At 44.7% G+C, this 57,671-nt stretch carries 56 protein-coding genes (1 of these 56 cut by a window edge); 22 read left to right on the top strand and 34 right to left on the bottom strand.

Features of this window, described 5'->3' with window-relative positions; all coding sequences use genetic code 11:
- Positions 1–144 carry the 5' end (the start) of a M48 family metallopeptidase gene (locus VEJY3_RS06550; RefSeq protein WP_014231653.1) on the bottom strand. It extends 372 nt beyond the left edge of the window, so only the first 144 of its 516 coding nucleotides appear in the window; the start codon lies at positions 142–144; its stop codon lies off the left edge, out of view.
- 149 nt (positions 145–293) lie between these two features.
- Here VEJY3_RS06550 and VEJY3_RS06545 point away from each other — a divergent pair, with 149 nt between their 5' ends.
- Positions 294–524, top strand: coding sequence for a glutaredoxin family protein (locus VEJY3_RS06545; RefSeq protein WP_014231652.1), 231 nt, complete (start codon positions 294–296; stop codon positions 522–524).
- 7 nt (positions 525–531) lie between these two features.
- On the opposite strand, the gene VEJY3_RS06540 is transcribed toward VEJY3_RS06545, so the two are convergent.
- Positions 532–1,401: a LysR family transcriptional regulator gene (locus VEJY3_RS06540; protein WP_014231651.1), complete on the bottom strand. Its 870-nt coding sequence runs from the start codon at positions 1,399–1,401 to the stop codon at positions 532–534.
- 111 nt (positions 1,402–1,512) lie between these two features.
- Here VEJY3_RS06540 and VEJY3_RS06535 point away from each other — a divergent pair, with 111 nt between their 5' ends.
- From VEJY3_RS06535 to VEJY3_RS06525, 3 genes are all read left to right on the top strand, one after another.
- The gene (locus VEJY3_RS06535) at positions 1,513–2,736 is read left to right on the top strand and encodes an MFS transporter (protein WP_014231650.1); all 1,224 of its coding nucleotides are present in this window, start codon (positions 1,513–1,515) and stop codon (positions 2,734–2,736) included.
- Between the two features lie 50 nt (positions 2,737–2,786).
- On the top strand, positions 2,787–3,368 hold the full coding sequence (locus VEJY3_RS06530) for a DUF1415 domain-containing protein (RefSeq protein WP_014231649.1): 582 nt from the start codon (positions 2,787–2,789) through the stop codon (positions 3,366–3,368).
- Between the two features lie 139 nt (positions 3,369–3,507).
- Complete coding sequence (locus tag VEJY3_RS06525) at positions 3,508–4,083, top strand: nucleoside triphosphate pyrophosphohydrolase family protein (RefSeq protein WP_014231648.1); 576 nt, start codon at positions 3,508–3,510, stop codon at positions 4,081–4,083.
- Between the two features lie 81 nt (positions 4,084–4,164).
- Here VEJY3_RS06525 and btuD read toward each other — a convergent pair whose 3' ends face one another.
- The 9 genes from btuD to VEJY3_RS06480 form a co-directional block, all read right to left on the bottom strand.
- Positions 4,165–4,932, bottom strand: coding sequence for a vitamin B12 ABC transporter ATP-binding protein BtuD (btuD, locus tag VEJY3_RS06520; RefSeq protein ID WP_014231647.1), 768 nt, complete (start codon positions 4,930–4,932; stop codon positions 4,165–4,167).
- Positions 4,919–5,914: a vitamin B12 ABC transporter permease BtuC gene (btuC, locus tag VEJY3_RS06515; RefSeq protein WP_014231646.1), complete on the bottom strand. Its 996-nt coding sequence runs from the start codon at positions 5,912–5,914 to the stop codon at positions 4,919–4,921. The genes btuD and btuC overlap by 14 nt, the downstream gene beginning before the upstream one ends.
- Before the next feature lie 112 nt (positions 5,915–6,026).
- Complete coding sequence (locus VEJY3_RS06510) at positions 6,027–7,055, bottom strand: succinylglutamate desuccinylase (RefSeq protein WP_014231645.1); 1,029 nt, start codon at positions 7,053–7,055, stop codon at positions 6,027–6,029.
- Positions 7,056–7,364: 309 nt separating this feature from the next.
- Entirely contained in the window at positions 7,365–9,170 is a 1,806-nt protein-coding gene (locus VEJY3_RS06505; protein ID WP_014231644.1) for a M3 family oligoendopeptidase, read from the bottom strand.
- Between the two features lie 86 nt (positions 9,171–9,256).
- The gene (gene cobC / locus VEJY3_RS06500) at positions 9,257–9,874 is read right to left on the bottom strand and encodes an alpha-ribazole phosphatase (RefSeq protein ID WP_014231643.1); all 618 of its coding nucleotides are present in this window, start codon (positions 9,872–9,874) and stop codon (positions 9,257–9,259) included.
- Between the two features lie 11 nt (positions 9,875–9,885).
- Positions 9,886–10,419, bottom strand: coding sequence for a bifunctional adenosylcobinamide kinase/adenosylcobinamide-phosphate guanylyltransferase (cobU, locus tag VEJY3_RS06495; protein ID WP_014231642.1), 534 nt, complete (start codon positions 10,417–10,419; stop codon positions 9,886–9,888).
- Positions 10,416–11,216: an adenosylcobinamide-GDP ribazoletransferase gene (locus VEJY3_RS06490; RefSeq protein ID WP_014231641.1), complete on the bottom strand. Its 801-nt coding sequence runs from the start codon at positions 11,214–11,216 to the stop codon at positions 10,416–10,418. The genes cobU and VEJY3_RS06490 overlap by 4 nt, the downstream gene beginning before the upstream one ends.
- Entirely contained in the window at positions 11,216–12,259 is a 1,044-nt protein-coding gene (gene cobT / locus VEJY3_RS06485; protein ID WP_014231640.1) for a nicotinate-nucleotide--dimethylbenzimidazole phosphoribosyltransferase, read from the bottom strand. The genes VEJY3_RS06490 and cobT overlap by 1 nt, the downstream gene beginning before the upstream one ends.
- A gap of 18 nt (positions 12,260–12,277) precedes the next feature.
- Positions 12,278–12,889 (bottom strand): flavin reductase family protein, encoded by a 612-nt coding sequence (locus VEJY3_RS06480; RefSeq protein WP_014231639.1) that lies wholly within the window; start codon positions 12,887–12,889, stop codon positions 12,278–12,280.
- Positions 12,890–13,175: 286 nt separating this feature from the next.
- Here VEJY3_RS06480 and VEJY3_RS06475 point away from each other — a divergent pair, with 286 nt between their 5' ends.
- Together VEJY3_RS06475 and VEJY3_RS06470 are read left to right on the top strand one after the other, a co-directional pair.
- Positions 13,176–13,865: an NAD(P)H-binding protein gene (locus tag VEJY3_RS06475; RefSeq protein ID WP_014231638.1), complete on the top strand. Its 690-nt coding sequence runs from the start codon at positions 13,176–13,178 to the stop codon at positions 13,863–13,865.
- A gap of 187 nt (positions 13,866–14,052) precedes the next feature.
- Positions 14,053–15,432, top strand: a complete 1,380-nt coding sequence (locus VEJY3_RS06470) for an L-cystine transporter (protein ID WP_014231637.1) — start codon at positions 14,053–14,055, stop codon at positions 15,430–15,432.
- 193 nt (positions 15,433–15,625) lie between these two features.
- Here the strand turns inward: VEJY3_RS06470 and VEJY3_RS06465 are convergent, their stop codons facing one another.
- The 4 genes from VEJY3_RS06465 to VEJY3_RS06450 form a co-directional block, all read right to left on the bottom strand.
- Positions 15,626–16,099 carry a GNAT family N-acetyltransferase gene (locus tag VEJY3_RS06465; RefSeq protein ID WP_041170216.1) on the bottom strand — a complete coding sequence of 158 codons (474 nt, stop codon included), beginning with the start codon at positions 16,097–16,099 and terminating at the stop codon, positions 15,626–15,628.
- Positions 16,100–16,288: 189 nt separating this feature from the next.
- Positions 16,289–16,906: a hypothetical protein gene (locus tag VEJY3_RS06460; protein WP_014231635.1), complete on the bottom strand. Its 618-nt coding sequence runs from the start codon at positions 16,904–16,906 to the stop codon at positions 16,289–16,291.
- Positions 16,907–17,255: 349 nt separating this feature from the next.
- A complete protein-coding gene (locus tag VEJY3_RS06455) occupies positions 17,256–17,984 on the bottom strand; it encodes a bifunctional 2-polyprenyl-6-hydroxyphenol methylase/3-demethylubiquinol 3-O-methyltransferase UbiG (RefSeq protein WP_014231634.1) in 729 nt (242 codons plus the stop codon).
- Between the two features lie 105 nt (positions 17,985–18,089).
- Positions 18,090–18,602: a hypothetical protein gene (locus tag VEJY3_RS06450; RefSeq protein WP_014231633.1), complete on the bottom strand. Its 513-nt coding sequence runs from the start codon at positions 18,600–18,602 to the stop codon at positions 18,090–18,092.
- A 407-nt stretch (positions 18,603–19,009) separates the two neighbouring features.
- Here VEJY3_RS06450 and VEJY3_RS06445 point away from each other — a divergent pair, with 407 nt between their 5' ends.
- Together VEJY3_RS06445 and VEJY3_RS06440 are read left to right on the top strand one after the other, a co-directional pair.
- Complete coding sequence (locus VEJY3_RS06445; RefSeq protein WP_014231632.1) at positions 19,010–19,507, top strand: hypothetical protein; 498 nt, start codon at positions 19,010–19,012, stop codon at positions 19,505–19,507.
- 3 nt (positions 19,508–19,510) lie between these two features.
- Positions 19,511–20,077, top strand: coding sequence for a BRCT domain-containing protein (locus VEJY3_RS06440; protein ID WP_014231631.1), 567 nt, complete (start codon positions 19,511–19,513; stop codon positions 20,075–20,077).
- 73 nt (positions 20,078–20,150) lie between these two features.
- On the opposite strand, the gene VEJY3_RS06435 is transcribed toward VEJY3_RS06440, so the two are convergent.
- The 3 genes from VEJY3_RS06435 to VEJY3_RS06425 all read right to left on the bottom strand — a co-directional run bounded on the left by VEJY3_RS06435 (position 20,151) and on the right by VEJY3_RS06425 (position 23,150).
- On the bottom strand, positions 20,151–20,678 hold the full coding sequence (locus VEJY3_RS06435; RefSeq protein WP_014231630.1) for a hypothetical protein: 528 nt from the start codon (positions 20,676–20,678) through the stop codon (positions 20,151–20,153).
- A gap of 114 nt (positions 20,679–20,792) precedes the next feature.
- Positions 20,793–21,887, bottom strand: a complete 1,095-nt coding sequence (locus VEJY3_RS06430) for a hypothetical protein (RefSeq protein ID WP_041170215.1) — start codon at positions 21,885–21,887, stop codon at positions 20,793–20,795.
- Between the two features lie 66 nt (positions 21,888–21,953).
- A complete protein-coding gene (locus VEJY3_RS06425) occupies positions 21,954–23,150 on the bottom strand; it encodes a site-specific integrase (RefSeq protein WP_014231628.1) in 1,197 nt (398 codons plus the stop codon).
- Between the two features lie 182 nt (positions 23,151–23,332).
- Between VEJY3_RS06425 and sbcB the strand changes: the two genes are divergently transcribed.
- The 5 genes from sbcB (at position 23,333) to purT (ending at position 28,405) form a co-directional block, all read left to right on the top strand.
- A complete protein-coding gene (gene sbcB / locus VEJY3_RS06420; RefSeq protein ID WP_014231627.1) occupies positions 23,333–24,754 on the top strand; it encodes an exodeoxyribonuclease I in 1,422 nt (473 codons plus the stop codon).
- A gap of 58 nt (positions 24,755–24,812) precedes the next feature.
- Positions 24,813–25,187 (top strand): CidA/LrgA family protein, encoded by a 375-nt coding sequence (locus VEJY3_RS06415; protein ID WP_020333045.1) that lies wholly within the window; start codon positions 24,813–24,815, stop codon positions 25,185–25,187.
- Position 25,188: 1 nt separating this feature from the next.
- Positions 25,189–25,866, top strand: coding sequence for an LrgB family protein (locus tag VEJY3_RS06410; RefSeq protein WP_014231625.1), 678 nt, complete (start codon positions 25,189–25,191; stop codon positions 25,864–25,866).
- A gap of 328 nt (positions 25,867–26,194) precedes the next feature.
- Entirely contained in the window at positions 26,195–27,082 is an 888-nt protein-coding gene (gene cdd, locus VEJY3_RS06405; protein WP_014231624.1) for a cytidine deaminase, read from the top strand.
- A 147-nt stretch (positions 27,083–27,229) separates the two neighbouring features.
- On the top strand, positions 27,230–28,405 hold the full coding sequence (gene purT / locus VEJY3_RS06400; RefSeq protein WP_014231623.1) for a formate-dependent phosphoribosylglycinamide formyltransferase: 1,176 nt from the start codon (positions 27,230–27,232) through the stop codon (positions 28,403–28,405).
- A 93-nt stretch (positions 28,406–28,498) separates the two neighbouring features.
- Here purT and VEJY3_RS06395 read toward each other — a convergent pair whose 3' ends face one another.
- Positions 28,499–29,149 (bottom strand): thiopurine S-methyltransferase, encoded by a 651-nt coding sequence (locus tag VEJY3_RS06395; RefSeq protein ID WP_014231622.1) that lies wholly within the window; start codon positions 29,147–29,149, stop codon positions 28,499–28,501.
- Between the two features lie 315 nt (positions 29,150–29,464).
- Here VEJY3_RS06395 and VEJY3_RS06390 point away from each other — a divergent pair, with 315 nt between their 5' ends.
- Positions 29,465–30,241 (top strand): phosphoribosylglycinamide formyltransferase, encoded by a 777-nt coding sequence (locus VEJY3_RS06390; RefSeq protein WP_014231621.1) that lies wholly within the window; start codon positions 29,465–29,467, stop codon positions 30,239–30,241.
- A gap of 117 nt (positions 30,242–30,358) precedes the next feature.
- On the opposite strand, the gene ihfA is transcribed toward VEJY3_RS06390, so the two are convergent.
- Positions 30,359–30,655 carry an integration host factor subunit alpha gene (gene ihfA, locus VEJY3_RS06385; RefSeq protein WP_005462650.1) on the bottom strand — a complete coding sequence of 99 codons (297 nt, stop codon included), beginning with the start codon at positions 30,653–30,655 and terminating at the stop codon, positions 30,359–30,361.
- A gap of 542 nt (positions 30,656–31,197) precedes the next feature.
- Here ihfA and VEJY3_RS06380 point away from each other — a divergent pair.
- Positions 31,198–32,076 (top strand): AEC family transporter, encoded by an 879-nt coding sequence (locus VEJY3_RS06380; RefSeq protein WP_014231620.1) that lies wholly within the window; start codon positions 31,198–31,200, stop codon positions 32,074–32,076.
- Positions 32,077–32,093: 17 nt separating this feature from the next.
- Here VEJY3_RS06380 and VEJY3_RS06375 read toward each other — a convergent pair whose 3' ends face one another.
- On the bottom strand, positions 32,094–33,089 hold the full coding sequence (locus VEJY3_RS06375) for a LacI family DNA-binding transcriptional regulator (protein ID WP_014231619.1): 996 nt from the start codon (positions 33,087–33,089) through the stop codon (positions 32,094–32,096).
- 244 nt (positions 33,090–33,333) lie between these two features.
- Between VEJY3_RS06375 and VEJY3_RS06365 the strand changes: the two genes are divergently transcribed.
- Positions 33,334–34,251, top strand: a complete 918-nt coding sequence (locus VEJY3_RS06365; protein ID WP_014231617.1) for an aminoimidazole riboside kinase — start codon at positions 33,334–33,336, stop codon at positions 34,249–34,251.
- Positions 34,252–34,313: 62 nt separating this feature from the next.
- Here the strand turns inward: VEJY3_RS06365 and VEJY3_RS06360 are convergent, their stop codons facing one another.
- The 8 genes from VEJY3_RS06360 to thrS all read right to left on the bottom strand — a co-directional run bounded on the left by VEJY3_RS06360 (position 34,314) and on the right by thrS (position 44,649).
- Entirely contained in the window at positions 34,314–35,945 is a 1,632-nt protein-coding gene (locus VEJY3_RS06360) for a glycoside hydrolase family 32 protein (RefSeq protein WP_014231616.1), read from the bottom strand.
- Between the two features lie 277 nt (positions 35,946–36,222).
- Positions 36,223–38,625 (bottom strand): phenylalanine--tRNA ligase subunit beta, encoded by a 2,403-nt coding sequence (gene pheT / locus VEJY3_RS06355; protein WP_014231615.1) that lies wholly within the window; start codon positions 38,623–38,625, stop codon positions 36,223–36,225.
- A gap of 18 nt (positions 38,626–38,643) precedes the next feature.
- Entirely contained in the window at positions 38,644–39,627 is a 984-nt protein-coding gene (pheS, locus tag VEJY3_RS06350; protein WP_014231614.1) for a phenylalanine--tRNA ligase subunit alpha, read from the bottom strand.
- Positions 39,628–40,005: 378 nt separating this feature from the next.
- Positions 40,006–40,815 (bottom strand): helix-turn-helix domain-containing protein, encoded by an 810-nt coding sequence (locus VEJY3_RS06345; protein WP_014231613.1) that lies wholly within the window; start codon positions 40,813–40,815, stop codon positions 40,006–40,008.
- 640 nt (positions 40,816–41,455) lie between these two features.
- Positions 41,456–41,809, bottom strand: coding sequence for a 50S ribosomal protein L20 (gene rplT / locus VEJY3_RS06340; RefSeq protein ID WP_004727974.1), 354 nt, complete (start codon positions 41,807–41,809; stop codon positions 41,456–41,458).
- 40 nt (positions 41,810–41,849) lie between these two features.
- Positions 41,850–42,044, bottom strand: coding sequence for a 50S ribosomal protein L35 (gene rpmI / locus VEJY3_RS06335; RefSeq protein ID WP_005377932.1), 195 nt, complete (start codon positions 42,042–42,044; stop codon positions 41,850–41,852).
- Positions 42,045–42,165: 121 nt separating this feature from the next.
- Complete coding sequence (gene infC / locus VEJY3_RS06330; RefSeq protein WP_308507400.1) at positions 42,166–42,654, bottom strand: translation initiation factor IF-3; 489 nt, start codon at positions 42,652–42,654, stop codon at positions 42,166–42,168.
- Between the two features lie 66 nt (positions 42,655–42,720).
- On the bottom strand, positions 42,721–44,649 hold the full coding sequence (gene thrS / locus VEJY3_RS06325; RefSeq protein WP_014231611.1) for a threonine--tRNA ligase: 1,929 nt from the start codon (positions 44,647–44,649) through the stop codon (positions 42,721–42,723).
- Positions 44,650–44,967: 318 nt separating this feature from the next.
- On the opposite strand from thrS, the gene VEJY3_RS06320 reads away from it, so the two are divergent.
- Positions 44,968–45,954: a DUF3187 family protein gene (locus VEJY3_RS06320; protein ID WP_041170214.1), complete on the top strand. Its 987-nt coding sequence runs from the start codon at positions 44,968–44,970 to the stop codon at positions 45,952–45,954.
- Between the two features lie 4 nt (positions 45,955–45,958).
- On the opposite strand, the gene VEJY3_RS06315 is transcribed toward VEJY3_RS06320, so the two are convergent.
- Positions 45,959–46,702, bottom strand: coding sequence for a sporulation protein (locus VEJY3_RS06315; protein WP_014231609.1), 744 nt, complete (start codon positions 46,700–46,702; stop codon positions 45,959–45,961).
- Positions 46,703–46,965: 263 nt separating this feature from the next.
- On the opposite strand from VEJY3_RS06315, the gene hutC reads away from it, so the two are divergent.
- The 4 genes from hutC (at position 46,966) to VEJY3_RS06295 (ending at position 51,077) form a co-directional block, all read left to right on the top strand.
- A complete protein-coding gene (gene hutC, locus VEJY3_RS06310) occupies positions 46,966–47,673 on the top strand; it encodes a histidine utilization repressor (protein WP_014231608.1) in 708 nt (235 codons plus the stop codon).
- 127 nt (positions 47,674–47,800) lie between these two features.
- Positions 47,801–49,051: an imidazolonepropionase gene (gene hutI, locus VEJY3_RS06305; protein WP_014231607.1), complete on the top strand. Its 1,251-nt coding sequence runs from the start codon at positions 47,801–47,803 to the stop codon at positions 49,049–49,051.
- A 1-nt stretch (position 49,052) separates the two neighbouring features.
- The gene (gene hutG, locus VEJY3_RS06300) at positions 49,053–50,051 is read left to right on the top strand and encodes a formimidoylglutamase (protein ID WP_014231606.1); all 999 of its coding nucleotides are present in this window, start codon (positions 49,053–49,055) and stop codon (positions 50,049–50,051) included.
- Between the two features lie 300 nt (positions 50,052–50,351).
- On the top strand, positions 50,352–51,077 hold the full coding sequence (locus VEJY3_RS06295; protein WP_014231605.1) for a DUF3581 domain-containing protein: 726 nt from the start codon (positions 50,352–50,354) through the stop codon (positions 51,075–51,077).
- A 67-nt stretch (positions 51,078–51,144) separates the two neighbouring features.
- On the opposite strand, the gene VEJY3_RS06290 is transcribed toward VEJY3_RS06295, so the two are convergent.
- Together VEJY3_RS06290 and ygiD are read right to left on the bottom strand one after the other, a co-directional pair.
- Positions 51,145–52,131, bottom strand: coding sequence for a glutathione S-transferase family protein (locus VEJY3_RS06290; RefSeq protein ID WP_014231604.1), 987 nt, complete (start codon positions 52,129–52,131; stop codon positions 51,145–51,147).
- A 17-nt stretch (positions 52,132–52,148) separates the two neighbouring features.
- Positions 52,149–52,973 carry a 4,5-DOPA dioxygenase extradiol gene (gene ygiD, locus VEJY3_RS06285; protein ID WP_014231603.1) on the bottom strand — a complete coding sequence of 275 codons (825 nt, stop codon included), beginning with the start codon at positions 52,971–52,973 and terminating at the stop codon, positions 52,149–52,151.
- 146 nt (positions 52,974–53,119) lie between these two features.
- Here ygiD and VEJY3_RS06280 point away from each other — a divergent pair, with 146 nt between their 5' ends.
- The gene (locus tag VEJY3_RS06280; RefSeq protein WP_014231602.1) at positions 53,120–54,022 is read left to right on the top strand and encodes a LysR family transcriptional regulator; all 903 of its coding nucleotides are present in this window, start codon (positions 53,120–53,122) and stop codon (positions 54,020–54,022) included.
- Between the two features lie 44 nt (positions 54,023–54,066).
- Here VEJY3_RS06280 and VEJY3_RS06275 read toward each other — a convergent pair whose 3' ends face one another.
- Positions 54,067–54,528, bottom strand: a complete 462-nt coding sequence (locus VEJY3_RS06275; RefSeq protein ID WP_014231601.1) for an isoprenylcysteine carboxylmethyltransferase family protein — start codon at positions 54,526–54,528, stop codon at positions 54,067–54,069.
- A gap of 79 nt (positions 54,529–54,607) precedes the next feature.
- Entirely contained in the window at positions 54,608–57,643 is a 3,036-nt protein-coding gene (locus VEJY3_RS06270; protein ID WP_014231600.1) for an FAD-binding and (Fe-S)-binding domain-containing protein, read from the bottom strand.
- Positions 57,644–57,671 lie beyond the last annotated feature (28 nt).

Here is a 57,671-nt window from a genome sequence, read left to right as displayed (position 1 = left end):
CAGCGCCTTTTCACTTTTAATTTGATGACGTTCTGGATAGCGTTTTTCAAACCAAGGAACCAGTTTACCGCTGTCTACCAGCGAGCTAACTTGCTCAACAATGTGTGGAGGGTAACCCTGAATGTATCGAAGTGACGGATGCATGGTATAAAGTCTGCTATGACAAGGGAAAGGCGCTAAATATACCTGAGATAATCAGCACTTTCACCCTCGCTTTGACAATAGATTTCGCCTTTCAATTGTCGATAAAGGCCGTTAAACTTCGCATCCCAAAGATAATGGAGAGAAATTCAATGAAACGTGTCGTTCTTTACGTCAAAGATAAATGCCCCCACTGCAAAGATGCTCAACGTTATCTGGACTCGAAAAACATCACTTATCGCCTGTGCAACGCGAAAATGCAACGTGGCCGTAAAGAGCTGGATGCGCTGGGTGCCCGCTCACTTCCAGTCCTGAAAATTGGCGACCAATTGATGATTGGCTGGAATCCCAAAAACTTTGAAAAGATGTATAAAGGTGACTAGGGTCTGATTACAAATAACGTTTAACGAAATCAATAAACGTTCTGTCTGCAATCGATAAATATCCGTCTTTCCGCCACGCTAGCGCCAGATCGAGCGTCACTGGCGGATGAAACGGAATCCCCACCACATCTTTTTCATGCTGAGTGACCAGTTCGAGTAACGCCGTAATCGCAAACTCATGCTTTACGATGCTGAGGATCAATGGCAATAAGTTGGTTTCAAATGACGACTTCATGGTAAAGCCGTGCTCCTCGCTGACCTGGTCTAAAAACTCACGATGGAAGTAGCCGCGTTGGAACATCACCAATTCGTGTTCAAAAAACTCATCAAAGGTGAGTGACTCACGCTGTGCTAACTCGTGCTCTGGCGCAACAACGGCAACCATCTGGCTGGTAAACAGATGATCGGTCTCGAGATCGTCGGGTACATTGTCACAACTTATCACCCCGATATCTAACCGTCCATCAAGCAACATACTTCTTATCGAATGCGTGCCCGCTTCCACCAGCGTTAATTTCAAATCCGGGAACCGGCTCTTAAACGCCATAACGATACGTGGGAAAAAATAGCTTCCCATCATCGACGGCGTACCCAAGCGCACCTCACCTTTAGCCAACCCTTTAAGTTCGTTAATCGCGAGCTGTGCATCGTGCAATTGCTGAATGACCCGCTTCGCGTGCACCAGTAAGGTTTCGCCCTCTTGGGTTAGGCTAATCTTCTTATCTTCTCGCCGAAACAGCGTGACTCCCAGAGACTGCTCGAATTTTTTAATAGAGATACTCAAGGCAGGCTGAGCAATGTTCAGCACCTTCGCGGCATGGGTGATGTTGCCTTGCTCTGCGACAGCAAGGAAATGTTTCAGTTGCTTCGATTCCACTAGATCAAAAATATATGGTATCCATATTTTTAATATATTTTTTTAATTTACGATTAGCTGATAGATTGATCACAGTTTCTTTATATTGCGCTCTCGCATCAGGCAGGACACATGGTCATCTTCGGCACGCCAGAATACAAACGAATCACGCTCGCTCTTGCGCTGGGTTCATTCTTAGTCTTCTCTAACTTATATCAATTGCAGCCTATGTTGCCGACCTTTGCTCAGTTGTTTGCCATTTCTGAAACGCAGGTGAACTGGTTGTTTGCCTCCTCCACGCTGGCGCTCTCTTTCAGCCTGGTACCAATGGCAGTATTGTCTGAAACCATTGGGCGAAAACCGGTCATGATGGCTGGCTTATTCGCTATTCCGGTTCTGTCTGCACTGATGTTACTTGGTGATTCATTTCTGTTTTTAGTTATCTGCCGCGCCCTTATTGGTGTTGCATTGGCGGCTTTTGCTGCCGTAGCGGTCGCCTATATGGCAGAAGAACTCGATAAGCACGCCTTCTCCATGGCGATAGGTACCTATATTGCAGCCAACTCATTAGGTGGCATTGTGGGACGTATTAGTGGCGGCTTATTGGCTGACAACTTCAGTGTGGATGTAGCGATTGAAGCTATAATGGTAGTGACCCTGTTAGGCGTAATTTGCGTACATTATTTGCTGCCAAAACAACGCAACTTCACCCCTTCTTCGAGTGGATTGAGACAACAAAACCGCGCAATCTTAGGTCACTTCAAAAACCAGCGTATATGGTTCGCCATGTTGATTGGTGGCCTTAATTTCGCACTATTCGTTAACCTGTATTCAGTAATGGGTTTCAGATTGGTTAGTGAGCCGCACAACATTCCGGTCGGCTTGGCATCACTTATCTTCGTTTGTTATTTAGGTGGTACGTTCTCATCCCGTTGTGCAGGCCACTGGAGTAAACGTTACTCATCTATTTTGGGTATGTTCTTAGGTGCCATTCTCAGCATGAGCGGCATGTGGATAGCGGCAATTGAAAGTGTGGCTGCCATGCTGTTTGGCTTGCTTCTGATTAGCTTTGGCGCCTTTTTCACTCACACCCTAGCGTACGGTTGGGTGGGTCAAAAAGCGACAACCGCGAAAGCGACCGCAACGGCTCTATACCTGGTGCATTACTATGTAGGCGGCAGTCTTGGTGGATTCTTACTGCTTTACTGCTGGCAACATGGCGGATGGTCTACAGTTCTTATCGGCGGTAGCGTTGTCTATCTAGCGATGTTTAGCGCGATAGCTTATCTCAAACGCATCACACAGACACACGACACAAAGGAAAGTGAAGAAGTAGCCAGCTTGAGAAGAAGTTGATAAAGATCTCTGCTATGCTTGCGCCACTTTCAAAATGATTTAAAAATCGTATGTCAACGCGCTCAACACCAACAAACCAAACTACAGATGTAAACGCGATCACCCAACAAGTGGATCAATGGCTGAATGATGTCGTTATCGGACTGAATTTATGCCCGTTTGCAGCCAAACCGCAACGTAATAAACAAATTAAAATCTTCGTTAGTGAGGCGTCTCAAGAAGAAGCCTTGCTGGAAGATATTTTGTTGCAGTTAATTGAACTCAGTAATACAGAGCCAGAGAAGCTGGAAACGACCTTAGTCGTTGTTCCGAATATGCTCGACGATTTCTGGGACTACAACCTGTTTATTGATTGGGTTGAAGGCTTAATCAAGCAGCAAGATTGGGAAGGTATTTTCCAGGTGGCTACGTTCCATCCAGATTACTGTTTTGGTGGTGCAGAGCCAGAAGACGACGAGAACCTGACGAACCGCTCACCTTATCCGATCTTCCATCTTATTCGTGAAGAGAGCATGGAAAAGGTGTTGAAACACTACCCTGATCCTGAGTCAATCCCAGATACCAACATCGCGCGTGTTTCTGCCCTTTCAGAGGAAGAGCGCAAAACGTTGTTCCCGTATTTATTTAGATAAGTTACGGCTTATAACCTTCAGAGCGGCACCCTACTTCACTCCAAGCGGCAGATTTAATAGTCAGTTAGACTCTTGTCTCTTGGGGAATAAAGAGCGGTTTGTTATCATGACCGCTTCAATCGATTCAATGGATATCAGAATGCAACTGTCAAAGCTAACCCAAGAGATTTTTGATCACTTATACCGTGACATCACCGAGTTCCGTAGCACGTTCGATCTTCCAGTCGCAGACGAAGCGAGTCTGGATGCGCAAGCGGATACGCTACACACATCTTTGGCGATCGAAGAGCTGACTGAGCTGGCAGAAGCAGATTGTAAAACAGAACAAGCAGACGCAATCGTAGACAGCGTTTACGTTCTTATGGGTCGTCTTGTACACCTTGGTAACAGCAAAGTGGAAGACAACCTGGCGATCAGTTACTTGATTGACCTGCTACTGAACGTTGCGGTAAACCGTGGTATCGACTTTATCCCTTGCTGGGACGAAGTGCACTCAAGCAACATGAGCAAAGTGTGCCGCAACGAAAAAGAATACACAGAAACAGAAGCATTCTACGCAGAACAAGGCATCAAACTGATGGCGGTTCATCAGGGTGAGTACATCATCGCCAAATGTGCAGAAGACTTTGTATCTGAAGGCAAAACGGTACGTAAAGGCAAAGTTCTAAAATCGGTTTACTACCGTCCGGCGGACCTTAAGCCACTGACGCAATAAACAGCGACAAAAATCACATCGAAAAAACGACCCGAGTGGGTCGTTTTTTATTGCTTGAAAGCTAAGAGAGAATAGGAAAACCTATTCGAAAAGCAGATACGGTTTCTCTTCAACCATCACTCTTCTTACCTGAGTGTTGAAAACCTCTCCCAGCCCCTCTTCTGTTAATACATCCTCAGCTTTGCCTGATGAGTGCAACACGCCATTACTCAGCAGCAGCACCTTATCAGCATGCCTTAGTGTTCGGTTTAAATCATGGTTCGCGACCAACACACCTACACCTTGAGCCGCGACTTCAGCAATTAGCTGATAGAGCAGCCCCTCTTGGGCGATATCTAACGGAGCCGCAGGTTCATCCAAAATCAGTAGCTGCGAATACGGGTTGATACTGCGCCAAACCTGCAAACAGACACCGGCCAGTCTCACACGCTGCCATTCACCACCAGAAAGCGTCTGAATGCTACGGTGTAACTTATCCTGTAACTGAACAAGCTCAATTACTGCGTTTACCGCGTCACGCACTTTGCTGTCGCTGATCTTCACCCCACTAGGTAAAGACAGCGCGAGATACTGAAATACATCGACGTTAAATACTGGTCTGGATTGCTGACATAAATACCCTCTCAGGTAAGCCTGCTCAGACAACGGCATAGTGAGTAAATCCCCGCTATTAACGCTCACTTCACCACTCACAGAATCGTGGCTGGTAAGCGTGCCGGAAATCGCGGCTAACAGCGTACTTTTCCCCGAGCCGTTTGGGCCGACGACATGCACGATCTCCCCTGCGTTACATTCAAACGACAATGGTAATAGTCGGTTTCCTACCGCAATATGCTTAACGTGCATCATGACTCTTCACCAGCATCCAAATGAAAATAGGCGCACCAATCGATGTGGTCATTACGCCCAGTGGCAGTTCAGCAGAGTCGAGTAATAATCTCGCACCGATATCCGCAAACACCAACAACGCTGCACCCGCTATCGCAGACAGCGGCAACAAATAGCGATTCTCGGTACCAAATGCTAAACGCAGCAGATGAGGCACAACTAATCCAACAAAGCTGATGATCCCTCCAAGAGCGACCGAACCACCGACAAGGATTGAAATCGCTAATATCAATTTCCAACGCATTTGATGAACATCGATGCCGAGCTGAGTGGCGTGGATTTCACCTAACATCAGCTTATCGAGCGGCTTACCCTTACAGCACAGCCAAATCAAAACAGGCAACATCACTAATGTTACGGTATGCTGATACCAACTCGCCCCACCAATGCTCCCCATCAGCCAATACATTAACTGGCGAAGGCTGAGATCATCGCTGAAATAGAATGCCCAAGTAACAATTGCACTGGAGAATATCCCCAACGCCACACCAACCAACAACAAGCGTGCGGTTGTCAGGTGCATCACTCTTGCAATAGAAACCAAGATTAAGGTAAACAACATCGAACCCGCGATGGCGGCCAGCATAAAGATCAGCGGCGTCGGCAAGGTAGGAATCGCAAACATCACCAATACCATGGCGAGGCTAGCGCCACCGGAAATACCAAGCACACCCGGTTCAGCGAGAACGTTGCCTAACAGCACTTGAAGTGTTGCACCAGAGACAGCAAGCGCAGCGCCAATAATGGCGGCAGACAGCAATCTTGGTAAGCGTAAATCCACTAATAACTTGTGCTCGAATGCGGAAAGCGATTGAAAAGGAGAAAGGAAAATCTCTCCGACCATCAGGTGAATGGCAGAGAGTAATATGAGCACGGCGGACATAATCAAAAGATTGCGCTGCCAGCGACGCTCCTTGTTCAGGATAAGTTGTTGAAAATCCATAATAGCCGATAAAAACAAACGAGGCCTAACCTTACAGTTAAGCCTCGGTAGATTGCAACGACTTCGAAGCGTTACACCTAATATTTCGCGTTATGCGTCTGAAAGCTTTGCTTTAATCGTATACCAATTCGCCGTCTTCAAAGCGGGTTTTCACTTCGCAAACCATTAAAGCTGCGCGCTGACCAATGGCAACCTTACGGTTTGGAAAGACGATTGCTTCGTTATCATTCTTAGCCATCAGTGGTTTATCACCATCGTGACCGAACACTTCACCATGAACAAACGACGTAAAGTTTTCTACATCGTCGTCAAACATGAAGTCGAAGTCATCGTGTAAACGCACAATAGTACGGCTAACACGATATTTAATACATGGCTTAGGCAAATGCTCAGCTTTGGTACCTGAAACTAAATTGCGCAGCGCTAAATCAAACGCCGTCAGCTTATCTAAATCATTCTCACCAATTCGAGCAACCCGTCCAAGCTCCATTGTCAGAGCTTGCGCGCTAAAGTTTTCTGCACTGTACCAGCTGAATGTACTCGCCGGAGAGTTTGATAATAGAACCGCTTCAATGTGGCCACTATCCAAAAACTCCATTAGAGCTTGGCTTCGAACCGGATGGCGTGTCTTAGGACTCACAGCAAACGTGTAGTGTTTAGAACCACGAATTGCACAGTGTAAGTCAAGATGCCAGCGCGTTTCTGGGTCAGTACCTTTAAAGAAGTCACAGACGTGCAACTTCAGTAAATCTGCAATAGCCAACTCCTTGGTTGGAGTATGACCTTTATCATCGAATAAGCGGTTGAGGTTTTCCTCAAGAAAACGCGTATGCGCCAATGTAGACTCAGGGTGAGCGATGATGAATAGACAACGGGCATCAACCTGCATAAAACCGGATTCAATGTCTTTAATCATTGAATCGACCAGTTCCATCGGTGCCGTTTCGTCGCCGTGAATACCTGTTGAGATAATGATGTTTTTCGTCTCCTGAGTGTAGTTCTCAGGGACCACTTCTAGCACACCACGCTGATAGAGTTTTAGTGTCACTCCATTAGATAGCGCCAGCTCTGCTGGTTCTACATCAATATGCATATCTAACGTATCAGCTAAAAACGATTGGCGAAAGAAAGACTTCGTCATGCGTTACTCCTTAATTGCACGGCGGGTATGTTAATAAATTGTACAAAGAATTTTTGTTGCTGCGATCCCACTTATGAGTAGAAATCGACATTTTCAACGAAAATCCAATACCGTTTCGAGCCATACACTCAAACCAAGCAACAAACCGCTTATTTGTTAATCAATTACAAATTGTTATACCCAAGTAACCTAGTGCAAATGGCATCTCAAGTCACTTGGGTATAAGGCTGTGAACTTTAACACAGCCCTGATTAAGATCATTATGATTTCACGATATTTTTCGCGTCGAGCTCATGCACCATCACAATACTATACTGTCTGGGCTCGTTGATTAAGCAGATGCTCAAACTCATCGACCTTCTGCTGAACCAAAGCAACACTCTGCTGCCAAAAATCAGGTTTCGTTAGATCCATCGACAAATGCTTATCAACGACTTCTTCAGCGGTCATATTGCCTGTATCGCGAAGCAAGTTAAGGTAATCGGTGTAAAAGTTTTCGCCCTTTGATTCACGCTGAGCATAAATACCTTTGCTGAATAGGAAACCAAACAGGTATGGGTAGTTGTAAAAGCTCACACCTGAGATTGAGAAGTGTAATTTGCTCGCCCAGAAATACGGATCGGCTTCGCTCATCACATCACCATACCAATCTTTCCAGGTTTCAGACATCAATTCACAAAACTCTTGCGCAGTCAGTTCACCGTTTTGGCGGCGTTCATAGAATGCTTTTTCAAATTCGTAACGAACAGGAATATTTACCATCAGCGCAAGTGCAGAAGAGAGCTCTTCCCATAGCATTTCCAGCTTTTCATCGACACTTTCAGCTTTTGAAATCAGATGATCGCGAACGATGTTTTCCGCAAAAATTGAAGCGGTTTCGGCCAGCGTCATTGGGTAATAGGTCTGACAAAGCGGTAAATCACGGATAACCCAGTTATGGAATGCATGACCTAATTCATGTGCTAGCGTCATCAAGTCGGAGCGACTGCCACTCCAGGTCATAAACACCAATGGAGTGCGCGTTGCGGGCAACTTAGTGCAGTAAGCTCCTAAGCGCTTATTTGCGTTTGGCTTCGCGTCAATCCAACCGTTCTTGACCATCATTCGCACAAACTCTGACATGTCAGGGTTTACCGTTTCAAATGCTTCACAAATCACATCTATCGCTTCGTCAAAATCGTAGACTTTAGCGTCACCACTCAGGGCAGGCATAGCAGCAAGGTGATTCCACGGTTTCATCTCATCTAAACCATGCACCTGAGCCATCAGTAAACCCGCTTTTTGGCCGATAACGCGACTTTGTTTTGCTACAGCCATCATCGCATCCAGTGTTTCCGCTTGAATGCGGCTGCCATGCAAACTTGGATCGAGGAAATGGACATCTCGCTTCGTCGAGCGCTTTTTGTTTTCAGTCAGACGCCAACCAGCAAGCGCATTGAGAATGGCAGCAAAGGACTCTTGATGCGTTGCCATCGCGGTCTGTACACCGCGCCACGCCGCTTCTTGTCGGTTAAATTCAGATCCATAAAGAATACTGGCTGCCTGAGAGAAGCCAAGCTCTTCACTGCTTCCATCATCGTAATTCAGGGTTACTTTCAATGAACCAGTCAGGTTGTCGTACAGCTTACCCCATGCAGACTTGCCATCCACACTCATCGCCGCCAACAGTTTTTCTTCTTCTGTACTTAGACGAGTATCAGCCAGGTTTCTCAAGTTCTCGATGGTGAACGCCTGACCACTCACATCGGTATTTTTATGGTTCAAAACACGCGCAATAAAATCATCATCCGCGTGTGTTAGCGTTAACTCAAACGCACTGAATGCTTGCGATAACTCAGAAAAAATACGGGTCATACGCTCTAACAACGCTTTTGCTTCCGCGTTGCTTGAATCAACAGATGAATAGCAATTAGCGAAATTAAAAATCGTACGTGCTAAGCGATTTGCTGCCTCGTTGGTTAAAATGGCGTTTTGCATCACTTCAACATTCTGGCAATCCAATGACTGCTTATTGAGAAGTTCAATACATTGCTCTACTAAAGCAATGTCATCTTGAATTCGCTGATCAGCGAGATCCTGATATGCGATGGATAAGTCCCAACTTGGAGTGGTCATTTATCTTTCCTTTTTATGTAATCTGGACAACCCTTCCCTATTTGAATTGTTTTAGGGAATAAAATTGGCCTCTTCCGTGACTTTTACTATCTATGCTCAATCAAAGGTACACCTATCGAACGAACGGAGGCGTAGATTTGGTCATCAATAGTGATTGTTATATGTGTGATTGACGCATTACTGATCGCTAACGTCGAATACCAACGCGGGTTGCGCCAGTCAACGTCTAATATATGAGCGAGAATCATTCTAATAACGCCACCATGCGTGACAATCAGCAGGTTGTCATTGATATCATTGATAATTTGAGACCAGGCACTAGTTACACGCTGTGAAAATGCGTTAAGGCTCTCAGCATTGGGTAAGGTGTGTTGTGACGGAGATTGCCAGAAGGACTCTAGTTTTTTCCAATTGTCGTTCAGCATGTCAAACGGCACACCATCGAAATCGCCAAAATTCATTTCTCTTAGTTCAGAATTTTCGCTCACAGGAAGCATTTGCTGCTCGCCGATGATTTCTGCCACGTCGCTGCAACGGGAAAGTGTAGACGTAATAATACCGCTGACTTCACGCCCTTGTTCTTTCCAAGCCTGAGCAATGTCTTGCTGCTCGGACTCTTTTACCTTTAAATCCGACTGACCGTGCAACCCAGGTGCGGCATCCACTTTACCGTGACGCATGAGATAGATATTAAGCGTTTCCATGATATTGAGCCCTATGCTTTGAGTACCAGTGGTAAGCCAGCAGCAACAAATGAAACTCGCTGGCACACGTGCGCAAGTTGTTGGTTCATTCGGCCGGCATTATCGACGAAATAGCGGCTAATCGCACCAAGTGGAACGATACCCATCCCGACTTCATTAGAGACAAAGATCAACGTCGCTTGCGAGTGAGACACCGCTTCTACTAGTTTATGAACTTCTGCTTCTAACTTTTCATTTGAGCATTCATCTCCCAGTTCGAAAATCCAGTTGTTCAGCCACAGTGTCAGACAATCAATCAAAACGACGTCATCGTGATTAAAGCTTAATAGCAAATCAGCAAGATGCAGCGGACATTCGTGTTCCTGCCACCCTTCTCCGCGTTGCTTTTGATGGTGACGAATGCGATCACGCATCTCATCATCAAACGGCAATGCCGTCGCGACGTAATGCAAGCAAGCGTGTTGAGCGTCAGCAGCCTGTCTCGCGGTTTGTTCTGCTAGCTTGGATTTTCCGGAGCGTGCTCCACCTAATATTAGTTGCTTCATGATGTGTGATAAAAGGCAATAAGAGTGAGATAAACCAGTAACTCAGATAACTGTTGTGCAGCCCCTAAGCAATCGCCGGTAAATCCGCCGATTCTTTTGGTCAGCCATCGTTTAAAACCATAGCGAAATACCGCTAAGACCAGCACAATAACGGCGGCCTGAGTAACGCCAAGAAACAAAGTAACAAGGCCACCGGTGAACAGTAGGATCGCCACTTCTAATGACGACTGTTTGTTGGCAAGGGGCTTGCTTTTGGAAGTGTCGCTGTCACTGACATACGGCATGTCGTAGATAAGCGTAGCCGCCAAAGCGCGGCTGGCGGTGTATGCAACTACAATCATTAGCAAAAATTGTGGCTCCTGAGCCAGCTCGCCCCAAAAGACAAACTTCGCAAGCAGTGCAATAACCAAAGTTGCAGCGCCATAAGTCCCAATACGGCTGTCTTTCATGATAGACAGTCGTCGCTCGACAGTCATTCCACCGCCGATACCATCCGCCATGTCGGTTAAACCATCTTCATGAAATGCCCCTGTCAGCAGCAGACTAAATACCATGGTTAAAACGATCGCGACGGAAGCAGGAAAAACCAAACTCAACAGCCAAAAAGTCGCAGCGCACAGTAAGCCCAATACAACACCAACCAACGCGAAGTAGCGCCCGGCTTGGTTCATGCGAGCTTCACTGTATGGCAAATTTGCAGGAACAGGTAAACGGCTAAAGAAACTCACCGCTAACAGGAACAGCTCCCATTGATAACGCCAATTACCTGTCTTTGCTTCATGAGGTGCTTCTGACACTAAACTGTTACTCCAGCGCTCTCAAAGCTCGCCATATTGTTGTAAAACTGAGCTGCCGCTTTCACTAAAGGTAAAGCCAGCGCTGCACCCGTTCCTTCACCTAAACGCAAACCAAGGTCCAATAGAGGCTCTGCTTGTAAATACTCCAGAACAAACTTATGCCCGGCTTCCTCAGAGCAATGAGCAAACAACATAAAATCGCGCGTCTCTTCATCAAGCAGCGTGGCTATGTATGCGGCAACTGAAACAATAAAGCCGTCGACTAATACTGGTGTTTTCTGGCGTTTTGCTTCTAAAAATGCTCCTACCATTTGCACAATTTCAAAGCCACCCACTTGGGCTAACACTTCTTTCGTGCTGAGCTCATGGCAACGCGCCACACCGTGGGCAACGGCTCTAATCTTACGGTTTAACTGCTCTTGATTGATGCCAGTACCCAATCCAACACAGTGATCTACTTCCAGTGGGCTAAGTGCGGTTAACAATGCCGACGCAGAACTTGTGTTGCCTATCCCCATCTCTCCGAACATAAGCAGGTTGGAACCCGACAAAATGGCTTGCTCTGCCACCTTCGCGCCATATTCCAAACCAAGTGCCACTTGTTCTAAAGACATCGCGGTTTGTTTGGAAAAGTTCGCAGTGCCATTACCCAAGCGTTTCTCTATCAAGTTCGGATGCGATTTAAAGTCCGGTACCAGCGTATCTATCGGTGACAACATGCCACAATCGATTACTTTGAATTGAATTTGGTTAAGTTCGCAAAAACAGTTGATTGCCGCGCCGCCAGCGAGAAAGTTAGCGACCATTTGCTGTGTGACGGCGCTAGGTGCAATGCTTACGCCCTCTTCGGCTACACCATGGTCACCAGCGAATACCAGCATGGTTGGCTGACGAATTGTGATTTGTTCTACCGCTGCGCTTTGATCTTGGCTTTGTATCAGTGCCAGTTCCAAGGTGACTTTCTCAAGCAGCCCTAACGATCCAACTGGTTTGGTTTTGTTATCAATACGCGCTTGAATATCAGCGGCGAAAGTGCGGTCCATGTGTTTGGTTCCTTTTATTTATTGGGGACGAGCAATTGAGAAAGTCTTCTCTAGAGTGGCGTATTCACTTCCGCCTAAACGAGAGAGAGGGTCAACGGCTAAAGCATCCACTTTTAATCTGTCGCCTTGAGTAGTGATCACTTTCTCATCGACATAAATGTGTTCTATTTCGGCAAAAATTAAGCTCTGAGGGGTTTCACCCATCTCAATGACTTCATGCAATTTACAGCCGAATGCAATGGGTGCGTCTTTTAATCTAGGAAGTTCAAAGCCACCGAACTCAACCGTTTCCAGATTTGTCAGCGCTAATTCTGACTGTCCGTGATCTAAACCAGCAGATGAATCTGTAACCTTTTGCGCCAGTGCGCTCGAAGCGATGTGAATGACCAGCTTTCCTGTCTCTAATACATTGCGAGTCGTATCCTTAACCTCGCCAGTTGGCTTTTTACCAACAGACAGCATTAGCAAGGGAGGACGGCTGGAAACGGCGGTGAAATATGAAAATGGAGCCAGGTTGAAATTCTCTTCACCAGAGTCCGTTAGCACCCAAGCAATCGGGCGAGGAATGACCGTCTGAGTCATTAGGTGATACACCTGCGTCGGAGCAAGTGTGCTTACGTCTACATTCATTTTTCTTCCTTGATTCGCGTGTGCCGAAATAATATCGCAAATTCAAACGATAAAGAGAAACAGTGTACCTTTCTCTAAAGGTAATTCACCTACTTTCTCCTAATTACGAAAACTTTTCGCCAAATAATGTCGATTCGCTCGGTAAAGCCGTGGTGCCGTGTTTACAAGCAATCAACTTATTTCAAAAACGATGTGTGTTGTTACACTCAAGCCACGTAAAAGCTGGGTATAAGTCATTGAAATCGGCTACTATTAACTCACGCTGCTGCCATAGAGGAGAAGAGGCATGAGTAATAATACCTGTGTGATCATTGCTGGAGCCTCTGGCTTAGTTGGCAGCAAAGTGATTACTCAATTGGTGTCCCAACCGGGTATCCACACATTATATTCACTTTCCAGACGCCCTCTTACCGATATCTCAGATCCTGAGCAAAAAATCGTTCCGATGATAGACGCTGATCTTTCTATCCTAAATTGGGATGAGCAACACCTGACGCCAGAAATCGGCTTTATCTGTTTAGGAACGACGCTCAAGCAAGCTGGCAGTAAAGAGAACTTGCGCAAGGTTGATGTTGACCTTGTGACAAACGTTGCCAGGCAAATGAAAATGATCGGCGTGAAGCGAGTCGCTGTGGTTTCTAGCCTTGGTGCGAACAGTAAATCCCCTTCGCATTACCTGGCTTGCAAAGGTCAAATGGAAGCCAACATAGAAGAAATGGGATTTGAAGAAGTGGTCTTCGTCCGTCCGGGTCCGCTTGTTGGTCAGCGTAAAAATCCAAGAAATGACGAGAAAATCGTTCAATGGATTTTTAGAGTGATTCGTCCTTTCATGTTGGGGAAACTCTCTAACTTTATTCCAATCGATGCGGAATTGGTCGCCAAGGCTATGATTTATCAGATTTTCAGCTATCAAGAAGACTCAATAATTTATCTGCAACGCAAAGAAATGCTCGATTTATTGCGACACTACGAGTAGCCACAACTACGCTCAATACGTACTGAGTGACGGTCTAACGGGTCACTTACGTCAAAACATATTCCATTTTGATATATCTAATACCCGTTAATCATTTTAAAAGTTATATATTGAAAGCTATCTTACTGCCCCCTTTATCACCTCGTATACAACCCTCAGCATATTGACTGAGTACTAAGGTAAGAGTATGAATTTTGCAGTAATTGCCTCACTTGCAGTCTTTGTTGGCATATTATTCTTTCTTTTTAACCAGCAACAAAAACAAAACACACTTTCTCGTCTCGTTTTAATTGGTCTTGTCACTGGTTCCCTTTTTGGCCTTGCCCTTCAAATGATCCACGGTGAAGGCAGCAGCGTCATTTCTGAAACCCTTTCTTGGGTAGCTATTGTTGGTAGTGGCTATGTTGGCCTGCTGAAAATGGTGATCATGCCACTTGTGTTGGTATCGATGATCTCAGCGGTTGTGAAACTGGAAAAAGGCGGCTCACTGGGTAAGATTTCTGGTCTGACAATTTCAGTCCTGCTTATCACCACAGCGATCTCGGCATTAATTGGTATTTTCGTCACATCAGCGTTTGGCCTGTCGGCAGAAGGCCTGACGGAAGGGGCTCGCGAAACGGCTCGCATTGCGGTATTGGAAAGCCGTGCTGGCTCGGTAAGCGATCTAACCATTCCACAAATGCTGGTTAGCTTTATTCCAACTAACCCATTTGCAGACCTAACAGGCGCACGTTCAACGTCTATTATCGCGGTTGTTATCTTCGGTGTTCTAACGGGTATTGCAGCACGTAAAGTAATGGCCGAAAAAGCAGAACTTGAATCCCCAATCCGCACTTTCGTTGAAGCGGCTCAGTCTATCGTAATGCGCTTAGTTAAGATGATCATGGCGCTAACACCATACGGCATCGCAGCATTGATGACCAAAGTGGTTGCGACATCAAGCGCAGCGGACATTCTGAATCTGCTTGGCTTTATCGTTGCGTCATACGTTGCGATTGCATTGATGTTTGTTGTACACGGTATCCTTGTTTCTTTTGTTGGCGTTAGCCCAGCAGAATACTTCAAGAAAATTTGGCCGGTACTGACGTTTGCCTTCACTTCACGTAGCTCAGCGGCAACGATTCCTCTTAACGTAGAAGCGCAAATCACTAAGTTAAACGTGCCACCAGCGATTGCTAACCTTTCAGCATCATTTGGTGCAACGATTGGTCAAAATGGTTGTGCAGGTATTTACCCAGCAATGCTTGCGGTAATGGTTGCGCCAACAATGGGTATTGACCCACTAGAGTTCAACTTTATCCTGTCACTGATTGCAATTATCACGATCAGCTCGTTCGGTATCGCGGGTGTTGGCGGCGGCGCAACCTTTGCTGCGCTCATCGTGCTTCCTGCTATGGGCTTGCCAGTAACTATCGCTGCACTGCTTATCTCTATCGAACCACTCATCGATATGGCGCGTACTGCACTTAACGTTTCAGGTTCAATGACGGCAGGTACCATCACAAGCCGCTTGTTGAAATCAACTCATACTGAAGCGGACGCAAAGCCAGAAGAGGCAAAAGCGTAATCCGCTAGCTGCAATGAAAACCGTTCAGCACAAAACTCAAGCCGATGGTTCGCCATCGGCTTTTGCATATTTTCGAGCTGTGTAATGCTCCCATAAGTTATTCAGATACAAAGCGGGCAATAGCACCAAACCTAAACAAACGATCTCAACGACTACAATCCATCAGCGTTACTAGCCCTTGTTGAATCCATTGCTAGACAATCTCTCTCTGCATTATATGTTGCGGGCCAGCTGAGCCGCCCAAATACAATTTTCCGGTATCTTCAAAGCCACATTTGGAATAACACTGATAAGCGGCTTTATTACGACAATTTACCGTTAGTTGGAGAACCTGAAAATCAGGATAATTTGAGCGAGCGTAATCTGGCAATAACTTGATTGCTTGGGTTGCAATACCCTTTCCTTGAGATCGCTGGTCAATTAAAAGAGAGCGTATCCCCAGCGCTTTCCTACTGCCGAAGTTATACGTTTCTGAATACGATAAATCCAGAAGAAAGAAGCCAACCACTTTATCATTTTCAATAATTAAAAAAGGATGTTCGTGTTGCTGCAAAGTGGGAATAACGTCACCAACATTGCTCACCGTAAACTGTGCTTGTTCCTGCTTTACACTCAGGAACCCTATTTGTGATTTCCATTTATCACTATATTTTTCAATTGAAATTATCTTTCCCTCGATGCTTATATACCCTTCATTTCAGACCAGAGAAATAGAGTTCATACCCAAAATAGCCGTCGCTCCATGACTCGTAACACCGCGGATATAGGACGTAATATAAACCACTCGCCTAACCTGTTATACAGTCAAATTTCAAACTCAATTAGAGCAAACTTGCCAAGTGTTGGGAATCCCTCATCACGACTTATTAACAGCCCGTTTGTGGCATGCTTGTTTATAGCTGTTGTTGACAACCCATACTGACACCACGATTAAACCTACATGTAAGGGCCAACCCAGCGCCAATGTGTAGCCCACCAATTCGGATTCAGAAACCGAGTCAACACTCAGCAGAAAAACGCTCTTACACAGATAGCTAAATACCCAAATCCCGTTGACCCTTTGCCACGTAATCAAACTTGGAATGCCCGTTGATTCCCGACTTCCCTTTAAGGCTGGCGTGGTTATTTCCGCGACCAGCATAGGAATAGGCTTTTTAAACAACGAAAAGACTAAAAATACACTGGCAGTGCTGAGCGAACCCATGGCGAGTTTAAGCACAACAGCTTCAACCAGAATCTCCCTAGGAACGAAAGCTACGATGGTTAACTCAACAAAGCCGGACAAGGCAAAGGCTAACGCAATCATGCCTAACTCTTTGCGAAACAAGAGGGTTAGCAGACCATATAGTGAAGTGACTACCACTGCCGACATTAAACCAACGTACTGATAAGCCAAAAAATACAAAATTGAAGGCAGCAAGATAGTCAGAAACGAGTCGCGACTTACGACTAAACGGTAGATGACGTGAAACACAGTTACTCCATTATTAATTACAAACTGAGCAGTTGATTGATTTCGAATCCCACTAGTTAGGTGTGAAAGCCATTGATATACGCCTGCGCTTCTCGAGGGTTTGAGGTTCGCACAAATGTACTCTTACCACTCCCACTCGTCTCAACGACGTTTATTCTCTTCATCAACCTTCCCTGTTTTTATGTTCCAGCACAGACCGGTTGTAAATTGGCTGAGAGTCCTTTCCTTCCGCTATCATGCCGATTTTCATTCGAATATTGAAATAATAATCAGTGAGTTAGCGATCCATAATACAAATTAGATGGGTAAGACCTCTTAAAGAAGAGCAAGTAAATCACTTGTTAGGTGGCTATTTTTTAACGGCTGTTATTATTAACATCATTGGCCTTCTCAGTTCATCCTGCCACCCCATTTTTTCCACCATTTCATCCGAGGGTTTAGGCTCCAATACCGATCGTATTTCAAATCCTTCGGATAACAGAGTAGAGATATGCGTTTCTATTGTGCGATGATATTTAATGACTTCACTGCCTAAAAACTCTGTTTTTCTTTCCCCTTCATGAAAGTAATTATCCAAAGGCCAGTGTTGAATTTTGCTTTTTTCGTAATACCAATCTTGAGAACTATTTGAAGTGAAAATTGGATGTTCAACGGAATAACAGATAACACCTTTGGGCTTTAGTAACTTGAATGCTCTATGGAAAACAGATCTAAGATCAGCAACATAATGTAAAGCAAGGGAGCTGAATATAACGTCAAAGGATTCGTCTTCTGCGTCAAAATCTTCTATCGCACATCGCTCAAAAGTAACATTGCCTTTATCTGTTAACTCGCGAGCTTTCTCTAGCATCTTTTCTGATAAGTCTATACCTACGACGGCTTCAGCGCCTTGGCCAACGGCATACTGGCAGTGCCATCCGTAGCCACAACCTAAATCCAGTACTTTCTTCCCCGACAATTCAGGTAAGTTGGAACGAAATACTTCCCACTCACCTGCGGATTTTAGACCATCAGTTGAACGCGGCATCTTGGCGTAAGCTTCGAAAAAAGCCGGATCGTCGTATTTATTTTGTTTCACACTCAATTCTCCATTACTAAACTGGCTGGATGTTTAGCAAATATATCTATGTAAAAGGACTAATGCTGTGCGAGCCAAGTCCCTTTTAACTCTTTGTTGGGCAAATTACTGACTACTATTACTACATTCAAAAAACCTATCTCTGAACTGCATCATAAGTTCTTTCTCTTGAATTTCATCTATTGATCGCAGTGCTGGATTTTCACAAGTAACTGACTCAACAAAGCTATTGCATTCTGCTGCGCCGATTAAACAGTGTTTATCGTAATACCAATTTGTAACTGTACCATTCTCGTTCAAGATTGAAGCTGCTCCCAGCAAAGTGTCAACACCCACAAATTTGTCAAAACCATAAAACGGTTTAGCATCATAAAACGATGATTCAATACACTTTTGAATTTCGTCTACATCTTGATCTATTTGAGAAACACCACAATCTACGTACAACCCTGTATCGGGGATAGTAGATAGGACCTGAGCCTGAAACTCCTCAAATGTTATCTTTACCTTGATTGGCTCGGCACCACTCTCATTTGAAGGTTCTTCTTTATCACTATTATTGCAACCGACTAACGTTGTTCCTATAAGTAGCACTAAAACTGATTGCTTGATGCTCATTTTTGTTCCTTTTGCCTAACGCTTATAAGGCGGCTCCTAGCCATCCTTTGTTAATTATCATGCCGCCTTTCATTATGAGCTTCAAAGTAAAATCAGTGAGTTAGTGATCTATGAGACTAATTTGTTAGCAACAAGAAGCGTACAACCAAAATTGCATGGCGCAAGAAACGCAAATTCCAGATCCAATTAGCAAATCACCTCTGCGTTGGATACGAGCAGCGGTGATGGAATGGGTTGAGCATGAAGGCGGGTTTAAAGTTAGCTAATGTTGATCAAGATCGGTTCTTTCCCTTTCTTTCTAAGAAAATAAGACTGCAATCACTAAACAGTACACGTAACTATTTTATTCCCTTACATTTTGTCATAAATTAAATTCCACTATTTGCTATAAAACTAATGGAATAAAAATGGGTGTAGTACAACAATTCTATGGTTCTGGTGTAAAAGCTATTCAACACATCATAGATACTCGAATCCAAACAGGGAAATCCAGCTTCCAACGTTTGGATGAGGATAAACATGTTCCCTTTGTCGTTCCAGCCATAACGTGGGATAACGATACTAAACAAGGCTCTTTAAACAACGATCATTGGTGCTTTAAGGTTGGTTATGGTTTCAGAGAAGCTCTAGACTTACGCCTCATAGAACGAAAAAGAAATAAGAAGATTGTTAACCTTTGGAGCCAAGGTTGCATTATCTCCTTTCAAGAAGGCGACTTAATTGATTCTCGATGTGGGAAACGAGCAGTCCAAGTAACGTTTGCTTCACCTATGGGTTGGGACGAAGCAAAAAATGAAATGTTCTACGGTAGCGTCACTTATAAGGAACTGGATTTAGTTAACAACTCATCAACGGTTCACTCCCTAAATCAACTCGAATTTTTAAACATGTTGATTGAGGGGTGATAGATGCAAGAGATGACTGTTTTTAAACTCTTAGGAATTAAGTCCGGCGATGCGATAACTGTTGATAATCCTCATTCAGATCAAGGGCCAAGAGAAGTGATTCCCCTTGCATTGTCTAGAAACGGAATATCCATTCGTGCGATTGATTGTCGCCACGGGGATATTCGCTACGTTAGTGCCGAATGGACGATTTTCATGTCCGATGGTGAAACGTTAGAGCTGCAAGATTTTCCTTATATCGCTCAAAAAATGGACGAGTTTTATTCAGGTAAAATCAAACCAAAAGAAGTTAATAAAGAAATCTGTTTAGACGAAATTGAGCGTGAGTTTGCTTCTATAAATGAAGTATTGGACACACTAAACATCGATGGTTTGAAAGTAGCTATTACAGGAACTCTGCCGCTCCCGCGCTCGGAAGCTAAAGCTCTACTTGAAAGTAAAGGGGCTATCGTGGGTGGTTCTGTAAACAAACACACTTCGTTCTTGTTCATGGGCAATACGGGGCGGTATGAGATTACCGAAAAGATGCATAAGGCGCATAACTTAGGTGTGAAAATTATTACACTATAAATTACCCCCTTGAACACTAAATGCAACGCATTGTCAAAGTGCCATGCGTTGCGAATCAATCTTGAACGTTTTCTTAAATGACCGTCTCAACGCACACACCACCACTAATTAATATTGGGATAAGCCACTGCATTGAAGAAGTCGTGAGCCCAATAAAAAATGATTCAACTTTTACAGCGACTAACAACTCAAACGGAATATCAACGACTATATCTCTGCGAGCAAATTCGTATGATGTCCATTTTCCTGTATTTACTACAGGGTTTGACCACCCTTTAATTTCAACCTTAGAAACTTTATCGCTACCTTTCTTTGTTACCATTTGTAATTGTTCTGTAACAAACCTCACGGCATATTCATGTGTCTGTGCAGCTTCTCGTATGTCACCCGTTAACTTTTTGAAGTTTAACGTTGCACAAAAAAATCCTAGCAACAATAAAGCACACCTAGCTACTAATTCGCTTTTAGGAATAGTTAAGTCGTTGAGAATCATTACACCAAATTCTAAAGAAACTGAGCCAATCCCAACACCAAGTTTAGTGGCTAAAATAGCCAAAAATAAAGCATAAAACCAGACTTCAACTTTCTTCAAATAACCCAAATTTATCTCCTGACATTTAACACCCAAATAAGGTATGGGCAGACTCTGCGAACCATCTTAAACGCTAAACATAGTAAAAGTGCCATACATTACGAATCACTCTCAAATTTTTTGTTATATTTTCAGATCTCGAAATCTATTTTCAAGCCAATCTATCGCTTGCTTTGTGACTGAAATAGCTTCAGTTGCGGCAGTTTTAGTAACACTTACAGTACTATCCCCATGAACAATACGATTTCTAACTTTCAGTATATTTTCAGAGAGGTGAGTAAACTGGTCGGTTGCACCAAAATCAACTTTAAATAACGCCTTTAGTCCAGTTTCACAAAGTTGATTGACACCTGTGTGACAACCGCATTCAGGCTTTTTAGTCTGTTTTTTAATTTGCGTTTTCGATGTTAGCTCATTAATTCTATTATAAATATAGAATTCAAACGCAATTGCACACTGAATGATTACAAGCTCGTATTGTTCACTGTGCTCAAAACCCTGAGCAGAAAGAAGAAGTTGAGATACTTGGTCTTTTTCTCCACTGCCGAACTTAGCACGAAGTACTCGATCCTGTTCTGGTGAAATAAAATGCCCTTTTCCACCACTAAAGTTAACAGGCGCTAACAACGGTGACATGATATCTATGGCTTCTCCAGAAAAATATTGTACCTGAATTAGGCAACTTACCACTTCAGACTTAGATGGCACGCTAACCCAAAATTGCCCAGTAGACTCCCTATACGCATCGGTGAAACGAGAGAAATAACGTAAAGCTAACTCTAGTAAAATATCAGTTGCTTTCCCATTTGTTAAATCACTTTCCTCAATTCCATTACTTTCCAATATTTTCGGCGTAAGACAAACTGTAACATTTGTTCGAGATAACTGACCATAACGATCAACGTCAAGCTTTCCCCCAGGAGCGTAAGAGATAGCATATATCCCTGGTTGTTGCTGATAAATTCGTTGAAAACGGATTTCTACAATACTGCCATTTTCAGAAACTCGGTAAGCATTTTGTTTGCCCTCAAATAGATGGCTATCAGCTACGTCAAAAGGAACAAATGACAGAAAATTTATGTATATCCCGTGTATGGCGCTTAGTTTCTCAAACGGCTCCTTACGATTATCAACTTGCTGCATCTTAACCTCAAAAAATATAATGCTTGTTAGGCCGCTTGAACCTAGCTTTGATTCCATCATCATGCCGTCTTTCATTGGTAGGTTCAAAAACTAATCAGTGAGTTAGTGATCTATGGTACTAATTGGTCAGCAACAAGCTGACTAATTCACAGCGACTTTCTCGTATTCCAGCTCTTTTTGCACTTGAACAAACAACGCATCTGCGAACTTCTCGTACGCCTCTTTTTGATCTGATAGCCAGTCGTGCTTGTTGTAAATCGCCATTACGCCGACCAGCTCATGCCCGAGCATTTTTTCAGTCACGTGTGGCATGGTGCCCAGTTCTGAACAGGTGGTAGAAATACTGCGGCGGAAGTCGTGGGTTCGCCAGTGAGGTAGATTCAGGTTATCACGTAACCTTCTTATGTAGCGGTTTGCTGCGGATATGCTGATGGGCTTATGGAGGGATGCGCCAGGGAAAAGGTATTCATCATAGATGTTCATCAACCTTTCCAGCATCGGCTTGATGTGTTTTGGGATGGGTCTGCGAATGGTGTTACCCATTTTGCTGAGTTCTGGTGGTACCGTCCAAATGTCGTTGACCATATCGAAGTGTTCACGCTTGGCCAAACGAAGCTCTGATAATCGGTTACCCCATAACATTGTTATTAAATGCAGGTTTTTGGTCGTTGTTCCTGCTTTGCTGCGCTCAATCGCAATCCAAACTTTAGCAAGTTCAGGAAGCGATAACACCCGGTCACCGGCTTTGGCCGACTCACCAACGTCTTGTTGTCTGATTTTCTCAAAGTGCGTCCCATCAATAAGAAACTTGGATTTACAGAAGTTAAGACAAGCGCGCATTTTGGAAAACGCTGAGTTTGCCGTCTTTGGGTTCTTCTTGGCGATGTCATCGAACCAACGCATCCATTCTCGCGCAGAGATCTTTTCTACATCGACATCAGGAAAGGCATTGTAAAAGTAGTTGTTCGCCACCGAACGGTAGAGTGTCTGCGTCCCCTCTTTTTGAGTCGAGACTTTGTGCTCAAACCAGTAATCCAAACAATCTTTTAGGGTGAGAAAGTCGGTTTCACCCGTCATGGCTATCTCGGGGTTCCTGCCCTCTTCTTTCAGCTCAAGCATCCTTTTATGGATTTGCCTTGCATTCTTGAGGGTGGTTATCGGATACTTGCCAATACGGATGCGTTTGTTTTTACCATTAAACCTGCAGCGGTATTGGAAAGTGATGTTTGCTTTGGGCGATATCTTCGCTACTAAACCTTCACCGTCATTCAGTTCTGCCGGGCCGCTATATTCGCTTAGCTTTGTAATAGCTTTTAGCTGCTTGTCTGTAATACTCAAGTTATCTACCTTAAAAATTAGGACGCAGCACTTACAAAATTTGGACACATATTTGGACGCAAGTGCAAATGTAAAACGCGTTAAATACACAAAAACCTAATGAAAAGATAGCATAACAAACAACGCTAATCGACTGATTAACAAGGATAGTTTTGAAGAACAACGAACAAAAAAAGAATCCTATGAATAACTCAGAACAGCCGACATTCTTCTTCTTTGACTACGAAACTTGGGGAACAAACCCTGCAAAAGATCGTCCGAGTCAATTCGCTGGTGTTCGCACAGATGAAAATTTCAATATCATCGGCGAGCCTTTAGTTATGTATTGCCAGCCACCTGCTGATTACCTTCCTTCTCCTGAAGCTGCTTTAATTACTGGGATAACCCCACAAAAGGCGGTGCAGGAAGGTCTGCCTGAGCCTGAATTTATTGCTAAAATTCATGCCGAGTTATCCAAACCCAATACCACCAGTTTGGGTTACAACAGTATTCGTTTTGATGATGAAGTGACGCGTTACACCTGTTACCGCAACTTTATTGACCCATATGCGTGGAGTTGGCAGAACGGCAATTCGCGCTGGGATTTACTTGATGTGCTGCGCGCTTGTCATGCCCTTCGACCAGAAGGCGTTGAATGGCCAGAAAATGAAGAAGGCTTTCCTAGCTTCAAACTTGAGCATTTGTCTGTTGCCAACGGTATTGAACACAGCAATGCACACGATGCCATGGCTGACGTTATCGCAACGATCGAGATGGCGAAGAAAGTTAAAGCCGCTCAGCCTAAGTTGTTCGATTACTTCTTCTCCATGCGTCAAAAGCGTAAGCTGAATGAATTGGTTGATATCGTTAATATGACGCCTCTGATGCACGTTTCTGGCATGTTAGGACGCGAGTGTCAGTACACAAGCTGGATTGTGCCTGTTGCATGGCATCCGACGAACAACAACACGGTTATCACGATTGATTTAGCCAAAGATCCGCAACCTATCCTAGAGCTGTCTGCGGAAGAGCTGCACGAAAGGTTGTACACCAAGCGAGAAGATCTCGGTGATTTGCTGCCTGTGCCAGTTAAACTTGTTCACTTGAATAAGTGCCCTATTCTGGCACCAGCGAAAACACTGACGGCTGAAAACGCGGAGTCTATCGGCATTGACCGTCAACAATGCTTGAACAATCTGGCTCTGTTGCGTCAGCACCCAGAGATTCGAGAAAAGCTGATCAGCCTGTTTTCTGTTGAGCGCACATTTGAAAAAAGTGATGATGTGGATACTCAACTGTACGATGGCTTCTTCTCTCCGGCGGATCGCGCAGCGATGGATATTATTCGCGAGACCGACCCGAATAATCTGGCCGCTCTGGATATTGAGTTCGATGACAAGCGCATTAAACCACTGTTGTTCCGTTACCGTGCTCGAAACTTCCCTGGCACGCTAGACGAACAGGAACAAAGACGTTGGGCACAGCACTGCCGTGAAGTGTTTGAAAGCCAAATCGAAGAGTACATGCTGAATTTAGAAAACTTAGTTCACGAACATGAAAGTGACGAAAAGAAAATAGCACTATTAAAATCCGTTTATCGTTACGTAGAGAGCCTAGCCTCTTAATTTCTTACTTAATCAAGGGCACCGTCAGGTGCACTTGTCGTTTTTATATGCTGCCCAAATGATAAAAGATCGATTATTACAACTGACCCAATTGCTCGTTTCCCTCTTTCTTATCATGGGAGCACTTGGGATCGGAGTTACTATACAAAGATTTACTGACACTTCCGTCCCAGGCAGTGTTATCGGCATGATCCTGTTATTCCTTTCTATGGCAACCGGACTTGTCAAAGTTGAGTGGGTGAAAACTGGCGCAACTCTGTTTATTCGCTACATGATCTTATTGTTCGTTCCGGTTAGTGTTGGCCTGATGGATCACTTCGACATGCTTTTCGCCAACGCACTACCCATTCTTGCAAGTGCGGTTGGTGGCACCTTGATTGTGCTGGTGAGTCTCGCATGGCTGCTGGATTATCTGCTAAAGGAGAAACACTAATATGTGGATTTTACTCACTATTGTCGTTTTCCTTGTTGCACGTCAGATTGCGATTAAAGCGAACCACCCAATTGTTAACCCACTGCTTATTTGTATTGCGGTCATTATTCCGTTGTTGACCTACTTGAACGTGCCGTTTGACACTTACTACGCCGACAACGAAGTGTTTAGTTTCCTGCTACAACCAGCCGTTGTGGCGCTAGCTTACCCGTTATATGAGCAGCTTCCTCAGATCAGAGCAAACTGGCGCATCATTACCTTCGCTTGTGTTTTGGGTAGTGTGATGTCGATGATGACGGCAACTCTCATCGCCGTTGCTTTTCACACCGAGTTAAGTTTGATCGCGAGCTTGGTTGGTAAATCAGTGACCACCCCTATTGCGATGGAAATCTCCAGCCACCTTGGTGGTGAAGCGGCAGTTGCGGCGATTTTGGTTCTTCTGGTTGGCTTGTTGGGTGCGATTGTGGCTTACCCTATCTACAACCTTATTGGGATCAAACATCCTATTGCCCGAGGTTTAACCATGGGTACGGTGTCCCACGCACTGGGTACTGCGACGTGTGTTGAGAAACAACCAGCAGACGCGGCGTTCTCGTCTTTGGCGTTAGTGCTTTGCGGCATTATTACGTCGGTTCTGGCTCCGAGCTTTTTCGCTCTGGCTGTCTGGTTATATCAATAAGACACGGTTTTCGGCCTGCCTATCATCTGGGCAGGTCCTCCCCTATTCTCTCCAAGTCTCCCTCTATAGATTGAAATCCGTTCGCAAACTTACCTCTTGGACATGTAATAGAGCGACGATCAAAGCCTCATTACTTGGCGATATGTGTATGAGTTAATATAGTTAAGAGATCGACGTAACATTCAGCGCCTGTGCAATCGAATACATGTGTGACTTCACTCTAATTATGTAACGTGAATTTTAATTGCATTACTTTGCGTGATCTAAAGCACAGAACATTTTCCCACTTTGCATAGAATAACTGTCCATGCAATAACAAGGATTCAACATGAAAAGTCGCATTGAACAAGCGCTAGCAAGCGCACCTGAAGCACTTTCAAACCAACTTGCTCCTATCGTTTTAGCCGACGATTTTGATGCTACTCTTTCAGCACAGCAGTTTGAGCAGTTACTGTCTGCTACCGCTCTATCTGACAAAGAGCTGCGTGTTGCTCTGCTTCCTTTTGCCGCTGCTTATTCTTACGCGCCTATTTCTGAGTTTTATGTTGGTGCCATTGTTCGCGGGCTTTCTGGCCGTCTCTACTTCGGCGCAAACATGGAGTTCCTTGGCGTTCAACTTGGTCAAACTGTTCACGCAGAACAATCTGCAATCAGCCACGCCTGGATGAAGGGTGAACGCGGTGTTAAAGACATCACGATTAACTTTAGCCCTTGTGGCCACTGTCGTCAGTTCATGAACGAGCTGTCTACAGCGAAAGACTTAAAAGTCCAATTGCCAGAGCGTGAAGAAAAATCGTTACATGAATATCTGCCTGAAGCATTTGGCCCGGCCGATTTGGGTATCAAATCTGGCTTAATGGCAGAAGTTAAGCATCAGTTCGAATGTGATGAGAACGATGCGTTGATTCAAAAAGCCGTCGATGCGATGAACATGAGCCATGCTCCTTACACCAATAACCTGAGTGGACTGGCGTTAGAGCTTGCTGATGGTCGCGTTTTCCAAGGCGCTTACGCAGAGAATGCGGCGTTTAACCCTAGCCTTCCGCCTCTTCAAGTTGCTTTGATTCAGGTACTACTTGCGGGTGAAACCTTTGATAACATCAAAGCGGCCGCTTTAGTGGAAAATTCAGAAGGTAAGATCAGTCATCTTGCTGATACGCAATCAACGTTAGAAGCGTTGAATCCCGACATTCCACTAAGTTTCGTTAACGTGTAATTTACATAATGATGTCGATGAAAGCTCTACATGATGTAGAGCTTTTTTATTAGCAAAAAACCATACGCAAACGTTTGCTTTACGATAAAAATTCAGTATGATCCCCTGCAAATTCTGTCTCATCACTTTATTTTGTAAGGGAACGATATGTTCGGTACTGCAACCAGCGCAAACGCTACTCGTGTATTACTTTTAGGCTCTGGCGAGCTTGGTAAAGAAGTCGCGATTGAATGCCAACGACTAGGTCTGGAAGTCATCGCGTGTGACCGTTATGCGGATGCACCGGCGATGCAAGTCGCTCACCGCAGCTACGTGCTTGATATGTTGGATGGTCAAGCGTTAGAAGAAATCATCAATAAAGAGCAACCTGCTTATGTTGTTCCTGAAATTGAAGCTATCGCGACCGATAAACTGGTTGAGTTAGAAGAAAAAGGTCTGAATGTCGTTCCAACGGCAAAGGCGACTAAGCTTACAATGAACCGTGAAGGTATTCGTCGTTTAGCTGCTGAAGAGCTTGAGCTTACTACCTCCCCTTACCGATTTGCAGACAACTACAACGATTTCAAAGCCGCAGTTGAATTTGTTGGTATCCCTTGTGTAGTTAAGCCAGTGATGAGCTCATCTGGTAAAGGCCAGAGTGTCATTAAATCAGAAGCTGATATTGAAAAAGCATGGAACTACGCTCAAGAAGGTGGCCGCACTGGAGCTGGCCGTGTCATTGTTGAAGGCTTCATTGACTTTGATTACGAGATCACCCTACTAACCGTACGTGCGGTTGACGGCGTACACTTCTGCGCCCCAATCGGTCACCGTCAAGAAGATGGTGACTACCGCGAATCTTGGCAGCCTCAAGCGATGTCAGAAGAAGCCATCAAAGCAGCGGAATACACTGCGGAAAAAGTAGTGAATGCACTTGGCGGCTACGGAATTTTTGGTGTTGAGTTGTTTGTGAAGGGCGATAAAGTCATCTTCAACGAAGTTTCTCCTCGTCCACATGACACAGGTATGGTTACGCTGATTTCTCAAGAAATGTCTGAGTTTGCACTGCACGTGCGCGCGTTTACTGGTATGCCGATCAACCAGATCGTTCAATATGGTCCTTCTGCATCAGCGGTGATTCTTGGTCAAGGTACGTCAACAAACATTCGTTTTGACAATGTGTCTGAAGCACTGGCACAACCACAGACTCAAGTTCGCCTATTTGGCAAACCAGAAATCGACGGTCGCCGCCGCTTAGGTGTTGTTCTTACTCGTCGAAATAGTACAGAAGAGTCCGTTCAAGATGCGGTAGCAAATGCATCGAAGGTAAACATCGTTTACTAAGCCATCTTTTATCAACAAAAAAGCGCAGCTATTTAATAGCTGCGCTTTTTTAGTCTTTTCGTACACGTAGTCAGTCACTTACGCTGTTCGAAATCACTGAGCTTCAATCAAATACACTTCTTCAGAAAAACGACTTAAGCCTTGCTTAGCAATTTTCGGGTGATTCTCATCCGCTTCGTCCACGTTGAGACAAGTCACTTTGTAACCCGAGAATAACTGTTCGATTTCGTTTACTGGTACGCTAAATGGAGGTCCCGCCATTTCTTGCTGAGGGTAATTGAGTGTCACAAGCAGAATACGGCCACCCTGTTTAAGTAACTCTTTCAAACGTTCGGCGTACTCTTGTCTCATCTCCTGTGGCAGCGCAACCAAAGCCGCTCGGTCGTAAATGATATCGACTTGAGAAACCGGTGCCGTGAAAAAATCTCCGGTATAAATAGAAAGCTCATCAAACTGATACAACTCATGCATACCACTTAATGGCGTAACAGTTGGAGTATAAAAGTGCTCTGCAAAGAAAGCTCGCACTGCAATTTGGCTTAATTCAACGCCATTCACTTCATCATGTTTGGTCGCCAACCACACAAGATCTTCAGACTTACCGCAAAGCGGAACCAACACAGTGTCTTCACGCTTAGGGTTGGTGTGGTGCCAATGCTGAGGCAGTAATGGATTTACATCTTCCAAATGGAATCCGATTTTATTGCTGGCCCACTTATTGTGCCAAAATTCTGGGTCTCTCATTTTACTTTCTACTTATCGGCTGAATTACGTTTTGTGGAGTAAGACTAATGATTTTTTCGAATTTGTCTATGCCGTTCATCTTTCGTTAATCCTCAAATGCTACGATGCAATCACGATATACGAAATGATACTGACGTTTAATTAACAGAATAATGAAAATATAAATAGTGATCTAACGCATAATTCCACTGTAAACATGATAGTTAACCTTGGAATGTTTCAAAAGATCCCCATTTATTAATAACAACCTGATTTGCAAATCTTAGCGACTTCTTTGTCCCCATTTTCTAAGTGCAAGCAAGTTAAGGAGAGTGAATGAGCTTATTTTTACGTACAGCAGCATTGATGCTTTTGGTACTAAGCCGTGCACCTGCAATTGCCGCAATGCCTATTGCGCCAACAACGAGTGAACAGAATCGTTCTGCAAGTCAAAACGAGGTTTGTTCAAAACTCTTCAAACATAGCCTAAGTGGCTTATATGGCATTCAAACTATCGACTCAAATCCAACTCAGCCATACGCTGATTTTGATATTCTTTACTCCAAAGCTCACCAAGCTCAGTTCGAACTGGAAACCATCTGTAAAAGTACCGCCCTTCTCAACGACGCCCAACCTTACTTCGCTGGCGTAAAATCCAAACAACGTGCAGAGGAAAAAATTGCTTACGAACTGGATGGTCAGGTTGAACGCATTACCGATCTAGCACGTGCGACGATAGTTGCGGAAGATGTGGCAAGTTTGGTCTCTATCTATGAAACACTAGAGCGCGAAACAACTATCGTTAAAGTGAAAAACAGATTCAAAAAGCCGGGACCTTCGGGTTACCGAGATTTAAACTTACTGGTTCGTTTACCGAAAACAAACCTCATTGCAGAAGTTCAGCTCCATTTGAAAGCCATTGCGGATGTGAAGAATGGTCCTGAGCATGACCTTTATGAAAAAATTCAAAAGCTTGAACGTCAGGCAATGGCAGAAAAACGCCAGCTGACTGAATTTGAAACGGCAGCGATTCGAAGCATGCGAAGCCAAGCTAAGAACTTGTACCAGCACGCGTGGCAACCATACTTAACAACTCACTTAGAAGCGGCATAAAAAATTGCTTCTCTGAAAACAACAAACCACCGCAATGCGGTGGTTTTCTTTTGCATGCCGAAACGAAAATGCATGCACGACAAAAGACCACGACTAAGCGTGATCTATTTGGTTAGCTTACTGTTCTTTCTTAAGATTTTCTACGCGAGCTTTTAATTTCTGACCCGGGCGGAAAGTCACTACACGTCGAGCAGTAATTGGAATATCTTCACCAGTTTTCGGGTTACGACCAGGCCGTTCATTCTTGTCACGAAGATCAAAATTACCAAAACCTGACAGTTTTACCTGTTCGCCACTTTCTAGTGCCTTGCGAATTTCTTCAAAGAACACTTCCACCGTTTCCTTGGCGTCCCGCTTACTAAATCCCAATTTATCAAACAGGTTTTCTGCCAGTTCGGCTTTTGTGAGCGCCATAAAACTTTCCTCAAAGCTATGTTAAACAATGCTACTTAGTGTAGCGCCAGAGCAGTTTTACCCTACCAATTCAAGAACATATCGGGGTTACATCAGGAAGTGTATGACAAGCTTATGATTTTCGCCAACTTTTTTCTTTGCGAATAAATGGAATATGGCTGTATAAATTATTGTTAAATACCAACATTTTAACATTTTTTATTTAGAGAGTTCTTAAATACAAAACTCAACCAGTCAATTAAACCAATAATTTGGTAAAATTTGAAATAAAAAACCATTTAATAAATTTATCAGGTATAGGCTATTTTACAAACACCTGACATAGAACCTGTCGGTATTTCATTGATTTGTAAGTAACTAGGTACATAAACACCTGATAAGAAGTATGACCACTTACCAGCAGTTTTACTTTTATAAAGCTTGATAAACGCCAAGATTCTCACTGTTTTACGATGACTCACTAATCAAAGGTTGTTAGTGTGAACCTAGATTCATTACTTAACGAAACAATCACATCTTTTACCTTTAATTAAAGTGCGGTCATGATTAATCAAGTCATCAATATTCTTTTTCCCGTCTTAGCTCTTGTCGGCGTCGGCTATTTAGTCGGTCGGCATATCAAGCCAGATTTTCGCCCAATCAATCGAATCAATATTGATGTCTTTACGCCTGCGCTGGTGTTTTCGTCTCTGGTCAGCATGCCGCTCGATGCGGAACAAGGCCCTCTTCTTTTTGCTGCGATTGTTGCGGTTCTCGTCCCCGGATTGGTCATGATACCGATCTGTAAAGCGACCGGATTAACTTTCAAAGCCTGGGCACCACCCCACATGTTTCGCAATAGTGGCAACTTGGCTATCCCACTATTTACTTATACGTTCGGAGACGTGGCGCTTTCTTCTGCCGTCTTACTGTTTGTTGTATCGGCCTGTCTGCACATTAGTTTAGGGGTGATGCTTCTCAGCAGTGGCAACCCGCTGAAACAGATCATAAAAATGCCAATCTTTTTATCGGCTTCACTTGCGCTGGGCCTGAACTTGTCAGGAATTGGCGCTTGGGCACCGCTTTATGAAGCGACGGCATTATTAGGTCAGGCCGCAGTACCGGTAATGTTGCTCTCTCTCGGGGCACAAATGTGCAACTTACGATTGGATGGTCTGCGAGTTGGCGTGATATGTACGGTACAATCGCTGACCACAGGAGCGGTTGCCTTTGCGCTTATCTATTGGTTTATTCCGTTACCCACAATGCAATTGCAGATGATGGTACTTTTCACCATGTTACCACCTGCGGTTATGAACTATTTATTTGCAGAGAGACTCAATATAGAACCGATGAAAGTGGCGTCGATGGTGTTGTTTGGCAACTTTTTCAGTGTCTTGACCCTGCCCCTTCTTCTCTCTTATACGTTGTCGCTCTCTTAGCGTTGAGATTAGTTAGCTCAACGATAGTGCAGTTTCGCAGGAAGAATCAGATGCTCGGCTTTACGATCGGGTGAACCTATAGATGCCGTTGCTTGCTCAAATAACGTTTTAGCGATGAGCTCGCAATCTTGTTCGATTGAATCAATGTTGATCGGTAAGCAATCTAAAATCGGTGAGTTATCGAACGTTGCTATTTTCACATTAGCATTCAATAACTGATGCTCAGACATATAACGCAAAACACCTTCGAGAATCGAATACGAAGCGACAAATATGCGAGTTGGCAAACGCCCAATATTCTGGTGGATTTCCTCAATCATGGCGTAACCGGAGTCGGGTTGATAATCTTTGTGTTTCACTAACTCCGTATCCAACTCCACTCCAGCGGCTAACACAGCCGCCTGATAACCAGAGAATCGATCTTTACTCGGAGAGAGCTCTAACTGTCCGCCTAAATAAGCACATTCTTCCGCTTGCTGACACAGCTTCTCTACCAGTTGCTTAGTCGCGTTATAAGCATCCGTTTTTATCGTCGTTAACGGCGTGGCGTCGAAAATACGGTCGAACACCAACACGGGTGTTTGCTCGGTGACTTTGCGATAAAAGGTATCTTCAGTCATAGCCGTTGCCACCATTAGCAAATCGACTTGCCTTTCTAGCAGGCTTTTAACTGCCGCTTTTTCTTGTTTCGGGTTGTCTTCAGAAGAGGCGATTAAAAGCTGATAACCATGGCTACGCGCCAGCTTCTCCAAAAACTTCGCTGTCGTAGCAAAGCCCATATTGGCCAAATCAGGAATAACAAGACCCAGCGTGTAGGTACGGTTTGCCTTTAAAGCGCGAGCGTATAAGCTCGGAGCGTAATTGTGTTCATCTACCACAGCTTGAACACGCTTTACGGTCTCTTCATTAATACGATGTTTCTTCGCATGACCATTGAGGACAAAGCTAACGGTGGACTTTGAAACTCCAGCGAGCTCAGCGATATCTGCTAACTTTAGTTTTTTCTTCTTCACCTTACCCTTCCGAGATGAGTTTCGCTCTGGCTATTTGGATTTGACACATCGGCGGTCATCATACCGATGAAAACGTCGAAAACCATCACTTTTAGTATCTTGGGACTAAGGCTGCATTGTCGACTCGCGGCGTAGATCACAATCAGGATCATTTTTGCTTCTGATAGGTCAATTTCCATTGATTAGCTAAATCGTTTTAGCTAAAAATACTCTCAGTGAAATTAAGAAGTTTAAGGTAAGAATGATGAGTACGATTTGGGTGACTGGTGATGCCGTGGTTGATTTGATTCCGGATGCCAACGACACATATTTGAAATGTCCTGGCGGTGCACCTGCTAATGTCGCAGTTGCTATCGCACGATTGGGCGGCAAGGCTGCATTTTTTGGCCGTGTGGGGCTTGATCCTTTAGGTCGATTTATGAAGGAAACGCTGACCAACGAATCCGTCAATACCGATTTTATGCTGCTTGACGAGGCACAACGAACGTCTACCGTCATTGTAGATCTGGATGATTCTGGTGAGCGTAGCTTTACCTTTATGGTCAAACCAAGTGCTGATCAGTTCTTACTTCCTACAGATATTCCTTCTTTCACGAAGGGAGACTGGCTGCATGTGTGTTCCATCGCTCTGGCAAACGAGCCAAGCCGCAGCAGTACTCTAAAAGCAATGCGAGACGTTAAACAAGCCGGTGGCTTTGTTAGCTTTGATCCTAACCTTCGAGAGGAGGTGTGGGCGAACCCAGAGCAACTGAAACCTGTGGTTCACCAAGCCATAGAACTGGCAGATGTCGTCAAGTTTTCAGACGATGAGCTACTTTTCTTAACCGATACCAGCTCTTTAGAAGAAGGCTTAGAGGCGGTCAAAGTTTACAATAATACTCTCATCTTAATCACTCAAGGTGCGAAAGGCGCACTGACCGTCTTTGAAGGAGAGCAAAAGCTGATTGCTGGACAAGCAGTAAAACCAGTCGATACGACGGGTGCTGGCGATGCGTTTGTCGGTGGTTTGCTGGCGAAATTAGCTCAGCATACTGAATGGGAGAATAAAGAGGTTATTCACGCCGCGGTGACATGGGCGAATGGTTGCGGCGCGTTAGCCACAACTCGAAAAGGCGCAATGACAGCATTACCAACTCAGGATGCCCTCATCGATTACATCTAGATTAAAGAACAATCTGCCAATAAAAAAATCCCCGCAAGTGCGGGGATTTTTTGCAACCATTTCTAGCTTTGACTAAAAGGCGCTTTCATCGGTTTATAACGGCGGAATGTCGCTGTTTTCTCTTCGCCTTGAATCGAAATTTTCGTCGCATCTTTATCCGTGAATACACGGGACGTCATTACCGCTGCACCACCGTTTACGAACACTTCAAGCGAAGAATTATCGGAAAGAATACGAAGTTCAATACGCTCACTCGCCAGTGGCAGCTCACGAATCGTATCTTGGGCACGATTAAGTGTTTGTGAACGATCCATTATCAGACGTCGGTTGTCTTCATCCGCTCGTAATACGAATTTCTGCGCGGTGTTTTCAAATAGATTTAGTTCGTCGCCCCAATCTAACGTAACCGTCAGATCAAAGGACTTAGTCCCAATATCCACGCCATTCGCATCCAATTTGATCTCAGAAGAAGACTCAATCAAGGATTCCATTTCAAGAATAGGCCACTGGTATAACGCACCATCCCGATACGACAGCTCTCTCATCGCAGTAAGCTGGTGTACCCAACCGTTATCGGTGCTTGGCTGATCCACTTCGTCGGGCAACCCCATCCAGCCACACATTACACGTCTGCCATCTGGAGTTTGCATACTTTGCGGTGCGTAAAAATCAAAACCGTAGTCTAAATGCTGAAAGTCACCCATTCTCAAGCCATCACCATCAACCCATTGCGCTTTCACAATTCCATTATGATGAGGAATGGTGTTGTGTTCAGAGAATGAAGGAATACCCTGTGGGCCAATAACGACAAACAATTGTTCATTCAACGTAAACAAATCCGGGCATTCCCACATGTAGCCAAAATCACCCATCTCTTCACCAAATAAACCAACGAACGCCCATTGATACAAATCTTCAGACTGGTAAATAGCCAGACGCCCTTTCAGCTCTGTTGTCTGTGCACCGAGCAACATTAGCCACTTATCGTTATGACGAACGACTTTTGGATCTCGAATATGTGGGGTGACATTAAGTGGCAGAGCGTCAATGACGGGGCCATGCTTGGTGAAGTTCAAACCATCGCTAGAGGTCGCTAAACATTGGGTCGTTTGTCTGTCCCGCTCTTGCCCTATACGGGTATTTCCGGTGTAGAACAGCATCAACTCTTTCCCCTGACTTAATGCGTGTCCAGAAAACACACCGTGGCTGTCACACCAAAGTGAAGGCGTCAAAGCGACGGATTGCCATTCCCACTCCACCAAGTCTTGGCTCGTTAGGTGCACCCAATGTTTGTCCTTGTGTTCACAGCCATAAGGAAACCATTGGTAGAACAGGTGATAAGCACCATCATGATAAATAAACCCGTTGGGATCGTTGAGTAACCCCTGCGGTGGAGAGATATGCCATGATGGGCGATATTCGCACTCAACAGGCTGCTGTAAAACAGAAAAACGTTTAGATTGCTGGGCCGCAATATCTTCCCCCACTTTGAGCAACATCTCTGTGGTCAAGCTCTCTGGACGGGAGAATGTTAACTGAGTCTCTCCCTGAATCTGATCTCGGGCTTTTATCAGTTCAGAATCCTGAACTAAATGCTTATCCCGGACTTCTATCATAAGGTCTTTTTCTGTAAGCAGAGTACGGGTGATATTTTCAATACCGCCACAAACAGCAAAGTATGGTGCTAAAGACATCAGTTTACCTAAACAGTTAAATTGGGAACGTTTGCAAAATTAACATAGCATCCATTAATTTCCTAGTTTTCCACATATTTTAAGTAGCCATAGTTGAGGTAGGTCTTGTTTTTAGACCCGATAAAGTCCATTAAACGCCATTATCTTCACTTTTAGTTGGGAACGTTCCTTATTTGTCATGCTCGTTTATTTTGATTTACTGACTGAAAGTATAAAAAAACCCTGCCGAGTTGGCAGGGTTTTTAAACACTCTAATTAGAGAAGAGTTGCGATACGCTTAGTCACGTAGAGTTGCACCAAACTTCTCAGATACGTGAGCAACGATAGCTTCTACCGCACCCGCGATGTCTGCATCTTCAAGCGTGCGCTCTACTGATTGTAGAGTCAGAGCGATTGCAAGGCTCTTCTTACCTTCTTCAACGCCTTTACCTACGTAAACGTCGAATAGTTTCGCATCTTTCAGGAATTCGCCACCCTGCTCTAGGCAAGCATTAACAATGTCACCTGAAGCAATTGCGTCATCCACTACTACCGCGATATCACGACGGTTTGAAGGGAACTTAGAAAGCGCGACTGCTTCTGGAATCACTTTAGCGTTAATTGCAGACCATTCGATTTCGAATACGATAGTGCGGCCGTTTAGACCAAACTTACGCTCAAGCTCTGGGTGAACCGTACCGATTACACCAACTTCTTTGCCATCTACGATGATTGCAGCAGATTGACCAGGGTGAAGTGCAGGATGCTTAGCTGCTGCGAAAGAGTACGCTTTTTCGTTAGCAGATAGCTCAAGAATCGCTTCTAGATCACCTTTAAGATCAAAGAAATCAACTGTGTTAGTTTCGATGTCCCAGTGCTCTTCGCTACGAGTACCAGCGATAACACCTGCTAGCATAGGCTCTTGACGCATACCGTTTTCAGCAGATTCACATGGGATGAAACGCAGACCGTATTCGAATAGACGAACGCGTGGCTGTTGACGTTTCTGGTTGTGAACAACCGTGTTCAACAGACCTTGGATAAGACCAAGACGCATTGCTGACATATCTGCTGAAATTGGGTTTGGAAGCACTAGCGGCTCAACACCCGGAACGACCAGTTTTTGTTGCTCAGGCTCAACGAAGCTGTAAGTAATTGCTTCGTGGTAACCACGGTCAACAAGAAGATCACGAACGCGTTTAAGTGGAAGATCCGCTTCAACGTGGTTGTGCATCTTAAGCGCTGCCGCTGGGTGCTGGTTTGGAATGTTGTCGTAACCGTAGATACGGCCAACTTCTTCAATCAGATCCTGCTCGATTGCGATATCGAAACGCCATGTTGGAGCAATAGCAACCCAACCTGCTTCACCGTTTTCAAGAACAGAAGCTTCAACCGTTAGACCAAGACGCTCTAGGATTTCTACAACGTCAGCATCTTCGATGTGGTGACCTAGTAGGTTGTCTAGTTTCGCGCGACGTAGTGCTACTTTGTTTGGCTTAGGCAGGTCTGCTTCAGACTCAACCGCAACAACAGGAGCCACTTCACCGCCACAGATTTCAACAAGAAGTGCTGTTGCACGCTCCATTGCGCTTGCTTGAAGTGCGTAATCCACACCACGTTCGTAACGCATTGAAGAATCAGTATGCAGACCGTAGCTACGTGCGCGACCACGGATGTGGTCAGGTGCAAAGAATGCACACTCAAGTAGGACGTCTTTAGTTTCTGATGTTACACCAGAACCTTCGCCACCAAAGATACCAGCAATAGCAAGTGCTTTGTTGTGGTCAGCGACAACTAAAGTATCTGCGTTTAGTTCTGCTTCGCTACCGTCAAGAAGTGTTAGCTTCTCGCCTTGCTCAGCCAGACGAACAACGATGCCACCTTCGATCTTCGCTAGGTCGAACGCGTGCATTGGTTGGCCTTGCTCAAGCAGTACGTAGTTCGTGATGTCTACTACAGGGTCGATAGAGCGGATACCACAACGACGCAGTTTTTCTTGCATCCAAAGTGGAGTTTCAGCTTGAACGTTTACGTTCTTAACTACACGGCCCATGTAACGTGGACACGCTGCTGGCGCTTTTACGTCGATTGATACTGTATCTTCAATAGATGCAGCAACGGCTTCTACTGCAGGTTCAGTTACGTCAGCGCGGTTAAGTACGCCTACTTCACGAGCCATACCACGGATGCTGAAACAGTCAGCGCGGTTTGCTGTTAAGTCTACGTCTACCGTTACGTCGTTTAGACCTAGGAATTCGCGGAAATCAGTACCGATCGCTGCGTCTTCTGCCAGTTCCATGATGCCGTCTGATTCTACGTCGATACCTAGTTCAGTAAATGAACAAAGCATGCCGTGAGATGGCTGACCACGTAATTTTGCTTTCTTGATTTTGAAATCACCAGGAAGCACTGCGCCTACTGTTGCAACTGCAACTTTTAGGCCTTGACGACAGTTAGGTGCACCACAAACGATGTCCAGAAGTTCTTCTTCGCCCACATCGATTTTAGTTACGCGTAGTTTGTCTGCATCTGGGTGTTGACCACATTCAACAACGTGACCAACTTTAACGCCAGTGAATGAACCCGCTACAGGAAGAACGTCGTCTACCTCAAGGCCGGCCATTGTAATTTGGTGAGTTAGCTCGTCAGTAGTAACCGCAGGGTTTACCCACTCACGAAGCCATGATTCGCTGAATTTCATGTTAATGAACCCTCTGGATTACTTGAACTGTTTTAGGAAACGAAGATCGTTCTCGAAGAACGCACGCAGGTCGTTCACGCCGTAACGAAGCATCGTCAGACGCTCAACACCCATACCGAATGCGAAACCAGAGTATTTTTCAGGATCGATGCCTACGCTACGTAGTACGTTCGGGTGAACCATACCGCAGCCTAGAACTTCTAGCCATTTGCCGTTTTTACCTTTCACGTCTACTTCTGCTGAAGGCTCAGTGAATGGGAAATAAGATGGACGGAAACGTACTTCTACTTCCTCTTCGAAGAAGTTACATAGGAAATCGTGCAGAATGCCTTTCAGCTGAGCAAAGTTTACGTTCTCATCAACCAGCATACCTTCCACTTGGTGGAACATTGGCGTATGCGTTTGGTCGTAGTCGTTACGGTATACACGGCCCGGAGCGATGAAACGGAATGGTGGTTTACCATTTTCCATCGTACGGATCTGTACGCCTGACGTGTGAGTACGAAGCATCAAATCTGGGTTGAAGAAGAAAGTATCGTGATCAGTACGCGCTGGGTGATCAGCGGCAATGTTTAGCGCATCGAAGTTGTGGAATGCATCTTCGATCTCTGGACCAGACTCAGTGTTAAAACCAAGTTCGCCAAAGAACTTCTCAATACGTTCTACAGTGCGAGTTACTGGGTGTAGACCACCATTTTCAATACGACGACCTGGCAGGGTTACGTCGATGGTTTCAGCAGCTAGTTTTGCTTCAAGCTCGGCGCGTTGTAGCGCGTCTTTACGAGCAGCGATTGCTTGCTGAACGGCACCTTTCGCTTTGTTGATCTCTTGACCAGCTTCACGGCGCTCTTCTGGTGGTAGTTTGCCTAGGCTTTGAAGCTGAGCAGTTAGCTCACCTTTCTTACCTAGATACTGAACACGCACTTCATCAAGTGCGACTAGCGATTCGGCAGCTTCAATTGCAGTGCTTGCGCTAGCAATGATCTCTTCTAGATGTTGCATCGTTTCCTCATCTACCTGTTGGTAGTATCCATAAGGGAGTGATTGGTTTTTTGATAGCTGTACATAGTAGCCAAACCAGACACCAATGCCAAATTGAATTACGAAAAGAAGAGGTTATTGAATAAAAAGAACACAAAAACGCAAAAAAAGCAGTGTTGTTATTAAATTGAGCCGAATTCATCTGAGTTGATTACGGAAAATGAAACTCGAACAACGCGTGATTTTCACAAAGAACAACTAATCAAAGGGAAACCGTAAACATTCACGGCGAGAGTATTTCGAAGCTGCAGCAAGATACCGCTACTATTTCAAACCAATGTCTATTTCAGACATCCCATGGTTTAAGAAATAGTAGAGATACCAACAAGCGAAGAATAGTTAGATAGATAAGCTCGGCTTTTCACCCGCGGATGCAATCGCATAGCGAATGTCGTCAATAAAGTGCGTGTTTGTCTCAGTAATGCCATCAGAGAAGGTCACTGGCTGATGCGGGCCAGCCAATACGACGACGTTGGTGAAATCCGAAACATCATAGTTCTCTGCGACAACATTCTTTGAATGGAAATCAAGCACTGTCTTGGCGACAATATCTTCAAGCTGTAAAAGCTGCTCTTCAGTGATCTTCATCCTTGCCAAAGCAACACGAACACAGTTCTCAGCGGCAATGGCCTGCTTTTTAATGATTTCTGTGTATTTATCGTTAAGCTTCGAGTTCTCAGCATAGCTGTAAAAAAGCGGACCATGCAGGGTAATATTGTTCTCTTCATCAACATAGACGAGATCCAACAACTCAAGAGCCTTGAGATAATCAGACATGCTCTGTTTAGACAGCTCATATTTTTTCTTCAAAATAGAGTAACCGTCTTTACCACGTAGCATCCTTAACTCACGATAAAAGTCGTAAAGGTGTGGGTATTGGAAAAACACTTCATCTTGAGTGCGGCTGAAGTAGTCTTCGTCTTCACCTTGAAGCTGGTCTGCTAGCTTTTGCAGTTCATCTAACGTGCAATCAATGGCTCTGCAGTATTCGAGTAATTTATCTAGAGCTAGGTTGGTACTGGTTAAATGTCTTTTAAAAGTGGACAACGGCATGCCCATTTTTTCAGATAGCTCTCGATATGTTAGCCCTTTTGTCTTAATCGCTTGTCTTAAAGCGGCTAGCAAATACTCGGGAGTCAAATCTCTCATCTACGATTCCTTTTTGGCAAAGTTACAGCTGCACAACATTTGTAACAACTTAGAATCACTCAGCTAGTGAATAGTTCATATTTTTATCATAAAAATATGAATTAATATACCGCCCCTTACATTCGCATGACAAATGGCACATTGAAAAATGCTGTTGATTTCATTATTCCCATCAAATCTTATTGATAATAAAAACAAATAAATTCAGCATTTATTTAGACACTTACAACATTCCGTTCATAAACTTCAGAATGTTACACCATAGAAATTATGCCATTTCAGAATGTTACACTTTACCCACCCAAAACAGCAAATGAATAATAATTCACACTACGTGCAGTAAAATACAATTTATCAATCTAGGGGAAATTGCCAGCGGCCCCTCCCCTTTACGACATTGAAACCGTGGACTTTGGTAAAATCATCATCGACTTGGATTAACCTACTATGACAAGCGCAGAATTTAGCAGTTGGACCGAGTAATGGCTTTCACCTGCTCACAGACAAGTATGGTATGACAGCTGGAGAGAAGATAAGAGCATTAGAGATAAGGGAATTGAGAGAAATATGAGGGATTGGCTTTTAGAGGCAATAAAAAAGGAGAGCTAATGCTCTCCTTTTCTTAAACCTAAACTGCTAATTAAAGAGCAGCTTTCGCTTTTTCAACTAGAACTGCAAATGCAGCTTTGTCGAATACTGCGATGTCCGCAAGGATCTTACGGTCGATCTCGATAGATGCTTTCTTAAGACCGTTGATGAAACGGCTGTAAGATAGACCATTTTGACGAGATGCCGCATTGATACGTGCAATCCAAAGTTGACGGAATTGACGTTTCTTAGCGCGACGGTCACGGTAAGCGTATTGACCAGCTTTAGTAACTGCTTGGAAAGCTACGCGGTAAACACGTGAACGCGCACCGTAGTAACCTTTAGCTTGTTTTAGAACTTTCTTATGACGTGCACGAGCTTGTACACCACGTTTTACGCGAGGCATTATGCTTCTCCTAAACTAAACGATTGATAACTATAAAGAATTAAGCGTATGGCAACATACGGATTACTGCAGCCACTTCACATTTAGGAAGGATTGCATTTGGACGTAGTTGACGCTTGTTCTTAGTAGTACGCTTAGTCAGGATGTGACGTTTTGTAGCGTGCTTGTACTTAATACCACCAGCAGTTTTCTTGAAACGCTTAGCAGCACCTTTGTTGGTTTTCATCTTAGGCATGATGAATAACTCCGCATTGTAGTAGTTTAATAAACAATGTAATTAGGGCGAACAAAACCCAACCGCTAACCTTCTATTCAAAGGGAATCGGCTAGGTTTTAATTACTTTATGAGCCGTTAATTACTTCTTTTTAGGGGCTAGCACCATGATCATCTGACGACCTTCAATACGGCTAGGGAAAGATTCAACTACAGCTAGTTCTGCAGTGTCTTCTTTCAAGCGGTTTAGAACGTCGACACCGATGTCTTGGTGTGCCATCTCACGGCCACGGAAGCGAATTGTTACCTTCACCTTGTTGCCTTCTTCTAGGAAACGCACCAGGTTGCGTAGTTTTACCTGGTAGTCTCCAATATCAGTTCCAGGTCGGAATTTTACTTCCTTGATCTGAATCTGCTTTTGCTTCTTCTTCTGCTCTTTCGCAGCCTTGCTCTTTTCAAAGAGGAATTTACCGTAGTCCATCACACGACAAACTGGCGGCTCAGCGTTAGGACTAATCTCAACAAGATCCATACCTGCTTCTTCAGCAGCAGCAATCGCTTCTTGGATCGATACAACACCAACTGATTCACCGTCAGCGCCTGTTAGTCGAACTTCACGAACGCCACGAATTTCACCGTTTAAACGGTGTGGGTTTTGTTTTACCGGCTGTTGGCCGCGTCTTCCGCCTTTAATAGCTTATTCCTCCAGATTGAGCTTACGGCTTGAAATCTCGTCTTGGATGTAAGAGATAAAATCATCCACCTTAAATTTACCGAGATCTTTACCTTTACGAGTACGCACTGCAATTTCGCCAGCTTCCATTTCTTGGTCACCAACGACAAGCATATACGGTACACGCTTCAAAGTGTGTTCGCGGATTTTAAAGCCAATCTTCTCATTTCTCAAGTCCGCTTTAGCTCTAATTCCACTTTTTTGTAATTTTTGTACTACTTCTTGAACATAATCTGACTGTTTATCAGTAATATTCATAAGAACAGCCTGTTCTGGTGCCAACCAAGTTGGGAAGAAACCAGCATATTCTTCGATAAGGATACCAATGAAACGTTCTAGGGAACCTAGAATTGCACGGTGAATCATTACCGGAACTAGACGTTCGTTGTTTTCACCTACATAAGTTGCACCTAAGCGACCAGGTAGGTTGAAGTCTAACTGAACCGTACCACACTGCCATGCACGATCTAGACAGTCGTATAGCGTGAATTCAATCTTAGGACCGTAGAACGCACCCTCGCCTTCTTGAATCTCGTATGGAATTTCCATTGATTCTAGAGACTGTTTCAATGCTTCTTCAGATTGATCCCAGATTTCATCAGAACCTACACGTTTTTCTGGACGAGTAGACAGTTTCACTACGATGTTGTCGAAACCAAATGTTTGGTAAGTATCGTAAACCATCTTAATACAGCTTGTTACTTCCTCTTGGATTTGGCTCTCTGTACAGAAGATGTGAGCGTCATCCTGAGTAAAGCCACGTACACGCATGATGCCGTGTAGTGCGCCTGATGGTTCGTTACGGTGACATGAGCCGAACTCTGCCATACGTAGCGGTAGGTCACGGTACGATTTTAGACCTTGGTTAAAGATCTGAACGTGACCTGGACAGTTCATTGGCTTGATTGCGTATTCACGGTTTTCAGAAGAAGTCGTGAACATCGCATCTGCGTATTTGTCCCAGTGACCAGAGCGTTCCCAAAGAACACGGTCCATCATCAGTGGGCCTTTTACTTCCTGGTAGTCGTACTCATTCAGTTTGTCACGAACGAACACTTCTAGATCACGGAAGATAGACCAGCCATTGTGATGCCAGAACACCATACCCGGTGCTTCTTGCTGCATGTGGAACAGGTCTAGTTGCTTACCGATTTTACGGTGGTCACGCTTCGCAGCTTCTTCAAGGCGAGTTAGGTGAGCCTTAAGCGCTTTCTTATCGTGGAAAGCCGTGCCGTAAATACGCTGAAGCATTTTGTTGTCGCTGTTACCACGCCAGTAAGCACCCGCAACATTCAATAGCGTGAAATGTTGACAGAAGCCCATGTTAGGAACGTGAGGGCCACGACACATGTCGATGTATTCTTCATGGTGGTAAAGACCAGGACGATCATCACGAGATACGTTTTCGTCTAGGATTTCCACCTTGTATGGTTCGCCACGTGATTCAAACGTATCACGCGCTTCCTGCCAGCTTACTTTTTTCTTAACAACTTCGTACTTGGTCTTCGCCAGTTCTTTCATACGCTTTTCAATCTTCTCAAGATCTTCTTGCGTTAGAGACTCGTCTAAGTCGATGTCGTAGTAGAAGCCGCTATCGATGGTTGGACCGATCGCCATTTTAGCTTGTGGGTAAAGCTGCTTTAGAGCGTGACCAAGAAGGTGCGCACATGAGTGACGAACGATTTCCAGACCGTCGACTTCATCTTTTACCGTGATGATCTCAAGGCTTGCGTCTTCTTCAATTAGGTCACACGCATCAACACGGTTACCGTTAACACGACCAGCGATAGTTGCTTTTGCAAGACCAGGACCGATCGATTGCGCAACTTCCATTGTAGATACTGGGTTGTCAAATTGACGCTGACTGCCGTCAGGAAGAGTAATAATAGGCATGCTATGTCCTTTACAGTGGTGTTGCATACCAAGCAACACATGTTATTCAAATTTAGAAGCTATTTGTTGGAAAATAGTTGAATGCGATGAAGGTCTCTCGGTAATACGAATACCGGACCATTATCGGAAGAGCAGATTGTACCTAGCTCACAATTAGAATGCAAAGAGCGATTTACTCTGTCATTTAATCTTCACCCTTCGGTCGCTAAACACAAGCAAAAACAGTTAACACAAAGAAAAGAAAATAAAAATCGGAAACCAGAATGTGAATTTAACACTATATTTACATTAATGAGTCATTTCCGTTTAGGTATTCATATGATCAAAATGAGATGGCATCCTACCCTATTTTGCACTGTTGTATGTTTCTCAACCCCTGCATTGGCCGCCAATGACTTTTATGGCCCGCTCCGCGCCTACGCTCAATCACCGATACAATCGGTTAGCCACACTAATTACTTACGCTCAGGATTTAGTTTGCCTTCAGATTACATTGAAGGTTATGCATCGGCCACAATAGCCAGTGTCTGGGCTCATACGGATGAGTACGCTTTAGATTATTACCATAATCAGGTCGAGGTTGGTGGAAAATGGCAAATCAGCAGCCGCTGGCAGTGGGAGCTCAACTATCGCTGGGTATTTGAAGCCGATAACCATCTGGATGGTCTTACTAGAAAATTCCATGATTTATTTAGTATCGACCAAAATGGACGAGATGAAGTTGGCAAAGGCCGCTCTTACATATCAATGCCCCAATACGGCGTTTTTGAGGACGACTTTAGCAGAGAAACCATCACCAATAATATTTCCACTTACGTCCAATACCAGATATTTCAAAGCAAACAGCATGGCCTGTCGCTTGGTGGCAGCCTTTATTACGACAAGGTTACTCACGGCACTTTTAAAGGAAGCAGTTTTGAACAGGGTTTTCAGGTCAACTATAGCTATCTGAATAGCGACCATGCCATTTATTCAATGATCGGAATGACCTTTCGTCCTGACGACCGTGCAATGCTCAACTTACCCTATCGAAAGAACACGGCTGCAATTTCAGCAGGCTATCGTTACTCCCTTGCCGAAAATCACCATATGATCATTGAGTACCACTGGTACCAAGGTTCAGCTGCAGGCCCGAACGAATTTGCCGATGCTGCCAAAGAGATTAAAGTTGGCTATCGCTACCTAATGCAAAACTCTGCTTTGGAGCTCATCGCTATAGAGAATGTGGGAAACATGGACAACAGTACCGATATCGCATTTACGATTGGCTATCGGTACTTATTTAGGCCGGGATCAGACAGCTAATCAATTATAAACTTAAAGTTGGAGCAATCGCTGCGGCGACTTGAGCATCTGTCGCACTGATTGGTAAAGTGAATGAACGATACTGGTCGCCAGACAAGCTGAGCGAACGGTCGATTTCTGCTAAACAGTGGATGACTTGCCCGTCTAAAATGAAGGAAAGTTCAATTTCTTTCGAAGAGATGAAACCGTTGTTACGGAACTCCAATTCCTGATAGATACCTGAGCGAGAAGAGAAAGAACCGCCGCGCAAGAAACCTTTTTCAACATCTGCTTTCACCATTGAAAATCCGGCTTGTTCGATCGACTGAATGACTCGTGATACCACTGGCAGTGGCTTAACTTCAATATAGTCGCGGTCACGCGGGTCCATCGCGAAGTCAATGTCTAAGGTTGTTTCTAACCAAACGTGACATTGATTTTTTAATGCGTTGACCAGAGTAATGGGTGTTTCATCATGTAACTTCAACTGAAAAGGCACTTGCTTTTCTTCATTGGCTTGAATCACAAAAGGCTCAACAGCTTTCAGCTGATCAAGCGTAAACGTCTCATATCTGACGCTGTCATCCACTTCTACTTTCATTTCCGTATTCAGTTTAATGGTGATTGCGTCAATGCGCTGTTCTACATCGCCACCAATAATTTGGACATACCCTGTAAGCGTTGAACCCTGGTAAACACTCATCTCGTCCAAAATGGTATCCACTTTTGCCGAACCAATACCTAATGATGCTTTTAACTTTTTAAACATTTCTTCCCTTACGTCTCTATCATTTTTATTTTGATTGTGACCTATTTACACAATTGCTTCATGCGCTTCAAGCTATAGACATCGAGAATTCGGGCTATTTCCCTTATCGATGAAAAATAACCACGCGGCTCCAACATTCAGCATCAGAGTCACTCACGCAATGCTGTGACTAAACCAGCCATATTGATACCCGTTGGAGAGAACTGTTTGCTATTTTTCCTCAAATTGAGCACTATTTGTATAGTCAATTAAAGGAACTCATTATGTCTGCGCCACTCTACATGCAAATTAAGCAATTTATCCTCGATAAAATTGAAACCGGAGAGTGGATGACCGGACAACGTATCGCAACCGAGTTCGAATTAACGGAACAATTTGAAGTCAGTAGAATGACCGTGAACAAGGCGATTCGAGATCTCGTGAATGAAGGCAGGCTTCAACGTCGCCCGCGGCTTGGCACATTTGTCTGTAATCCGGTTGAGAAATCGGAGTCACCATTGCTAGACATCCGCAATATTGCTGCAGAAGTGAGGGACCGCGGCCGTGAGTATCGCAGCAAGGTTCTAAAACAGGTCGCGATTAAAGCCGATGCGACCATCGCAACAAAACTTGGCGTGATGCTGGGCACCACCGTATTCTACAGTGAAATTATCCACTACGAAGACAGCACACCAATTCAGTTGGAACTGCGCTGGGTCAACAGCCAATATGCGCCAAGCTACCTGGACCAAGACTTTACTCATATCACGCCTAATCAGTTTTTGTCAGACAACTGCCCGCTCAGTGCTATCGAACACACTGTGGAGGCTATCGTTCCTGATAACCGCATAAAGCTTGATCTCAATATGTCATCCAACGAGCCTTGTCTTCTCCTAAACCGAAGAACCTGGAGCCAGGATAAATTGGTCAGCACGGCTTTACTTTACCATCCAGGGAATAAATACAAACTGAGTTCCAAAGTACTGATTTAAACGAGTGGGAATAACAATCCTCCTACTCTTCGATCACACCTTTACAACATCAATCTTGTCATCGATACTTTCTTGTTATACATATTTGTATATACATTTAAAACTACAAACCAAATAGGATATAAAAATGGACTTGCTGATTGAAAATGCGCGTCTGGTCACTATGACGCAAGGGGAAGCAGGATATCTGCCTACATCACCTGCGCGTGTCGGGATTCAATCTGGGAAAATCGTCGCCATCAGTACTCGTGCCTTTGGTGAGGACGATCCTCAGATCGAGTCACAGCTAGATCCACAGCTCTACCCTCAAAGTTTCGATCTGCAAGGCAAACTGATGATGCCGGGTTTGATTGATTGCCATACTCACCTTGTTTATGCAGGCAATCGCGCGAACGAATTCGAGATGCGTTTAAACGGTGTGCCGTATCAGGAGATCGCTCAACAAGGCGGTGGTATTCTCTCGACAGTAAAAGCAACAAGAGCGGCCACTGAGGAGCAACTCGTCGAACTCGCACTCCCTCGTTTAGACGGGCTGCTCGCTAGTGGCGTGACTTCAATAGAAGTGAAATCAGGCTACGGGTTAACACTCAATGACGAACTCAAAATGTTGCGTGCCGCAAAAGCGCTGGAGCAAGAACGAAAGGTTAAGATAACTACTACGCTGCTTGCTGCGCATGCACTACCACCAGAGTTTGCTGGTCGCGCGGATGACTATATTGAACATATTTGTCAGGACATCATCCCACTCGTTGCAGAAGAAAAGCTCGCCACCAGCGTCGATGTTTTTTGTGAATCTATCGGCTTTAACCTAGAGCAGACAGAAAAAGTGTTTGCCACAGCAAAACAACACGGCTTAAAAGTAAAAGGCCACACAGAACAGTTATCTAACCTTGGTGGCACCGCGCTTACTGCACAGTATAACGGCCTCTCTGCCGATCATATTGAGTTCCTCGATGAAGAAGGTGTTATCGCGCTTTCAAAATCAGAAACGGTCGCAACCTTACTGCCTGGTGCGTTCTACTTTTTACGTGAAACGCAACTGCCACCGATTGAATTACTGAGAAAGCATCACGTACCGATGGCGATCGCAACTGATGTTAACCCAGGTACATCACCATTTTCCGATATGACCCTGATGATGAACATGGCGTGTACCCTATTCCGTCTGACGCCTCAAGAAGCACTACGAGGTGCAACCCAACATGCGGCAAAAGCATTGGGCTACGAAGAGTCTCGAGGAGCGATAAAAGTTGGCTTTGATGCCGATTTCTCGATTTGGGATATCGACCATCCAGCAGACCTTAGCTACCAAGTCGGTGCAAAACGTCTGGTAGGTCGTATAGTAAATGGTGAATACATTGCACATGGAGGCCTTTAAGATGTCTCAATCCGATCTACATAATCCGCTATTTCACTGGCAAGGTCGTCATGATGCCGAAGATGGTAAGCTTGGCCAACGTATCCACCATGTTGTCCAACATCAGCCAGCTCACGAGCTGGAAAAAGTGGCGCAAGGCGTTTCAATATTAGGCTTTGCTACCGATGCTGGCGTAGCAAGAAACAAAGGCCGCGTCGGAGCGAAGAAATCGCCTGATTTAATCCGTCGAGCACTGGCAAATCTTGCTTGGCACAAAGATGCCCCAATTTACGATCTCGGAACGGTGGTATGTGAAGACGATTTGTTGGAAGAAAGTCAGGCTCGTTGTGCAAGTACCATTGCTCAAGCACTTCCCCACACGCCAGTCATTGTGTTGGGCGGCGGGCACGAAATTGCATGGGCATCATTTTCCGGACTTGCGGAGTACTTCAAGTCTCATCATCCGGATAAAAAGCCGAAAATTGGCATTATCAATTTCGACGCGCACTTCGATCTGCGAGCTTTCGAAAGCCAGGTAGCCGATGTGAAGCCAAGCTCCGGTACCCCATTTAATCAAATTCATCACTTTTGCCAACGCAATGATTGGGCATTCCACTATGCGTGTTTAGGGGTGAGTCGCAGCAGCAATACTCAGGCTCTATTCCAAAAAGCGGATGACTTAAATGTGTGGTACGTAGAAGATCATCAGCTTAGTTATTTGAACCTCAGCTACCATCTGACGCAACTGCAGCATTTTATCGACGATTGTGATTACCTGTATCTGACGATTGACTTGGACGTATTTCCAGCTGCAACGGCTCCTGGTGTAAGTGCGCCAGCTGCTCGTGGCGTGAGTTACGATACGATTGCACCATTCTTAGAGCGTATTCTTCATTGTAAAAACAAGTTGATGCTGGCAGATATTGCCGAGTACAACCCAAATTATGATGTCGATAGCCAAACGGCACGCTTAGCGGCTCGTTTATGTTGGGACATTGCCAATGCGATGGCAGAGAAGTAACTCCAGTTATTATTTAAACTTCTTTCATTAATGCAGTATTTAAAAGGCTCTACCTAAAGTGTGGGGCCTTTTTGTGTCTATACTTCTATCATATAAGTGAATACCTAGATATCGCCGTGTCATGAACACTTAGGCCTCTGGCTTTATAGGTATTAAAAGTAATTCAAGTGTGCGTTTTTACACATTTATCTTTCGATGAGCATATCATGGTGAAGATACGATGAAATCTCACTGGATGGACCATTGCCCGTCAGTGTTTCGCATATAATCCCTTACAGTTTTGGTTACTACGTAAAAATTATGTTTCTAACACCTTATTTTTCTAACAATGAGCACCAGTTTCAGTTCACTCGCGAGCAAGCAAGTCACTTTGCGAAGCGCGTAGCTGGCGATTACAACCCAATCCATGATGAAGACAACAAACGCTTCTGTGTACCTGGCGATCTACTGTTTGCCGTACTGCTAAGCAAAGAAGGCATCAGTCAAAAAATGCGCTTCAACTTCTCTGGCATGGTAAATGACGGCGTTGCGCTTCATATTGAGAATAAGTGTGAGAAAGAAAGTGCAGTTGTTGATGCTGCTGGCAAAGAATATTTGCACATGTCTCGCGAAGGTGAAACCAACCGTGACCCAGCATTTATTGAACATGTAGTGACAAATTACGTTCAGTTTTCTGGCATGAACTTCCCTCACATCATGGTTCCTCTTATGGAAGAGCAGCAAATGATGATCAACTGCCAACGCCCATTAGTGATTTACGAAAGTATGGAAGTTGAATTCTCTCGTCTGGATCTAACCCATCCGGAGGTAGAATTTACAGGCGCAACTTTCGACGTAGACGGCAAGCGTGGCGTAGTGACGTTGAACTTCGCGTTCAAAGAAGATGGTGAAGTTGTCGGTAACGGCATTAAGCGTATGGTTGCAAGTGGTTTGAAACCTTACGACCAAGAAGCTGTTGATGATTTGGTCACGCGCTTCCATGAGCGTAAGGACGCATTCTTAGCAAAGTTCGTTGAGGCAGCGTAATTACTGCCTCATACTCCTAAGAAACCAAATTCTAGCGGTAACGACTTAATGCGTTACCGCTATTTTTTTAGCCCGTCTTATTCGCGTTTCTTGCTGACTGAATCATTGCCTCAATATAGGCAGGTCCGGTTGGACGAATTCCCGCTGGATTTAGCTCTTTTATCGAGTAATAGCCCGCTGTAATGTGATCGATACTGACCGTATCTACCACACCCGGAAGATTAAGTATGCGTTCCATGTAGCTGGAAAGGTTCGGATAATCTGCAATTTGCTTGCGATTGGTTTTGAATAAGCCGTGATATGCCGCATCAAAACGAATCAAAGTAACAAAGGTACGGATGTCCGTTTCTGTTAGTTGATTACCAACCAGATAATCTTGTCCTTCCAAACGCCTTTCTAACTCATCTAACATAGCAAACACTTTGTTTACCGCTTCTTCATAAGCATCTTGGGACTGAGTAAAGCCAGCCTTATAAACACCATTGTTGAGATCGTTGTAGATACGAGGGTTAAGTTCTTCAATCTCCGCAGAAAACGTCTCCGGATACAGTCTGATATCCGATGGAACAATCTCTTCAAAAGCCGTATCCAGCATTCGCAGAATATCCGCACTTTCGTTGTTCACCAGTACATTTTGTTTCATGTCCCACAACACGGGTACCGTTGCACGCCCAGTGTAAGTCGGGTTCGCACGCGTATATATTTCATGCATGTACTGTGATGAAAACAGCGGATCGGTATCAGCACCATCGTAACCACCAAATGCCCACCCTTGTGATGTCATTTGAGGATTGACCACGGTGACAGGAATAATATCTTCCAATCCTTTCAGTTTACGTGCGATCAATGTGCGCGATGCCCAAGGGCAAATTAGCGCAACATATAAGCGGTAACGTCCTGGCTCTGCTTTAAATCCCCCAGTTCCTGTAGGACCCGGGCTACCATCCGGAGTAATCCAGTTACGAAACTCGGAGACCTGTCGAACAAAGCGCCCCTTGTCATCCGCTTTTTGTAACGCTTTCCAGTTCTCTGTCCATTTTCCATTCACTAACATACTTTAATCCCCTAATTTTAAGCGCCGTTGAAAACGAATGAGCGCATTGAGATTGAACCTAGCTCGACACCTTGTGAGGTATAAATGAGTTCATCTTTCAAATTTGATGCTCCAGCGATCGTCAATGCTGGCGCGTAATGCTCGAGTGTCGGGTTAGCCATTCGCAATAGGCTTCCCATAGAAGCAACATCGGCTAACGATTTAAAGTCACGGTTATTCAGTTGGTCAGCGACATACTGATCAAATTCAATCGCCCAATCGTGTGGCTTACCATCAAACTGCAAGGCTCTTAAATTGTGAACAATATTGCCCGAGCCAAGAATCAACACGCCTCGATCGCGTAACTCAGAGAGCTTTTTACCGATGCTTAAGTGCCAGTTCATGTCTTTGGTGATATCAATGGATAGTTGAAACACTGGCACATCGGCCGCCGGGAACATTGAGTTCAACACTGACCATGCACCATGATCGAGTCCCCAAGTGTCATCAGTATGTACATGATGATCTGACAACAGCGCAGCGACTTCTTTAGCGAGCTCTGGATGCCCTTTCGCCGGATATTGCTTCTCGTATAACGCATCTGGGAACCCGTAAAAGTCATGAATGGTACGAGGTAATGCAGATACATCGACCAGCGTACTACCTTGGGTCATCCAGTGCGCAGAAACCACTAGTATCGCTTGAGGTCTTGGCAATGTACGTCCCAGTTCCACCCAACTGCGTGTGAATTCATTATCTTCAATGACGTTCATTGGGGAGCCATGACCAAGGAATACCACCGGCATTCTTGGTGAAGCTTTAAATCTGTTTTTCAGCTTTTGAAGTGAGGACATAACGCTCATCGCTTTTCCCTTAATTTGTCAGTACCACAACATTGTGGTTCGTTTTAACTTGGTATGGAGAAATTATGTACGCAGCAAACTTTCAATACAATGACGATTATGTAGAATGATATTCAACAAAACGTTCCTAATATTGGAGTATTAAGATGGACTTGGTTGATGGTTTAAAAGCATTTGTCGCCACCGCACAAACAGGGTCTTTTACAGAAGCAGCACAAAGGCTCGGCGTATCTAACCGAATCACTTCTAAATATGTCGCTCAGTTAGAGGAAAGGATTGGCGCACAGTTATTGCAGAGAACGACTCGGAAAGTTGGCCTTACTCCCACAGGTCAGGCGTTGCTTGCTCGGGCTCCTACTCTATTAGACGAGTTGGATGACCTGCTGGGTGCAATATCTGAAGAGTCCAAAGGGTTAACTGGCGTACTGCGTGTATCCGCACCATTGACGTTTGGAGAGATTTACATCACCGGGTTATTGAGCCGCTTTTCTGCCCTTCATCCTCAGCTATCGATTGATCTACGTTTGAGTGATTCCTATGTAGACTTAGCTACTGAGGGCATTGATTTAGCGTTTCGTATCGGACTGCCAGACACAGCGACACTGAAAGTAAGGAAGCTTGGGGAAATCACCAGTTGCGTCGTCGCCTCGCCTGAATACCTGAAGCAACGAGGAACACCAAATACACCTCAAGAACTCAAGGATCATTTCTGTATTATCGATACCAACCGAAGAGGTCACAACAAGTGGTTATTCTATCGCGGCAAACAAGAAACCGCCGTCGTACCTGAGAGGAACCTGATGGTGAACAGTGCTCGCATCGCAAAAGATTGGGCGATAGATGGACGTGGGATAGCGATTTGTCCAGATTTCGTTTTACAACACGATCTTGAGAGTGGAAGGCTGGTACAACTCCTCGACGAATACAGCATGAATAAGCACCCGATTAACGCGGTCTATTTAGAAGGAAACGTAATACCGCGAAAAGTCCGGGCACTTATCGATTTCGTGGTAGAAGACTTCGCTCAAAGACCACCTGGTGCTATTTAGGCCAAAGGTAAATCGCCTTTAGAACATAGCGAAACGATCTGCGCTTATATCCAGCGACGTACCCGGTTTTTGTATTTCAGGTAATCTTCACCAAACAGCCTTTCTAACACGTGCTCTTCAGGCTTAATTTGGTAACGATTCATATAGGAGATAAACAGAGCACCACAAGGGATGACGCTAAGGTGCTGCCACCACAAACCCAGAGCGATAATAAGCAGCAACAGAGCCACATACATCGGGTTTCGGGTATAGGCGAAGACACCAGTGTTTACGACAGATGACGCAGACTCCGGCTTAACTGGATTGACCGTTGTCTTCGCTTTACGAAATTCATAAACGCCGGCAATGCCAATAAAGCCCGATAACAGCGTTAAAGCAGCGACAACAAATTCGACAAAAGGGACTGTGATCTTAAATGTCGGCGTCAGTCCTTTCAGCCAATACATAAGTAAAACCACCAGCAAAAAGACCGCGACAGGTGGCACTCTAAGTTCAAGTTTTCTCAAGGTTCAAATCCTTTGAAGTCTCAAGTTGATGAGTCGATAAAAAGCCCAGCAGAACTGGGCTTATTCTTCATTGAAGTGATTAAATAAGTGTCAGCAACGCCTGAACCGGATGCTTCTGCTTAGTGCCTTCAAAACGTTTTACCTGACTTCGACAAGAGTAACCCGTGATGAGACATCGCTCGTTGTCCAACTTATCTAAGTTTGGCTTCCAGCTTAGGTTGTAAATGTCTTTCGACATCGTCACCTTATCAACCTCGTGCCCAAAAGTCCCCGCCATACCACAGCATCCAACCGGGACGGTATTTAGTACCGCACCGAAGTGAGAGAAAATTGCACCCCACTCTTTTTCTGCGTTTGGCATTTTGGTTTTTTCTGTACAGTGAGCAAACAGATACCAAGGTTCTTGCTGAGTAGACTCTACTGATGCGAAATCTTCCAGTCTTGGATAGAGCCATTCATGAGCGGTCAGCACCTCAAATTCACCGCGCTTGTTGCCCAGTACTTCGTTGTATTCATCTCGGTAGCAAAGCACTAATGCTGGGTCAACACCCACCATTGGAATGCCCAGATCGGCAACCAAAGATAAAAACTTCGCGGTATCCGTTGCTGTTTCTGAGAACTGGCGTAAAAAGCCTTTGATATGCTGCGCTTTACCATTTGGTTTAAATGGCAGTAAAACCGGATTCATGCCCAGTTTTTTTGTCAGCTTCACAAAATCTTCTACCACTTCGGCATCGTAATAGCTGGTAAACGGATCTTGAACGATCAGAACATGTTTGCTCTTCTGTTCTGAAGACAATCGAGACAACGCGGTGAGGTCATAAGCGGTTGTCAGAGATTCAATACGTTTTTGCAAAGTCGGTACAGACAGCAAAGGCGCATCCACGTAACCCACTGTCGATGCAGTTAGGCTTTTCACCCAAGATTGCTTCAGGACACCGTTCACGACACCAGGGGCTTTCGCCATCAGCGGTAACATGGTTTCAATGTTCGCCACCAGGTAATCTTTTGCAGGACGCTGGTAGCGAGAGTGATAGATATTTAAGAAGCGAGAACGGAAGCTCGGCACATCCACTTTAATCGGGCACTGGCTGGCACACGCTTTACAAGCCAAACAGCCATTCATCGCCTCATAGACCTCATGAGAGAAATCATATTCATGACGACGGTTAATTGAATGACGAACGCGATCGATCATAGTTTTGATCGACGATTTGTTTTCCAATGCTTGTTGTTCAAGGTCGAGAATATCGATACCTTGCTCTGTCAACTGACGCAACCACTCACGCACTAGCCCTGCCCGACCTTTAGGAGAGTGACGACGGTCAGCCGTGACTTTCATCGATGGACACATTGGTGAGCTGGTGTCGTAGTTAAAACACAGGCCATTACCGTTACATTCCATCGCTTGCTTGAAGCTGTCGCGAACCTGAACATCAATCTGACGATCGAAGTAACCACGTTTGGTGTCAGTTACTTTCACCAACTCTGCATCACTGTCTAACGGCGTACAGATTTTCCCCGGGTTCATCTTGTTGTGAGGGTCAAACGCCGCTTTTACGCGTCTTAGCTCAGTAAACAGCTCTTCACCAAAGAATTCCGGTCCGTATTCTGAACGGAAACCTTTTCCGTGTTCACCCCACATCAAGCCGCCGTATTTCGCGACGAGCTTAACCACTTCATCCGAGAGTTCATGCATTAGCACTTCTTGCTGCGGATCGCACAGATCCAGAGCAGGACGAACGTGCAATACGCCCGCATCGACGTGGCCAAACATACCGTAGTTGAGAGACTTTCCGTCAAGCAGTTCGCGGAACTCAGCAATGAAATCGGCTAAGTTTTCTGGTGGGACACACGTATCTTCAGCAAACGGTACCGGTTTAGCACGACCTTTAGCCGCACCCAGCAGACCTACCGCTTTTTTACGCATGTTGTAAATACGGCCAATGCTCGCCACATCATTGCACACCTGATAGCCAATAATGCCCGCTTCTTCAGTTTCGAGCATGGTATCAAGTTTGGCAGTTAACGCCGCGACTTGAGAGGCGATCTCCTCAGCATCTTCGCCTGCGTATTCCACCATGTTGATACCAAGCATCTCTTTGTCTGGTACATCCGTGATGAGATCGCTGACCGTATGCCAAACAATATCTTGTTTCGCGAGGTTAAGAACTTTTGAGTCGACCGTTTCTACCGACATCGCGTTTGCTTGCACCATCAGTGGCGCGTTACGCAATGCTGAATCAAAACTGTTGTATTTAACGTTCACCAAGGTACGCACTTTAGGAATACGAGTCAGGTTTAACTTCGCTTCGGTGATAAAAGCAAGTGAACCCTCTGCGCCACACAAAACGCGGGTGATATCGAAACTATCATCCTCTTCGTTAAGTGCATTTTTCAGATCGTATCCAGTTAAGAAACGGTTTAAAGGTGGGAACTTATCGTTAATTTGTTGACGCTTTTCACGACAGACGGATTCGGTGACGTTCAGCGCGGTTGCGGCAAACTCGCCTTCGTTTGGATAACCATGAGACAAGTCAGACTCTAAAATCGAACCATCGGCAAACACGGCTTGAAGTGAGAGGACATGATCTGACGTTTTGCCGTATTTTAATGATCCCTGACCAGAGGCGTCAGTGTTGACCATACCGCCGATAGTGGCGCGATTACTGGTGGATAAGTCAGGTGAGAAAAAATAACCATAAGGGCGTACTGCATCATTTAACTGGTCTTTAATCACACCAGTCTGAACGCGTACCCAGCCTTCTTCCTCATTGATTTCAAGCACTTTGTTCATGTGGCGAGATAAGTCAACCACAATGCCTTTCGTTAGGGACTGCCCATTAGTACCAGTACCGCCACCGCGAGGTGAGAACGTGATTCGCTCGTATTTTTCTTTATTGCTCAGTTTACCAATAAGCGCAACATCTTGCGTTGTTCTTGGATGAACAACAGCCTGAGGTAGCTGCTGGTACACACTGTTGTCAGTGGAAACCGCAAGTCGGCTTGAGTATTGGCTTTCTATATCGCCGGTGAATCCAGCTTGTTCAAGCTCTTTTAAAAAAATCAGAACAAGAGGGTCGACGTCAGTTTGCGAGTGTAATCTTGGTAACATTTGCTTCCTGCCCCTACGACGCTGATCC

The organism is Vibrio sp. EJY3, assembly GCF_000241385.1.
GTDB classification, from domain to species: Bacteria; Pseudomonadota; Gammaproteobacteria; order Enterobacterales; family Vibrionaceae; genus Vibrio; species Vibrio natriegens.
The sequence above is the reverse complement of the archived record's forward strand: the minus strand, read 5'-3'. Positions and strand labels throughout refer to the sequence as shown.

Bases quoted from the DNA above. Each gene is read 5' to 3' on its own strand.
- VEJY3_RS06430 (WP_041170215.1), bottom strand. From the start codon at position 21,887: ATGAAAGACGGCATGATGATGGAATCAAAGCTAGGTTCAAGCGGCCTA.
- VEJY3_RS06315 (WP_014231609.1), bottom strand. From the start codon at position 46,702: ATGTTTAAAAAGTTAAAAGCATCATTAGGTATTGGTTCGGCAAAAGTG.
- hutC (WP_014231608.1), top strand. From the start codon at position 46,966: ATGTCTGCGCCACTCTACATGCAAATTAAGCAATTTATCCTCGATAAA.
- VEJY3_RS06480 (WP_014231639.1), bottom strand. From the start codon at position 12,889: ATGAATGTAGACGTAAGCACACTTGCTCCGACGCAGGTGTATCACCTA.
- ygiD (WP_014231603.1), bottom strand. From the start codon at position 52,973: ATGAGCGTTATGTCCTCACTTCAAAAGCTGAAAAACAGATTTAAAGCT.
- VEJY3_RS06280 (WP_014231602.1), top strand. From the start codon at position 53,120: ATGGACTTGGTTGATGGTTTAAAAGCATTTGTCGCCACCGCACAAACA.
- VEJY3_RS06410 (WP_014231625.1), top strand. From the start codon at position 25,189: ATGTGGATTTTACTCACTATTGTCGTTTTCCTTGTTGCACGTCAGATT.
- rplT (WP_004727974.1), bottom strand. From the start codon at position 41,809: ATGCCTCGCGTAAAACGTGGTGTACAAGCTCGTGCACGTCATAAGAAA.
- VEJY3_RS06395 (WP_014231622.1), bottom strand. From the start codon at position 29,149: ATGAGAGACCCAGAATTTTGGCACAATAAGTGGGCCAGCAATAAAATC.
- sbcB (WP_014231627.1), top strand. From the start codon at position 23,333: ATGAATAACTCAGAACAGCCGACATTCTTCTTCTTTGACTACGAAACT.
- hutG (WP_014231606.1), top strand. From the start codon at position 49,053: ATGTCTCAATCCGATCTACATAATCCGCTATTTCACTGGCAAGGTCGT.
- VEJY3_RS06445 (WP_014231632.1), top strand. From the start codon at position 19,010: ATGGGTGTAGTACAACAATTCTATGGTTCTGGTGTAAAAGCTATTCAA.
- VEJY3_RS06320 (WP_041170214.1), top strand. From the start codon at position 44,968: ATGATCAAAATGAGATGGCATCCTACCCTATTTTGCACTGTTGTATGT.
- VEJY3_RS06530 (WP_014231649.1), top strand. From the start codon at position 2,787: ATGTCAACGCGCTCAACACCAACAAACCAAACTACAGATGTAAACGCG.
- VEJY3_RS06415 (WP_020333045.1), top strand. From the start codon at position 24,813: ATGATAAAAGATCGATTATTACAACTGACCCAATTGCTCGTTTCCCTC.
- rpmI (WP_005377932.1), bottom strand. From the start codon at position 42,044: ATGCCTAAGATGAAAACCAACAAAGGTGCTGCTAAGCGTTTCAAGAAA.
- VEJY3_RS06390 (WP_014231621.1), top strand. From the start codon at position 29,465: ATGAGCTTATTTTTACGTACAGCAGCATTGATGCTTTTGGTACTAAGC.
- VEJY3_RS06345 (WP_014231613.1), bottom strand. From the start codon at position 40,815: ATGAGAGATTTGACTCCCGAGTATTTGCTAGCCGCTTTAAGACAAGCG.
- pheS (WP_014231614.1), bottom strand. From the start codon at position 39,627: ATGCAACATCTAGAAGAGATCATTGCTAGCGCAAGCACTGCAATTGAA.
- VEJY3_RS06535 (WP_014231650.1), top strand. From the start codon at position 1,513: ATGGTCATCTTCGGCACGCCAGAATACAAACGAATCACGCTCGCTCTT.
- VEJY3_RS06380 (WP_014231620.1), top strand. From the start codon at position 31,198: ATGATTAATCAAGTCATCAATATTCTTTTTCCCGTCTTAGCTCTTGTC.
- cdd (WP_014231624.1), top strand. From the start codon at position 26,195: ATGAAAAGTCGCATTGAACAAGCGCTAGCAAGCGCACCTGAAGCACTT.
- purT (WP_014231623.1), top strand. From the start codon at position 27,230: ATGTTCGGTACTGCAACCAGCGCAAACGCTACTCGTGTATTACTTTTA.
- cobT (WP_014231640.1), bottom strand. From the start codon at position 12,259: ATGGACCGCACTTTCGCCGCTGATATTCAAGCGCGTATTGATAACAAA.
- VEJY3_RS06365 (WP_014231617.1), top strand. From the start codon at position 33,334: ATGAGTACGATTTGGGTGACTGGTGATGCCGTGGTTGATTTGATTCCG.
- VEJY3_RS06450 (WP_014231633.1), bottom strand. From the start codon at position 18,602: ATGAGCATCAAGCAATCAGTTTTAGTGCTACTTATAGGAACAACGTTA.
- cobU (WP_014231642.1), bottom strand. From the start codon at position 10,419: ATGAAGCAACTAATATTAGGTGGAGCACGCTCCGGAAAATCCAAGCTA.
- thrS (WP_014231611.1), bottom strand. From the start codon at position 44,649: ATGCCTATTATTACTCTTCCTGACGGCAGTCAGCGTCAATTTGACAAC.
- VEJY3_RS06290 (WP_014231604.1), bottom strand. From the start codon at position 52,131: ATGTTAGTGAATGGAAAATGGACAGAGAACTGGAAAGCGTTACAAAAA.
- hutI (WP_014231607.1), top strand. From the start codon at position 47,801: ATGGACTTGCTGATTGAAAATGCGCGTCTGGTCACTATGACGCAAGGG.
- VEJY3_RS06295 (WP_014231605.1), top strand. From the start codon at position 50,352: ATGTTTCTAACACCTTATTTTTCTAACAATGAGCACCAGTTTCAGTTC.
- VEJY3_RS06505 (WP_014231644.1), bottom strand. From the start codon at position 9,170: ATGACCACTCCAAGTTGGGACTTATCCATCGCATATCAGGATCTCGCT.
- pheT (WP_014231615.1), bottom strand. From the start codon at position 38,625: ATGAAATTCAGCGAATCATGGCTTCGTGAGTGGGTAAACCCTGCGGTT.
- VEJY3_RS06525 (WP_014231648.1), top strand. From the start codon at position 3,508: ATGCAACTGTCAAAGCTAACCCAAGAGATTTTTGATCACTTATACCGT.
- VEJY3_RS06360 (WP_014231616.1), bottom strand. From the start codon at position 35,945: ATGTCTTTAGCACCATACTTTGCTGTTTGTGGCGGTATTGAAAATATC.
- VEJY3_RS06510 (WP_014231645.1), bottom strand. From the start codon at position 7,055: ATGACGAAGTCTTTCTTTCGCCAATCGTTTTTAGCTGATACGTTAGAT.
- VEJY3_RS06545 (WP_014231652.1), top strand. From the start codon at position 294: ATGAAACGTGTCGTTCTTTACGTCAAAGATAAATGCCCCCACTGCAAA.
- btuC (WP_014231646.1), bottom strand. From the start codon at position 5,914: ATGGATTTTCAACAACTTATCCTGAACAAGGAGCGTCGCTGGCAGCGC.
- VEJY3_RS06470 (WP_014231637.1), top strand. From the start codon at position 14,053: ATGAATTTTGCAGTAATTGCCTCACTTGCAGTCTTTGTTGGCATATTA.
- VEJY3_RS06475 (WP_014231638.1), top strand. From the start codon at position 13,176: ATGAGTAATAATACCTGTGTGATCATTGCTGGAGCCTCTGGCTTAGTT.
- ihfA (WP_005462650.1), bottom strand. From the start codon at position 30,655: ATGGCGCTCACAAAAGCCGAACTGGCAGAAAACCTGTTTGATAAATTG.
- VEJY3_RS06440 (WP_014231631.1), top strand. From the start codon at position 19,511: ATGCAAGAGATGACTGTTTTTAAACTCTTAGGAATTAAGTCCGGCGAT.
- cobC (WP_014231643.1), bottom strand. From the start codon at position 9,874: ATGGAAACGCTTAATATCTATCTCATGCGTCACGGTAAAGTGGATGCC.
- btuD (WP_014231647.1), bottom strand. From the start codon at position 4,932: ATGATGCACGTTAAGCATATTGCGGTAGGAAACCGACTATTACCATTG.
- VEJY3_RS06270 (WP_014231600.1), bottom strand. From the start codon at position 57,643: ATGTTACCAAGATTACACTCGCAAACTGACGTCGACCCTCTTGTTCTG.